Here is a 57034-nt window from a genome sequence, read left to right on the forward strand (position 1 = left end):
CGCGATCAGCGGCACGCCGTGCTCGGCGGTCGCCGCGCGCAGCGACCGCAGCCAGGCGTCCGGCGCCGGGACCACGCCGCCCTCGCCCTGGACCGGCTCGACCACCACGGCCGCCGGGAAGGCGGTGCCGGACTGCGGGTCGGACAGCAGGGTGCGGACATACGCCGCCGACGCCCCCTCGCCGAGCGTGCCGCCGAGCCCGAACGGGCACCGGTACGGATGCGGGAACGGCAGCCTGGTCAGGAACGCGTCGCCGGCGCCGGCCGGGTCGCGCACCGCGTTCGCGCCGGTCAGCGCCAGCGCGCCGGCCGTCATGCCGTGGTAGGCGCCGGTGAAGGCGAAGACGCCGCGCCGGCCGGTGGCGGTACGGGCCAGCTTCACCGCGGCCTCGACCGCGTCGGCGCCGGTCGGCCCGGCGAAGTGCACGCGGCAGTCGGCGGCCAGCTCCGGGGGCAGCGCTTCGAGCAGCGCCGAGGTGAAGTCGTCCTTCACCGGCGTGGCCAGGTCCAGCACGTGCAGCGGCGCGCCGCTGTCCAGCACCTGCCGGATCGCCGCGACCACCACCGGGTGGTTGTGGCCGAGGGCCAGGGTGCCGGCCCCGGACAGGCAGTCGAGGTAGTCGCGCCCGTCGGCCCCGGTGATCCACGAACCCTGCGCCCGCACCGGCACGATCGGCAGGTGCCGCGCGTACGTCCGCGCCGCCGACTCGCGCGCCGCCTGCCGCGCCAGGATCTTCGGTGCCGAGCTCTTGGTTGCCGAACTCTTGGTTACCGAACTCTTGGTTGCCGAGCTCTTCGCGGACGGGCTCGGGCGGGCCGGAACCGCCAGCCCGTCGCCTGGTGAGGCGGCCTGGGGGGTCGAGCGGTCGGCGGGCAGGGCGGGCGAGGGCATAGCGGTTCTCCATCCGTGGCAAGAGATCAGGTAAGGCTTACCTAACTCCCGTCACGGAAGTCAACCTGAATCACTACCGAAAGTGATTCTCCCGCGCGTGATCAGAAGCGCGGACCACCGACACGCCAAGCGTGGACGCAGCGGCGCGACGAGCACGGTACGTAACGAAACGAACCGCCGAAGGACGCGGCTACGTCAGCAGCAGCTTCTCCAGCCGCCGCGCCGCGACGGCTGCCCCGACCAGCCCCATCACCGCCAGGTACAGCACGTCCCACAGCAGCCCGACGTGCACCCGCCCCAGCGTCAGGGCCCGCAGCAGATCGATCCCGTGGTACAGCGGCAACGCCTCGATCAGGATCCGGACCTGGTGGTTGTACACCGACAGCGGGTAGAACGCGCCGGAGAACAGGAACATCGGCATCAGCGCCAGCGTCACCAGGTCGAAGTCCTGCCAGGACCGCATGAACGAGGTACACGCCATCCCGACCGCGGCGAAGGCGAAACCGACCAGCACCGTCACCGGCAGCGCCAGCAGCGCCCACCAGCTGTGGACCAGCCCCATCGCCAGCATGACGATCAGGAACGCCGCCGAGTACATCAGCCCCCGGAGCTGGGCCCAGATGATGTCGCCGAGGGCGATGTCGCCGACGCGCAGCGGCGTGGCCAGCATCGCGTCGTAGATCTTGGCGTACTTGATCTTGAAGAAGACGTTGAAGGTGGCGTCGAACACCGCGCCGTTCATCGCCGAGACCGCCAGCAGGCCGGGGGCGACGTAGTGCGCGTACGGCACGCCGTCGATCGCGCCGGTGAGCTTGCCCAGGCCGACGCCGATCGACAGCAAATAGAACAAGGGTTCGAAGAAGCCCGAGACCATGGTCAGCCACAGCCGGCGGTAGACCATCAGGTTGCGCTCGACCAGCACCCCGGCCTTGCCGCCGCCCATCGGGCCGAAGGCGCGGCGGCCCAGCAGCAGCCGGGTCAGCGGCAAATCAGCAGTCGTCATCTCCGCCACTCCTACGGGTTCAGCCGACGGCGGAAGGTGCGGGCCCCGTACCAGAGCCCGGCGCCGATCACGGCGAGCAGATAGACCAGGTGCAGCAGTACCGAACCCGCGGTGGCGGTGCCGAGCGCCAGGCCGCGGCACAGGTCCACGCCGTGCCACAACGGTGTGGCGTAGGCCAGGGGACGGATCGCCACCGGCAGCCGCGTCACCGGGAAGAACGTCCCGGAGAACAGGAACAGCGGGATCATCACGAAACGGAAGACCACCGAGAACCCGGTATCGCGGTCCTGGGTCACCGCCCAGGCGGTCACCGGGGTGGCGAAGGCCAGCCCGGTCAGCACGGCCGCCGGCACCGCCAGCACCGGCCCGAGCCCGGCCGGCCCGGCCGCGTGCACCGCCCCGAACAGCGCCATCACGGCCAGGAAGATCGCGCAGTTCATCAGGATCCGGAAACCGACGAACAGCAGTCGGCCGAGGAACACGTCGAAGGAGCTCAGCGGCGAGGCGATCGAGGCGTGGAAGGTCTTCTGCCACTTCATCGACGACATCACCGGGTACGTCGACTCCCCGATCGCGGTCTGCATCGCGGTGTTCGCCAGCAGCGCCGGGGCCAGGAAGAGCAGGTACTTCACCGGCCGGCCGTCCACCGTGCCGAAGCTGTGCGCGCCGGGGCCGGCGTCCACGATCTTGCCCAGCGACATGCCCAGGGCCACCAGACTGAGCAGCGGCGCCAGCACGCTGGAGATGATCGAGCCGCGCCAGGTGCGGGCATAGTTGGTGAGCAGCCCGCGGAGCTCGCGGACCGCCATCGTCGGCGTCGCGGGAACAGGGGTGACAGCACTCATCCTCAGTCCACCAACGTCCGGCCGGTCAGGTGCAGGAACACGTCCTCCAGCGACGAACGCCGCACCAGCGAGGCCACCGGCACGGTCCCGGAACCGTGGACGGCGGCGAGCGCGGCCTCACCGTCGTCGCTGTACAGCAGGATCCGGTCCGGCAGTTCCTCTATCCGCTCGACGGCCCCGCGTTCCCCGGTCCCCACCAGCGCGGCCAGCGAAGCCGTGGCGGCCTTGCGGTCCGCACCGTCCGGCGCGAAGCGGATCTCCAGCACCTCACGCGTCGAGTAGCGCTCGATGAGCTCGCGCGGCGAGCCCTCGGCCGCGATCCGGCCGTGGTCCATCACTACCAAGCGGTCGCAGAGCTGCTCGGCCTCGTCCATGTAGTGCGTGGTGAGGATGAGCGTGGTGCCGGCCTGCTTGAGCCGGAACAGCCGGTCCCACACCACGTGCCGGGCCTGCGGATCCAGGCCGGTGGTGGGCTCGTCGAGGATCAAGATCTCCGGGGAGTTGATCAGCGACCGGGCGATGGTCAGACGCCGCTTCATGCCGCCGGACAACGGCTCGACCGGGGACTCGGCACGGTCCGAGAGCTGCACGAAGTCCAGCAGCTCGGCGGTCCGGGCGGCGATCTCGGCGCGCCGGAGCCCGAAGTAGCGGCCGTAGATCAGCAGGTTCTCGCGGACCCGCAGCTCCATGTCCAGCGAGTCCTCCTGCGGGACCACGCCGAGCCGGGCCTTGATCCGCGAAGAGTCGACCCGCGGGTCCATGCCCAGGATGGTCAGCTCGCCGCCGGTCATCGGCGAGACGCAGCCGATCATCCGCATGGTCGAGGACTTGCCGGCGCCGTTGGGGCCCAGGAAGCCGAAGACCTCGCCCCGCCGCAGTTCGAAGTCGATGCCGTCCACCGCGGTGAAGGGCTTCCCACCGCGCTTGGTCGGCGGGAAGACTTTGCGCAGGCCCACCGCCTTGATCAGCGGGGCCTCGGCGGACGGGAGCAGGGCAGGAGTGGGCGAGGTGGAGATGTCGACCATGCCCGCAACCTAGCGGGATTCACCGGCCGGAGGTAAACGCTTTATGGCGTGGGAGCCGCACGTGTCGGCCCCCATCGCCGTCTTCTCAGCCTTCGAACTGTGCCTAGCCGTCGATCTCGCCACGGTCGCCGTGGTGGTGGCCGTGCCGGTTCCCGGTCAGCTCGTCCTTCTTCGGCTGCCGGGGCGCCTTGCGCTTGACGTCCACGCCGCCCATCAGCGCGAAGCCCCGGACGTGCACGGTCGGCGCGTCGGGGTCGACCGGGCCGACGGGGGTGCCGGAGTAGCCGCCCATGAAGCCGAAGCCGTGCACCTGGACGTTCAGGCCCTCGGGCACGGTGATCTCGATGCCGCCCATGATGCAGGAGGCGTTGATCGTGACCTCCATGTCCTCGTACTCGGCCTCGCGCAGGTCGAGCTCGATGCCGCCCATCATCGCGAAGGCGATGTAGCTCTTGGGCACCACCCACGCGCCCTTGTTGTCCGAGCCGCCCATCAGCACGAACGTCTTGCGGCGCCGGGGCTTGCCGCCGACGCGCCACCGGCCGCGGGGCCGGGCGGCCGGGGCCGCCGACGGCCCCGCGCCGGTGCTCGCCGGCAGGTCCCGGGTGATCGGCTCCAGCTCGGCGTAGGTCTTCGCCGTGTAGACCGCGGTGATGCGGTCCTCCAGCTCGTCCAGGGCGATACGGCCCTCGCCGGCCGCCTCCCGCAGGCGTTCGGCGACCTGTTCGCGCTCGTTGTCGGAAACGCGCAGCTGCCGCGGGTCGATCGGCTCGGGGACGTTGCTCGTCATAAGGGAGACCTTACAAGAACCGCGCCGTCACAGGGCGGTGACGTAGGCGCCGCTGATCCCGCCGTCGACGAGGAAGTTCGACGCGGTCACGAACGAGGAGTCGTCGCTGGCCAGGAAGGCCACCGCGGCGGCGATCTCCTCCGGTTCGGCGAAGCTGCCGCGCGGGACGTGCACCAGGCGCCGGGCGGCCCGCTCGGGGTCCTTGGCGAACAGCTCCTTGAGCAGCGGGGTGTTCACCGGCCCCGGGGACAGCGCGTTGACGCGGATGCCCTGCTTGGCGAACTGCACACCGAGCTCGCGGGACATCGCCAGCACGCCGCCCTTGGAGGCGGTGTAGGAGATCTGCGAGGTGGCCGAGCCCAGGGTGGCGACGAAGGACGCGGTGTTGATGATCGAGCCGCCGCGGCCGGTCGCCTCGAACTGCCGCTGCATGTGCGGGATGACCGCCTTGCAGCACAGGTACACCGAGGTCAGGTTGACCTTCTGCACCCGGTCCCAGGCCTCGATGTCGGTGGCCAGGATCGAGTCGTCGTCCGGCGGGGAGATGCCGGCGTTGTTGAAGGCGATGTCGACCGAGCCGTAGGTGTCCACGGCGGCCTGGAACAGCGCCCCGACCCGCTCGGCGTCGGTGACGTCGGTCCGCACGAACAGCCCGCCGACCTCCTCGGCCGCCGCCTTGCCGGCCGCCTCGTCGAGGTCGGCGAGCACCACGTGCGCGCCCTCGGCGGCGAACCGCCGCGCGGTGGCCATCCCGATCCCGCCGGTACCGCCGGTGATGACGGCCACCCGGCCGGCCAGACGCTCGGTCATTTCTCTCCTGTTCTCACTGCATTGTTCCCGAAGGCGATTCGAAGTCTGATTCGCATCCTGATCCGGAGCACGAATCAGACCTCGACTCACATGGCGATGAAAATGTTCTTGGTCTCGGTGAACGCGGCCAGCGCGTCCGGCCCGAGTTCCCGGCCGAGGCCGGACTGCTTGTATCCGCCGAACGGCGTGGAGTACCGGACCGAGGAGTTCGAGTTCACCGACAGGTTCCCGGACTGCACGGCCCGCGAGACGCGCAGTGCGCGGGACAGGTCGCGGGTCCAGACCGAGCCGGACAGGCCGTACTCGCCGGCGTTGGCGGCGGCCACCACCTCGTCCTCGGTGGCGAACGGGGTCACGGTCACGACCGGCCCGAACACCTCCTCGCACTGGATCGCCGCGTCCGGGGCGATGCCGGTGACGACGGTCGGCGGGAACCAGAAGCCGTCGCCGTCGGGAACCTCGCCGCGGTAAGCGATATTCGCTGCGTCGACGCCATCCACGAACCCTGCGACGCGCGCCTTCTGCGCCGCCGAGATGAGCGGGCCCATCTCGGTCTTGTCGTCCAGCAGGTCGCCGATCACCACGCCCCGGCAGGCGTTCAGGAAGTGCTCCATGAACTCCTCGTAGGCCGAGGCCTCGACGTAGATCCGGGACCGCGCGCAGCAGTCCTGACCGGCATTGTCGAAGACGCCGTAGGGCGCGGCAGCAGCAGCCTTTTCGACATCCGCGTCGGCGAAGACGATGTTCGGGCTCTTGCCGCCGAGCTCCAGCGTCACCCGCTTCACGCGGGCCGCGCACTGCGCCATGATCGAGCGGCCCACGGCCGAGGAGCCGGTGAACACGATCTTGCGGACGTCCGGGTGCTCCACGAGCCGCGCGCCGGCCTCGGGCCCGAAGCCCGGGACGACCTGCAGCACGCCTTCCGGCAGCCCGGCCTCCAGCGCGAGCTCGGCCAGCCGCAGCGCGGTCAGCGGCGTGGTCTCGGCGGGCTTGAGCACCACGGTGTTGCCGGCCGCGAGCGCCGGGGCGAAGCCCCACGCGGCGATCGGCATCGGGAAGTTCCACGGCACGATCACGCCGACCACGCCGAGCGGTTCGGCGATGGTCAGGTCCAGACCGCCGGCGACCGGGATCTGTCGGCCGAACAGGCGCTCCGGCGCCGCCGAGTAGTAGGTCAGGACGTCGCGGACGTTCCCGGCCTCCCAGCGGGCGTTGGAGATGGTGTGGCCGGCGTTCTCCACTTCGAGACGCGCCAGCTCCTCGGCCTGGGAGTCGACGAGCTCGGCGAAGCGGCGCAGCAGCCGGGCCCGGTCGGCCGGGGCGACGTCGCGCCAGGCCGGGAAAGCCTTGTGCGCGCGGGCCACCGCCTCGTCCACGCCCGCGGCGGACGTCATCTCGATGGAGCGGAAAACGGCGCCGGTGGCCGGGTTGATCAGGTCGTACACGCGCTATCGTCCTTTGGCGTATCTGGTCGCGGCGTCGGTCAGGGAGCGGAAAAGCTCCGGCTTGCTGTCTTCCTCGGGGTGCCACTGCACCCCCACCACGTAGTCCTTCTCCGGCATCCAGGCGGCCTCGATCAGGCCGTCGGGGGCGTTGCCCGAGGATTGCAGGCCGTCCCCCAACTTGTCGATCCCCTGATGGTGGTGGCACCAGGCGATGATCTGGGTGCCCAACGAGCGTCCGGGCGGCGCGGCCGGGTCCAGGTCGATGCGGACCGCCGCGTACTGGCCGAGCTGCTGGCGGTGCGCGTCGCCGAAGACCGACTCGTCGGGCAGGTGCTGGCGCAGCGTGCCGCCGCGGGCCGCGTTCAGGAGCTGGAACCCGCGGCAGATCGCGAGCACCGGGACGTTCTCGGCCATGGCGGCGGCCAGCAGCGCGAACTCCCAGGCGTCGCGCTCCTTGCGGGGGCTGTCGGTGTCGAGGTGGCGGACGGCGCCGTATCCCACCGGGTCGATGTCCGGGCCGCCGGTGAGGATCAGGCCGTGCAGGACGCCGACCACCTCCTCGGCCTCGGCCTGGAGATCCTCGGAGTCGCGTTCCAGGTGCTGCGGCAGCAGCAGCGGGACACCCCCCGCCCGCGTCACCGACTCGACGTAGGCGTGCGGGAGCAGCGAGGCGGGCACGTTCTTCCACGCGCCCCACGATGCGGTCTCCTGGTACATGCTCAGCCCGATGAGAGGCGCCGCCATCGCGGCCTCACATCCTTTCGAAAGAACGGAATCGCTCCCAGTCGGTCACGGTCGACTGGAAGGCCGCGAGTTCCACGCGGCCCATGGTGATGTAGTGCTCGACGACGTCGTTGCCGAAGGCCTCCCGAGCCGGCTCGCTCCAGGAGAAGTAGTCGACGGCCTCGTTGAGCGCGTCCGGCACCCGCGGGATGTCGGCTTCGTAGGCGTTCCCGGTGAATTCCGGCGGCAGCTTGAGGCCGCGCTCGATCCCGGCCAGCCCTGCGGCGATCATCGCGGCGACCGCCAGGTACGGGTTGACGTCCCCGCCGGGCACGCGGTTCTCCACGCGCAGCGACTCGCCCTGGCCCACGACGCGCATCGAGCAGGTGCGGTTGTCACGGCCCCAGGCGATGCCCGTGGGGGCGAAGGAGCCGTGCGCGAACCGCTTGTAGGAGTTGATGTTCGGCGCGTACATCAGAGTGAAGTCCCGGAGGAAGGCCAGCTGTCCGGCGAGGAAGTGTTCCATCATCTCCGAAAAACCGTTCGGCCGCTCGGGATCGGCCATCACCGGGACCCCGCCGGGGCCGCGCAGGCTCAGGTGGATGTGGCAGGAGTTGCCCTCGCGGTGGTCGTACTTCGCCATGAACGTGAGGGACTTGCCCTCCTGCAGCGCGATGGTCTTCGCGCCGTTCTTGTAGATCACATGGTTGTCGCAGGTGGTCAGCGCGTCCCGGTAGCGGAAGCCGATCTCCTGCTGACCGAGGTTGCACTCGCCCTTGGCGGACTCCACGTACATGCCGGCGCCGAACATGCCGGTGCGGATCCGCTTGAGCAGCGGCTCGACGAGGGCGCCACCGAGCATCGAGTAGTCGCCGTTGTAGTGGACCGCGGGATGCATGTCGCGGTAGCCCTTGCGCCAGGCGTCCTGGTAGGAGTCGTCGAAGACGATGAACTCCAGCTCGGTGCCGACGTAGGCGGTCCAGCCGTGCTCGGCCAGCCGGGCCAGCTGCTTCTTCAGGATCTGGCGCGGGCTCTGCACGACGGGCTCGTCATGGTGGTCGACGACGTCGGCCAGGACCAGCGCGGTGCCCGGCTCCCAGGGGACGTTGCGCAGCGTGCTCAGGTCCGGCTTGAGGACGAAGTCGCCGTAGCCGGCGTCCCAGCTGGCGTTGGCGTAGCCGTCGACCGGGGTCATGTCGACATCCACGGCCAGCAGGTAGTTGCACGCCTCGGTCTCGTGCGCGGCCACCTCGTCGAGGAAGAACTCCGCGGACAGCCGTTTTCCTTGCAGGCGGCCCTGCATGTCGGTCATGGCCAGCTGGACGGTGTCGACGCGGCCGACCGAGATGAGGTCGCGAAGCTGCTGGAGGGTGAGCATGCCGGTACGCGCGGGCATAGTGTGCCTACCTAGGGTCAACGCTTGGCGGGCACGGGGAATGGTGACCGCGGCCTAGTGACTTACAGGGGTTTGCGACGGTGCTGGCTCATACCCTGGTGTGCGGCGGGGGCTCCAGTCAAGATCCGTTGCGATTGTGCGGATACGGTCCGGATGTGGGCGTTCCGGGGGTGTGCGCACCGGTTCGGTGAGGGGCCGGGGACGGCCCGGACCTGACCGGAGGCCGCGTCCGCCTAACGGGTAGCGTGGCCGACGCTCGGCGTACCTCTGGAGTTAAGCTGAGCCGATCGCAGCTGATCACTACCGAACGCTCCCTGGAGTCCCGCGTGCACTGGATGATGCCCTACCAAATGGCCTTCTGGCTGTGCGGCATCCTGATGGTGCTGGCCGCGGCGATGTACTTCTCGCGCAAGCCGGTGCTCGTGAAGTACGTGCCGTTCCCCCGCGAGCTGGGAACCGTCCTGGGCCTGTTCGGCCTGTGGCAGGTGGCCGGCCAACTGTCGGTGATGAAGGTGGACGGCGCGATCACCCGCGGCACCTGGATCTGGAACACCGAGCGCGACCTGTACCTGCCCAGCGAGCACTGGATCCAGCACCTGTTCTTCCCGGCGCACCCGACCGTGGTGAAGTTCTTCAACCTCTACTACGCGTCGATGCACTTCACCTGCATGATCATCTTCCTCATCTGGCTCTTCGTCCGCCACCGCGACCGCTACCCCCAGGCGCGCACCACGATGGCCATGGCCACAGCATTCGCCCTGGTGATCCAACTGATCCCGGTGGCCCCGCCCCGCATGATCGCCGAAGCACACCTGACCGACACAGCCCTGTACTTCCACCAGTCGGTCTACGGCGCCATGGACGCCAACTCCCCGGACCAGCTCTCAGCGATGCCCTCGGTACACGTGATCTGGGCCGTCCTGGTCGGCTGGACAGTCTGGCGCGTCTCCCCCAGCAAGTGGCGCTGGATCGGCCCACTGCACACCATCCTGACGATCACGGTCGTCCTGGTCACGGCGAACCACTACTGGGCCGACGGCATCGTGGGCGTGGCCCTACTGCTCATTTCGGCTGGAATCCAAGCCGCCGCCCGGCGTGGCGCCGGATGGATCCGCACCACCCGCGTAGCCTCGGCGGAGGTAACCGAACCCGAACTCGCCAGGAGCCGTTGATGACCGCCGTCGCCGAAACCGGGGCCAACACCATCGCCTACGGCGTCCAGGGCATGAGCTGCGGCCACTGCAGCGCCGCCGTGACCGAGGCCCTGACCGCGCTCCCGGGCGTGAGCGCGGTGGAGATCGACCTCCCGGGCAAGCGCGCACTGGTGACTGCTTCGACGGCGCTGGAGATCGCCGCGGTGCGGGACGCCATCGAGGGCGCCGGGTACCAGCTGGTTTAGGCCGCGGCCGGCCCGCGTGGCCGGCCACGCGGTTCGTCGGGTCCGACCGGACCACGCGGGGTGTTGGTTCTGGGTCCCTCGCCGCGTCGACGGGCGAAGCCAACCTGGCCGGGCCGGTGGTGTCAGGCCGGGCGAGGCTGCACCACAGCAGCAGGGGTGCGGCTTGATACCGCCGGACCGGACCAATGCCGCGTAGTTAAGAGTTCTGGCCCGTTGTCAACTGCGCTGAATTTGACCAGGTGGGCTTCGGATACGGTGCCCTCGCCGCCGCCAGGCTGTGACAAGTCGAGCGTATTGAACGAGCGTTGAGGTCAAATTGTCCTAGTTGACAGGGCCGCAGATTCCTTAACTACGCGGCATTGCGGACCGGACTGGTTCCGTTTACGGCGACGACGCGGCGAGGGGCCCAGAACCCTGGTGACCAAAAGCAGCACCGCCGGCAGGCAGCGCGACGCACTCCGAGCGGATAGAAAGCCGAACAGTCGCGGGCCGCCGCCGGTAGGAGGTCGCGCGGGTCGCCCCCTCGCTGTAGAGCGCCCGCCGGAGGCCTCGAGGCGCCCACCAAACGCGGCAGGCAGCCGCCCACATGACGTGTGCGCAGTGACTCGGACCGGCGCGTGGTCGTGGACGCGAAAACCGCCAGCCGCCAAAGCGCCGCGCTCAAGCTCGACCGCCGCGCGCTCTTGCCCACGAAAACCGCCAGCCGCGAACGCACCACAGCAGTGACCTGAACTACTGCGCGGTCTTGCACGCGAAAACCGGCGGCCGCCAGCGCAACCTGCTGCGCTCAACCGAACTGCGCCACCCTGCGAGGTCACCAAACCTTAGGCGAAGCCGTAAAAATCGCCTGTAAATCAACAGACCAGCCGCACATACAAACCAACCCCACCCCCACCCCACCCAGACCACTCCCCCCGAATTGGCCCACCACACCCGCCCCGATCCTCCGCCCTCCGCCAAAGCCCCCGCACTACGCTTCCGCCATGACGGCGACTCCGCACCTCCACACCCACCGCCTCGAGCTCGACGACCAGACCCTCCGCGAGTGGGACGCGACCGTCCTGAAGTCCGACGGCGAGGGCCTCGTCCTGGACCGCTCCGCCTTCTACCCCGGCGGTGGCGGGCAGCCGCCGGACGAGGGCGTCCTCCTCTGGGGCGGCGTCCGCACCCGCATCGTCGGCGTCCGCAAGGAGGACGACCTCGTCCTCATCCCGCACGACGAGGACCCGCTCCCCCCGGCCGGCACCGCCGTGCGCGGTGCGCTCGACGACGAGCGGCGCACGTGGCTCATGCGCACGCACTCCGGGCTGCACCTGCTCTCGGGTGTCGTCTTCCGGGACTTCGGTGCGCTGGTCACCGGCGGCAATATGGAGCCCGGGACTGCCCGGATGGACTTCAACCTCCCCGAGGTGCCCGCCGACTTCAAGTCCACCGTCGAGGCCGCGTGCAACGTCGAGGTCGCCGAGGACCGCCGCATCGAAGTGCAGGTGCTCCCCCGCGATGAGGCGTTCGCCATCCCCGACATCATCCGCACCGCCACCAACCTCGTGCCGCCGGAGCTGGAGGAAGTGCGGATCGTCGACATCGTCGGGCTCGACACTCAGGCGGATGGCGGAACCCATGTCGAATCGACGAGATGGATCGGCAAGATCGAGGTGTTGAAGGTGGAGAACAAAGGCAAGGGCTTCCGGCGCTTGCGAATTGCCATCCGTGACTGAGTGCGATCAACGTTACTGAGTGTGACTGATCCGAGAGGCGGCAGGATCATGGCGGACAACGCCCGCGGGCGCGTGAAAGTGGAGACCGGTGCCAAGCGCGTCCGGCTCTACCTGGACAACAAGCTGGTGGCGGACACGCTGCACCCGCTGTACGTCTGGGAGAAGCCCTTCTACCCGACCTACTACGTCCCGGCGAAGGACGTCCTCGCCGAGCTCAAGCCCACCGGTGAGTCCGAGCACTCGCCGAGCCGCGGCGATGCGCAGGTGCAGGACGTCCACGTCGCCGGCCTGACCGCCGCCGGCAAGGCCCGCACGGTCCCGGAGTCCCCGCTGGAGGAGCTGCGCGACGCGGTCCGGTTCGACTTCGACGCCTTCGACTGGTTCGAGGAAGACGAGCCGATCTACACCCACCCGCGCGACCCGTACAGCCGCATCGACGTCCTGACCAGCAACCGCCACTTCCGCGCCGAGCTCGACGGCGTGGTCCTGGCCGACTCCCCGAGCAGCATGATCCTTTTCGAGACCGGTCTCCCGCCGCGCTACTACGTCCCGATCACCGCGCTGAACCAGGACGTCCTGCGCCCCTCGGACACCGTGACGCACTGCCCGTACAAGGGCGCCGCGACGTACTGGTCGGTCCAGGTCGGCGACCAGGTCCACGCCGACCTCATCTGGGGCTACCGCACGCCGTTCCCGGAGGTCCAGAAGATCACCGGCCTGGCCGCGGTCTACAACGAGAAGGTCGACATCTACCTGGACGACGTCCTCCAGGAGCGCCCGAAGCCGCGGTACTGAACGCGACCCGGCGTTAGTCCTAGTCGCTAGCCCCTACTCCGCGACCTCGACCGCATACGAGGCGGAGCCCGGCGCCTGCAACCGCAGCACCCGCTCCGCCTCACCGGTCAGCGCCTTGATGTCACCCTTGGCCAGCTTGTGGAACGGCTCCAAAGTCAGCGTCGCAAGCTTCTTCTTCGCCTCCACCGACCAGATCCCGGCGACGTACCCGCCGATCAGGAACGACGGCAGAATCTGCAGGTTCTTCCCGTTGTAGACCCGGTCCCAGTACTCCCGCGAGATGATCCGCTGCCGGTGCTTCGCATTGTGCGCGAGCAGAATGCTGTCGAACCGCGGCAACAACCTCGGCGGCGTCTTCACCTCGGCATCGGTGATCTCCCCGTCCGGGACGTCGTACAACGTGCGACCCGCTTCATCCGCATACGTGACCAAGTCCGTGAAGCCGTCGAGAATCGCCCGCGCGCGAGTCACCTTCAACCCAAGCCACACAGCCACATCATCAGCAGCAGCCGGCCCGAACGCGGCCAGATGCCGACGCACCAACGCGGCGATCGCGGCATCCGGATCGGCGGCCCGCTCAGGCGAGTACATATACGTCTTCGGCCCCGTAGCCGGGGCCCAGTTCCCGTCGGCCGGGAAGCGGATCAGAGCATTGCTCCGATAGATCGGACGCCAGTTCCGCGACGCGTGATACTCGAGATTCGCCGCCGACATCCGCCCCGGATTCTTCGCGACCCACTCCGCGGCGAACTCCGCGAACTCGGCGGCGCTGCGCGGCTTGTCCGCGGCGAACTTCAGCACCTCCGTCCGCAAAGCACGCATCCCGGGGTCCGCCCCCTCATTGCGCGCCGCCAGAATGTCGGCGTCGGTCGCCTCCGACACCGCCGCGTACAGCGGGTGCTCGGCGCGGCTGACGGCGTGCACCGTACCCCGAATGGAGGAACCGACGACCAGCTCGCACCGCTCAAACGCGTCGTACACCGACTCCAGCGTCGCCCCGTCGTTCCGCGTGAACAGCGAGATCGCGACGGCCGGCCAGTACTGCGCCTGGATCGCGCCGATCGCCTCAACCGTCTCGGCCAAGGAGCCACTGCGCGGCGCCAGCAGGTGCTGGCGGGCCAGCAGCGTGCGGTTCAGCGTGTCCTGAGTGAGTGTCGTCGGCGCCATACCGCCGATTATCCGGCGTCAGCCGTCCGTAGGCGGGTTGATGAAGTCCCACTGGTTCTTGTCCCACACGTCCTGCATCCCGTTGTCGACTATCGTCTGGGCCCACACCCGCAGCCCTTCGGGGTTCTTCAGCCGGTAGATGAAGGTGTGGTCGACGCCCTTGCTGAAGGCGTAGTAGTTGGTGACCAGGTCGTTGATGACGCCGATGTACTTCGGCTGGTACGGCTTGCCCCAGGAGTCGTCCACGAACAGGTCCGGCTCCTGCCCCTTCTTCTGCAGGTTCAGGATGTCCTGCGCCATGCCCACGATGGGGCTGGTCGGCGTGTAGACGATCGGCCCCACCTTGTCCTGGTCGCCGCCGCCGGCGAACCCGGACAGGAAGCCGGCGGTGATGAAGCGGCTGGCCGGGATCTGGCCGGACATGAAGTAGATCGAGGGGTCCATGCCCCAGACGATGATCGGCACCGACTTCCCGGGCCCGGCCGCCTTCTGCACCTCCTGGGCGACTTCCCAGTTGTGCTCCATGTCGGTGCGCGGCCAGGTGAACGCCAGCGTGAGGAACAGCGTCGCCGTGGTCGCCGTGACCCCGAGCATGGTCCAGCGCAGCCGCGAGCCGTTCCGGTGCAGCGCGCCGGTGGCCAGGATCACGATCGGCGGGAGCATCTGCAGGAAGTAGTGCCCGAAGAAGTGGAAGCCGCTGGAGACGCCGACCGCCGAGCCGGCCAGCCACAGCCACAGGTCGGCGTCGGCCTTGAAGATGCCGTTGCGGACCGTCATGTACATGATCGCCAGGAAGGCGGCGGCCGACGCCCCGGCGAAGATGCCGAGGTTGCCCCACAGCCGCGCCATGATCGTGGAGAACGAGCCCAGCGAGGTCAGATACCCGCTGTTGCCGGTGAACACCCAGAAGAAGAAGTCACCGAAGCCGACCCACAGCGCGACGCCCACGATCGGCAGCGCGAAGGCCGGGATGATCGTGACCAGACCCCGCCAGCGCCGGTCCTTCCAGGCCCGCCAGGCCACCGGCAGCATGGTGACGCCCGCGGTCTGCTTGGTGAGCGTCGCGAGCGCCGCGGCCACGCCGGAGCCGGCCAGCAACGGGATCGAGCGTTTCGGATGCCGGCGGGCGCTGTCCGCGAGCAGGAACGCCGCGCACGTCCAGGGCAGCATGAAGACCTCGAACGAGGCCGCCTGCGAGTCCTCGGGCGCCAGGCCCGCCGAGCCCAGCAGGTACAGCAGTCCGGCCCAGACGCCGTGCCGGCCGAAGCGGCGCTTGGCGATCTGGGTGATCAGGATCGCGGTGACGACGTGCACGCAGATCGCCAGCGCCCGGATCACGACCAGCGTGGACAGGCCGTGGTCGCCGAAGAGCTTGAACACCCACGCGTAGACGTAGGGCAGCAGCGGCGGCTTGCGGTCGACGATGATCTGGTAGAACTGGCCGTTCTCAGTGTTCAGAGCCCTCGCCTGCGTGGCCAGGAACCCCTCGTCAGGGTTCCAGAAGGTGCGGCTGAACGCCGGGAGGTGGGTGATGGTGGCGACTGCGAAGAACAGAAGGACCACTCGGGTCCACGACGCCTGCGGCGTGTTCCACAGGCGTTGGAAGCGCGGGGAGTACCAGGCCCGCCGCAGCCATGAGGGCCCCGGCCGGGGCGGCTCCTGCAAGCCCGGCCCGGATCGTGTGGGAGCGTCGGTAGCGACCATCGCCTTGCTATGCCTCGCCGCCCATGGAACAGAGGTTACCTCCCCCTTGACCGTGCCCGGGGAGGTAACCCCCTAAGGTCAGCAGACTGCTACCGTGTCGTGACTTTCGGTGCCGAACCGTTGGACGAACCGCTGGACGAGCCGTTGGCCGAACCGTTGGCCGCCGTGGCCCGGTCCGCCGCGACCGCGCTGCCCAGACCCGCGACCAGACCGACGACCTCGTGCGCGACGCGCTGGCCGGTCAGGCCGATCTGCTCCAGCACCTCGCCGCGGTTGGCGTGGTCCAGGAACTCCGCCGGCACGCCGAAGTCGCGCAGCGGGGTGTGCACGCCGGCGTCGCGCAGCGCCTGGGCCACCACGCAGCCGACGCCGCCGACCCGGACGTTGTCCTCGACGGTGACCACCAGGCGGTGCTCGGCGGCCAGCATCAGGACCGCCGGGTCGACCGGCTTGACCCAGCGCGGGTCCACCACGGTGGCGCCGATGCCCTGGTCGGCCAGCCGCTCGGCGACGTCCAGGCAGACCTGCGCCATCGCCCCGACGCTGACGATCAGCACGTCCGGGGCCAGCCCGCTGCCCGCGGTGGTGCGCAGCACGTCCATCGATCCGGCCTTGGCCACCGCCGGGATGTCCTCGCAGACCGTGCCCTTGGAGAACCGGATCATGGTCGGCGCGTCGGCGACGTCCAGCGCCTCGCGCAGCTGGGCCCGCAGCTGCGAGCCGTCGCGCGGGGCGGCGATCCGCAGCCGGGGCACCACCTGGAAGATCGACATGTCCCACATGCCGTTGTGGCTGGCGCCGTCGTTGCCGGTGACCCCGGCCCGGTCGGCGACGAAGGTGACGCCCGCGTTGTGTAGCGCGGCGTCCATCAGGACCTGGTCGAAGGCGCGGTTGAGGAAGGTCGCGTAGATCGCCACCACCGGGTGCAGGCCGGCGAAGGCCATGCCGCAGGCGGAGGTGACCGCGTGCTGCTCGGCGATGCCGACGTCGAAGATCCGGTCCGGGTGCCGCTCGGCGAACTTGGCCAGGCCCACCGGGTGCAGCATGGCCGCGGTGATGCCGACCACGTCGTCGCGCTCGGCCCCGACCTTCACCATCTCGTCGGCGAACACCGAGGTCCAGGAGGCGCCGGCGGGGACCAGCGGCTGCCCGGTCTCCGGGTCGCTGTCCACGGCGACCTGGTGCAGCTGGTCGTTGACGTTGTTGCGGGCGGCCGGGTAGCCCTCGCCCTTGCGGGTGATCGCGTGCACGATCACCGGGCCGCGGTAGTGCCGGGCCCGGCGCAGCGCGGCCTCCATGCCGGCGATGTCGTGCCCGTCGACCGGGCCGACGTACTTCAGGCCCAGGTCCTCGAACATCCCCTGCGGGGCGACGATGTCCTTCAGGCCCTTCTTGACGCCGTGCAGCGCCTCGTACAGCGGGGTGCCGATGACCGGGGTGCGGCCGAGCATGCCGCGGCCCCACTCCAGGAAGCGCTCGTAGCCCTGGGTGGTGCGCAGGGTCGCCAGGTGGTCGGCCAGGCCGCCGATGGTCGGGGAGTAGGAGCGCTCGTTGTCGTTGACCACGATGATCACCGGGCGGTCCTTGGCCGCGGCGATGTTGTTCAGCGCCTCCCAGGCCATGCCGCCGGTCAGCGCGCCGTCCCCGATCACCGCCACGACCTGGCGGTCGGTGACGCCGCGCACCTCGTGCGCCTTGGCGATGCCGTCGGCGTAGGCCAGCGCGGTGGAGGCGTGGGAGTTCTCGATCACGTCGTGCTCGGACTCCGCGCGCGCCGGATAGCCGGACAGGCCGCCGGCGTGCCGCAGCGCGGAGAAGTCCTGGCGGCCGGTGAGGAGTTTGTGCACGTAGGCCTGGTGGCCCACGTCCCACAGGATGGTGTCCTTGGGCGAGTCGAAGACCCGGTGCAGCGCGATGGTGAGCTCCACCACCCCCAGGTTCGGGCCGATGTGCCCGCTCGTCTTCGCCACAGTCGGGATCAGGTAAGCACGGATCTCCGCAGCGAGCTCGACGAGCTGCTCAGAGCTGAGCTTGTCCAGATCGCGCGGACCCTGGATCGCCTCCAGCAGTGCCACCCGATCCTCCTTCTGTTGAACTTGAAACAACACTCCTGGCTTCCAGTTATACGGCAGAGAGTCTAAGCCTGGTCCGAGCGCCGCCCTGGCGCTTCCCACCTCCTTCTACATGATCTTCACATGGCCCGCGCAGCGTGTTCGCAACGTGGTGGCACCGCTTCGGAGGATGGGGCGAACAGGGTTCACGCCGCTTGCCTGAATGCTTGAATCATTTCAGCATTCATGGGATACACTGGCGGCATGCTTCACGCGACTCCGACACTGACCGACGACGACCTACGGGTTCTCGACGAGCTCACCGCCATGCGCGAGGAGTTGAAGCACCAGGTCGCTTCTCCACGCAAATGGACCGGCCTCCTCCGGCGGAGCCTCACAGCCGCCGCCATCGCCGGCTCCAATTCCATCGAAGGCATCCGTGTCAATCTGATGGACGCCGAAGCCGCGGTCGCCGGCGAGGAACCGACCGAGACCGATGCGGATACCTGGGCCGACATTCTCGGTTACCGCGACGCACTCACGTATGTACAGCAACTCGCCAATGCCGGGGAGTTCTCGTGGCACCCGATGTTCATCAACGCGCTGCACCACATCATGCTCAAGCACCACCTGGAGAAATGGCCCGGCCGTTTCCGGCCCGGCGACATCAGCGTCACCGAGCAGGCGACCAACACGGTGGTCTACACCGGCCCCGACGCCGACGACGTGCCCGTGCTCATGACCGAACTCAGCGATTGGCTCAACGAGGGCGACCTGGAGGCCCCGTCCTACGTTCGCGCTGCGATGGCGCACCTCAACCTGGCATCCATCCACCCATGGCGCGACGGCAACGGCCGTATGTCCCGGACCATCCACACGCTCGTCATGGCGCGCTGCGGCGAACTCGCCCCCGAGTTCTCATCCATCGAGGAATGGCTGGGCATCGGACGCAACACCTACGACTACTACGACGCGCTCGTCCACGTACAGCAGGGCCGTTTCGCCCCGAGCAAGGGCGACGACACCCTGGCCTGGGTACGGTTCAACCTCCGCGCGCACCACCTTCAAGCGCAGCTCATCCGGTCGCGTGCAAACGTGGCGGCACGGCTGTGGATGGGCCTCCTGACCGTCGCCGAGTCCGAACAGCTTCCGGAACGCACCGTCACGGCCTTGTACGAGGCAGTCCGAGGCGGTGCCGTACGGCGCACCATGTACCAACGCGACGAAGACCTGTCCAACGACCAAGCCGCGCGGGACCTGCGCACCCTGACCGATCGCGGGTTACTGGCCGCCAAGGGCGAGACCAAAGGCCGCCGCTACGAAGCCACCGCCAAACTCGACGCCCTGACCCGGAATATCGTCATGGCACGGGGAGTGGCGAATCGGCTGCGCGAGCCGTACGACTTCCGCGTCATTCCCGGCTAAGCAATGGAAAGCGATTCTCGGCCGCAGCAGGCTCGGTCGAGAATCGCCTTTCATTGCAGGAAGGCGAGTCGGGGCTGGTCCTGGCCGAGGATCTGCGCCGGGTCCGCGCCGAGGACCTTGTCCAGCAGGGTCGCGTAGACGCTGCGGAAGTCGGTGCTGAACTTCAGGTCGCCGTTGTCCAGGTCGGTCAGCGAGGGCTGCTCGCCGTGGAAGCCGCCGTTCACCGGCTCGCCGATGACCAGGACGGGACCGGCGGTGCCGTGGTCGGTGCCCTGGTTGGCGTTGGCGTGCACGCGGCGGCCGAACTCGGTGTACAGCACGGTGACCACGTCCTTGCCGTGGGGTCCGCCGGCGATCGAGTTCTGGAAGTCCGTGACCGCTTTGTCGACCTCGCCCCAGAGCGTCGACTGCGTGCCCTTCTCGGCACTGTGCGTGTCGAAGCCGCCGAGGCTGACGCTGTAGACGCGGGTCGGCACCGAGGCGTTGATGCACTCGGCGACGATGTCGAGTTGTTGAGCGAGGGCTGAGGTTTTGGCGGCCTTGGCCGCGCCGGCCGCGCCAGCTCCGGCGGCCGCACCCGCGCCGGCCGCCGCGGCCTTGCCGGTCTTGCCGGCCTTGGCGGTCCCGGCGCTCTTCGCCGAGGCCAGCGCCGGGCTGAAGGTCTTGGCGACGGTGAACAGGTCGGAGACGTCGCGCGCGGCGTAGGCGGCCAGCGTGGAGTCCTGTGCCGAGGGCTGTCCCAGGCCCATGAAGCCGGTGTCCAGCGGTCCGGCCTTGGGCAGCCGGAACTGGCCGATCGGCAGCGAGCTGCCGGCGGTCTTGGTGCCGCCGAGCAGCGGCGGGAGCGTGCCGCCGACGGAGATCGCGCGCAGCGCCCTGATCTGGTCGTCGGGCTGGGCGTCCAGCCAGCGGCCGAGCCAGCCCGAGCCGGTGGGCTCGCCGGGCGTGGCGGTCTGCCAGATGTCCATGGAGACGAAGTGGCTGTGGTTGGGCTGCGGGTAGCCGACGCCGCGCACCACGGCGCAGAGCTTGCGCTGCCACATCTCGTGCAGGCCGGTCATGGCCGGGTTGAAGCCCAGGCCGTCGCCGAGGTCCAGGACCTGGCCGGCGCTGTAGGCCAGGTCGGGGCGCGAGCTGTTGTAGGCCGGGTCGGCGTACGGGATCACGGTGTTGAGGCCGTCGTTGCCGCCGTAGAGCGTCACCAGCACCAGCACGCCGGAGCCCGGGGCCAACGGCGCGTGCTGGGCGGCCGCGCCGAGCTGCGCGCCGGAGGTCGTCGGGCCGCCGGGCCTCAGCGCCGGGGCGCCGACCGGGTGGCCGTGCGACGACGAGCAGGCCGCCGCGAACGCGCCGGTGGACATGACGCCGGACAACTCCAGGAAGCGGCGGCGGGTCACGGTGTCCATGTTCGAGTCCTTAGGTTCCGGTCGTCAGTACGGATTCCGGTCGTCAGTTCACGAGGTACTCGGGCGCCAGCAGCGCCAGGGTCACCAACTGCTCGGGGTCGGCCACGACCTCGGTGAGGGCGGCGACGCTGCGGTCGGTGAAGGCGTCGATCCCGAGCAGGTGCGCGACGGCGTCGATGCGCTGCGAGGGGCTGCTGTTCTCGACCTGCGACAGGTCGCCCTTGGCGACGGCCCACTGCGCGAAGACGAAGCGGGTCTGCGCGGCGGCGGTGGTGAGCCAGGCCGTGCCCTCGGGCCAGCCGCCGACGTTCGGCGGGTAGAAGGGCAGTTGGCCCAGGCCGTTGAGCGCGGTGCGCAGGGCCTGGTTGTCCTTCGAGTCCGGGCCGGCGTCGATCTTGATTCGCAGGGCTCTGAGAACACCGACGACATACTCAGTGGGCTGCTTCACCAGGGCGTAGCGCGCCTGCGGACCGCGGAAGACCGGGTCCAGGAACAGGGCCCTGAGAAGCGCGGTGACGTCGCGGTTCGGGCCGTAGGCAGCGAGCAGGCGGCCGGAGACGTCCGGCGGGATCGGGCCCGGCATGCCGAAGCGGTCCCAGAAGCGGCCGGCGACGAACTTCGGCGAGGCCGGCTGCTGCAGGATCCAGTCGACGAACGAGGTGTCGTCGAAGTCGGCGGTCTTGCCGAGGATGGTCTTGGGGGTGTCGTCGTGCAGCTTGGGCACAAGCGTGGCCTTGCCGGAGGCGTCCAGGCGCCAGCCGGTGAGGGCGCGGGCGCCGGCGCGGACGTCGTCCTCGGTGTAGTTGCCGACGCCGAGCGTGAAGAGCTCCATCAGCTCGCGCGCCAGGTTCTCGTTCGGGGCCTTCAGCGTGTTGCCGGCGCTGTCCAGCCACAGCATCATCGCCGGGTCCCGGACCATCGCGTGCGCCAGCACGGCGAAGTCGCCGCCCCCGAGGGTCCGCATGGTCTGGTTCTGCTGGATCATGAAGCCGGGGCTGGCGACCTTCTGGACGGAGGTCGCGAAGTGCCCGTGGAAGAAGAAGGTGCGCTTCTCCACCAGCGGCTGCGTGACCGCGGCCATCCGCGCCAGCCACCAGCCGACCATCTGGTAGTCATCCTGCGCGCTGCCCTTCTTGGGCACCTTCATCGCCGGGTAGCCGGGCGCCGGCGTCGCGGCGGCGCCGGGATCGACACCGGCCGGCGCCAGGAGCGCGGCCACGGTCGCCTCGTACCCGGCCTTCGCGGCGGCGTCGATCTCCGCCCCGCTCGCGCCGAACCCGGCACGCCGCAGCAGATGCGCGACGGCGGATCTGTTCTGGTCGATGCTCACACCGTCAGAATCGGGGAACGGGGTTAAGCCGCGGGTAAGAAGACGGCATGTCCCCGGATGACACCCCTGACGACGACGATGACGACAATAACGGCGACGAGCCGGACACGGTTGAAGAGCTGGAGAAGCCTGAAGAGCCGGAGGAACCCGAGGAGCCTTTCGTCCCGCTGGGCTCCGAGGAACTACCAACCCTCCCAGCCAACGAACCCATCGACGCGCACGCCGCCATAGCCCGCTCGCTGTACTCCGCCCCCGGCCTCCCACGCGTCCTGCGCAAGGAAGCCCGAGCCTTCTTCGACGGCGCCATGTACGCCTACACCGAAGGCGACCTCCCCGGCGCCCGCCTGTCCTTCCTCGCGGTGGCCGCCATCGGCGACCCCGACACCGCCCCGGCCGCGATGGTCTTCCTCGGCGTCATCGCCTACCGCCGCCGCGACGCGCCGGAGGCGCGCATGTGGTTCACCCGGGCGGCCTCCGGCCCCGACCAGCACTGGGCTTTGGTCGCTACCGGGGAGCTGCGGCGGCTGGGCTGAGCGCCGGAATCCGTTGCGGCCGCCCGAATCCGTCGCCGCCGCTCAGTCCAGCTCGGCCGTGCCCTCGCGATACACCTTCGCCGTCACGATCAGCCCGTCGCGCAGAGTGAAGAACGCCGCGATCGCGTAGGACCGCTCCGCGCCGTCCCACAGCAGGGTCTCGGTCAGCTGACACGCCGCCCGGTCCCGGTCGACCAGCAGGCTCTCCACCGCCAGCGTCGGGTGCAGGCCGGCTATCGCCTCGCGGAAGAACGGCTCCAGCTCGGCGCGGCCTCGGACCGTCGTGCGGCCGGTGATCCAGACCGTGTCGTCGGCGAGGCCGGCCATCAGGGCCGGGAGGTCGCCTTTGCTGAACGCTCGGACGTGCTCGTACACCGCCGCGGCAACGCGATCATCGACCATGCCGGGAGCATAAAGCAGCCCCCGGCCCGACCGGGCCGAGGGCTGCTTCAGGGCGCTTCCGCTTACTTCTTCAGCAGGTTCCGCAGCACGTACTGCATGATGCCGCCGTTGCGGTAGTAGTCGGCCTCGCCGGGGGTGTCGATGCGGACCACCGCGTCGAACTCAATGTTCTGTCCCCCGGACGTGCCGGCCTTCACCTTCACCGTGCGGGGGGTGCTGCCGTTGTTCAGCTCCTCCAGGCCGGTGATCTCGAAGGTCTCCTCGCCGGTCAGGCCGAGGGACTCCGCGTTCTGGCCCGCCGGGTACTGCAGCGGGACGACGCCCATGCCGATCAGGTTGGAGCGGTGGATGCGCTCGTAGCTCTCGGCGACGACCGCCTTCACGCCGAGCAGGGCCGTGCCCTTCGCGGCCCAGTCGCGGGAGGAGCCCGAGCCGTACTCCTTGCCCGCGAGGACGACCAGCGGGATGCCGGCGGCCTGGTAGGCCTGGGAGGCGTCGTAGATGGTGGTCTGCTCGCCGGACAGGAGGTTCTTCGTGAAGCCGCCCTCGACGCCGTCGAGGAGCTGGTTGCGCAGGCGGATGTTCGCGAAGGTGCCGCGGATCATCACCTCGTGGTTGCCGCGGCGGCTGCCGTAGCTGTTGAAGTCGCGGGGGCCCACGCCGTGCTCGGCCAGGTACTTGCCGGCCGGGCTGTCGGCCTTGATGGAGCCGGCCGGGCTGATGTGGTCGGTGGTCACCGAGTCGCCGAGCTTGGCCAGGACGCGGGCGGCGTGGATGTCGGCGACCGGCGACGGCTCGGCGGACATGCCCTCGAAGTACGGGGGCTTGCGGACGTAGGTGGAGTCCGTGTCCCACTCGAAGACGTTGCCGGTCGGGGTGGGCAGCGAGCGCCAGCGCTCGTCGCCGTGGAAGACGTCCGCGTAGTCCTTGGCGAACATCTCGGCGGTGATGGCCTGCTCGATGACCGACTGGATCTCCTGGGTGGAGGGCCAGATGTCCTTCAGGAACACCGGCTTGTCGTCGCCGTCGTAGCCCAGCGGCTCGTTCTCGAAGTCGAAGTCCATGGTGCCGGCGATGGCGTAGGCCACGACCAGCGGCGGGGACGCGAGGTAGTTCATCTTCACGTCCGGGTTGATGCGGCCCTCGAAGTTGCGGTTGCCGGACAGCACCGACACCACCGCCAGGTCCGCCTCGTTGACCGCCTTGCTGACCGGCTCCGGCAGCGGGCCGGAGTTGCCGATGCAGGTGACGCAGCCGTAGCCGACCAGGTTGAAGCCGAGCTTGTCCAGGTACGGTGTCAGGCCCGCGCGCTCGTAGTAGTCGGAGACGACCTTCGAGCCGGGCGCCAGGGTGGTCTTGACCCACGGCTTGGCGTGCAGGCCCTTCTCCACCGCGTTCTTGGCCAGCAGCGCGGCGCCGATCATCACCTGCGGGTTCGAGGTGTTGGTGCAGGAGGTGATCGAGGCGATCACGACCGCGCCGTTGTCGATGACGACCTGGGTGCCGTCCTCCATCGTGACCGGGGTCGGCTTGGTGCCCTGCGCGGCGTAGGTCGGCAGCACCTCGGCGAACTTGTCCTTCGCCTCGGCCAGCACCACGCGGTCCTGCGGGCGCTTCGGGCCGGCGATCGAGGGGACCACGCTGGCCAGGTCCAGCTCCAGGTACTCGGAGTAGGACGGCTCGCGGGAGGCGTCGTGCCACAGGCCCTGGGCCTTGGCGTACGCCTCGACCAGCGCCAGCTGCTCCGCGGAGCGGCCGGTGAGCTTCAGGTAGCTGATGGTCTCGTCGTCGATCGGGAAGATCGCGCAGGTCGAGCCGAACTCCGGCGACATGTTGCCGATGGTGGCGCGGTTGGCCAGCGGGACCGCGGCCACGCCGGCGCCGTAGAACTCCACGAACTTGCCGACGACGCCGTGCTTGCGCAGCATCTCGGTGATGGTGAGCACCAGGTCGGTGGCGGTGGCGCCGGCGGGCAGCTCGCCGTGCAGCTTGAAGCCGACCACGCGCGGGATCAGCATGCTGACCGGCTGGCCGAGCATCGCGGCCTCGGCCTCGATGCCGCCCACGCCCCAGCCCAGCACGCCCAGGCCGTTGACCATGGTGGTGTGCGAGTCGGTGCCGACCAGGGTGTCGGGGTAGGCCTGGCCGTTGCGGTCGAAGACCACGCGCGCCAGGTGCTCGATGTTCACCTGGTGCACGATGCCGGTGCCGGGCGGGACCACCTTGAACTCGTCGAAGGCGGTCTGCCCCCAGCGCAGGAACTGGTAGCGCTCGCGGTTGCGGCCGTACTCGATCTCGACGTTGCGCTCGAAGGCATCCGGGCGGCCGAAGACGTCGGCGATCACCGAGTGGTCGATCACCAGCTCGGCCGGGGCCAGCGGGTTGATCTTCGCCGGGTCGCCGCCGAGCTCGGCCACGGCCTCGCGCATGGTGGCCAGGTCGACCACGCAGGGGACGCCGGTGAAGTCCTGCATGATCACGCGCGCCGGCGTGAACTGGATCTCGGTGTCCGGCTGGGCGTTCGGGTCCCACTGCCCCAGGGCCTGGATCTGGGAAGCGGTGACGTTGGCGCCGTCCTCGGTGCGCAGGAGGTTCTCCAGCAGCACCTTCAGGCTGAAGGGGAGGCGCTCGGAGCCCTCGACGGCCCCGATGCGGAAGATCTCGTACGACTGCGCGCCCACCGAGAGGGTGTCGCGGGCGCCGAAGCTGTTCTTGGAGGTCATTGCCATGGCCCAGCTCTCGCTTGCGGAAAGTATCTCGACATCAAGACACTCTAGTGGGTGCCGCCGCACGGTACCAACCCGGGGTGCGCCACACGGGTGCGGACCTGCGCGGACGCCCGTCGCCCGCGGCCCGGCGGGCGCTGTGAGCACGCTCACCCGGGTGGCCGCTGGCCCGGCGGCGCGGGCCTTGTGACAATCGTCCCAATGGATACTGTGCCCATGAACCCAGAGACCAGCACCCCGACCGCGGCCTCGAAGGTCCTTCGCACCACGTTCCCGGACGCCATCCCGGCGACCGGCTTCGTACGCGCCACACGCGAGCTGCTCGCGCCCCACGGATTCCATGCCGCCAACACCCTCCCGCTGATCGCGACCTGCCGCGACGAGCTCGCGGTGACCATCACCGCGCGCCTGTACGACACCTGGGGCGCCGGCTTCAACATGGCCGGCCTGGCCGGGATGATCGTGCTCGGCCGCACCGGGATCCTGGCCGCCTCGGGCCACGCCCCGGTGGAGGACGGCGTCCGACGCTTCGTCCTGGTCGCGCTCCCGCACATAGGGATCGACGCGCACGGCGTGATCGGCAACGTCGAGCGCCCCGGCGTCCCCGGCGTCTCGCACACCTGCGGCGCCCTGATGGCCCTGCACGACGAGCTGCGCGGCGACAACGCCCCGACCGGCGACTACCCCTTCCTGGACCTGGCCGACCCGGAGCAGAGCATGCTCCGCGACCGCATCCCGCCGTTCCTGCCGGACGGTCCGGTCCCGGACCTGGCCGGACTCACCCGGATCGCCCGGGACGTCATCACCGCGGACACGCACAAGGTGATCGGCGTGCTGCGCGAGGGCAACTCCCTGCCGGCGCACGTGGCGGTGTTCACCGGGATCCACATCAACGGCCCCGGCGGGACCGAGTACGTGGCGCCCGGGGCCTGCTACCTGGACCTGGGGACGGACCAGCCCGAGATCGAGCTGGTCATCGACTGATCGACTGATCGACTGATCGGAGTATCCGCCGAACCCGCCGACCCGATGGCGCCGTGCCGAAGCACGGCGCCATTCGCATGCAACCCCTCGCGCACCCGAACGCATCAGGTGACTGTCCGAGTAACACACCGACCGAGGGGGAGGCCTATGGCGACGCCCGACCGCGACGCCGAATTCACCGAGTACGCCAGCGCCCGGCAGGCCTGGCTGCGCCGGGTCGCCTATCTGTTGTGCGGGGACTGGCACCGCGCCGACGACCTGGTGCAGAGCACGATCACCAAGCTCTACGCGCACTGGCACCGGGCCCGGCGGGCCGACAACGTCGACGGCTACGCCCGCCGCACGCTGGTCAACACCTTCCTGGCCGAGCAGCGCTCCGGCTGGGCCAAGTGGACGGTCCTGCACCGCTTCGGGGGCGGGCACGCCGCCGATCCGGAGCCGGACCCGGCCGCGCTCGGTGACCTGGAGCTGGGCCTGGACCTGAAGACGGCACTGGCGAAGCTGCCCCCGCGGCAGCGCGCCACGGTGGTCCTGCGCTTCTACTGCGACCTGTCGGTCGAACAGACCGCCCAGCTCATGAGCTGCTCGACCGGCACCGTCAAGAGCCAGTCCACCCGCGGCCTGGCGACGCTGCGCAACCTTCTCGACCCGAATCTGATCCCCGCGATGGAGGGAATGCTGTGAATCAGGATTTGAAGACCTCGCTCGTAGAACTGGCGGACGCCGAGTACGCCGACGCGCCGCCCAGCACCATCGACATCGGCCGCGCCCGCGCCGACGGCCGGCGCCGGATGATCACGGCCCGGGTGGCACCGGCGGCCGGCGGCCTGGCGGTGGTCGCGGCGTGCGCGCTGGTGGCGAACGGGCTCGGCGGGACGTCGCCGGCGGAGCGGCCCGAGCCCGCGCCCGCGCTGGCCGGAGACCTCACCGGTACCGACCCGCTCACCGAGGTCGCCTCCTTCGGATACCTGCCGGACGGCTACCAGGTGGCGACGCACGAATACGACTACAGCTCCGGCTCCACCACGGTCACTTTGGAGACCAAGCCACAGGTGCCCAGCTCCAAGCCCAGCTACCTGAACCCGTCGCGACTGGAGCTGACCCCGTCCGCCACCGAGCCCAGGCCACTGACTTCGGAGACGAAGACAGATGTGAAGGTCAAGGGGAGCGCGAAGGCGTACATCCTGCACAACAACGACGGCGGAACCACGGGGACTTATCCGGACCGCCTGGTGTGGCAGACGGCATCCGGGTCCTGGTTCACGCTCGCCGCGTACGACCAGCCCCACGGCACCCAGTTGCGGGAGACGCTGATCGAAATCGCCGATTCGGTGGCCGTCAAGAACTTCTCCCTGCCCATGCCGATCCACGTCGAGGGCATGCCGACGCGCGGCACGCTCGTCGACGCCAGGCTGGATGACCCGCTCGTGGTCGGACAGGATCCGTCCGCGGTCGGGACGACGCTGTCCTACACCGACGGCAAGCACATCGACATCAGCTTCAGCATCATCGTCATCCCCGTCGGCTGGACGGACCCCCAGAGCACGGTGCCCCTGAGCGCGTACCCGAAGCTGCCGAACGACGGCACGAACGCCTGCAAGGACTCCGAGGGCCTGCAGATCTGCGTTCTGGACAGCCATGGCGGCATCAGCGGCGTGGACCCGCTGGACTCCGTCGGCGGCGCCAAGGGACTGCTCGACCGGATCACCTCGCTCGGCAAGAACCCCTCGAACTGGACGACTCAGGTCCTGAACTGAGACACCACCAAGGAATGTCGGGTTAAGGGATCACCCTGTGAGAAAGCCCACCTAGAACACGAGTATCAGAGCCTTAACGCTTCGCCCCGGCGCTATGCGACCGCGCCGGGGCGAGGCGCGTGCCAGTCCCGCCAGACGGCGACCAGCCGGATGGCCGCGGTGATCGCCACCGACGCCGCGGCGGCCAGATAGCCCTGGACCACGAACCCGTGCCGCTCCACCAAGCCGAACAGCAGTCCCCCGACGAACGCCGGCACCGCGTACAGCTCCCGCTGCAGCACCATCGGGACCTCGTTGACCAGCACGTCGCGCACCACCCCGCCGCCGGTCGCGGTGACCGTGCCGAGCAGCGCCGCCTGGAAGACCGGCAGATGGTAATCCAATGCTTTGAGAGTTCCGGAGACCGCGAACAGACCAAGGGTCAGGGCATCGGCGATCACTGCGACGCGGTCAAAGCGGACCGCCCTTCCGCGCACTTCCTCTATCGCCGATTTCAGTTTCGAATCACTCATTCGGCGGCTGGTCACCAGGAGCACTGTCGCGGTCGCTGCGAGTGCCACGGCGAAATAGCGCCAGTCCTGGATCGCGGCCACCGGGGTGGCCCCGATCAGGGCGTCGCGGATCATCCCTCCTCCGAGTGACGACGCCACCGCGATGACGAGGATGCCGACCAGATCAAGGCCCTTGCGCAGACCCGCGAAAGCCCCCGCCACCGCCGCGGCGAAGACACCTAAGAGATCCAGAAGAACTGGAAGATGAGGATTGGCGACCATGATGTCTGGGAATGTACCCGGTTCAAGGCGGGAGGGGTGGCCCCGCGGGGGGTCACAGAACTGACATCCCACAACTGGACGGCGTACGACAAATGACCGACAACCCTTGCTGTCCGGGCGACCTCATCCGTTTCCCGTACCCGATCGGCGTGTCGATGCAGTACGGTCTAGCTGGCAGCACTCGTCGAAGGGAGGTCCGCTCGTGACTGAGCTCCGCGTCATGGCCGTCACCAGCGACGGTCAGCGACTTGTGCTGCGCTCTAACGACGGCCAGGAATTCCATCTGACCATCGACGAGCGGTTGCGGGCCGCCGTGCGCGGCGATCGGGCCCGGCTGGGCCAGATCGAGATAGAGGCAGAAGGGCAGCTGCGCCCCCGGGACATCCAGTCCCGCATCCGCGCGGGCGCCACCGCGCAGGAGGTCGCAGACGCCTGCGGCATCTCCGTCGAGCGCATCCGCCGCTTCGAGGGCCCGATCCTGGCCGAACGCGCCTTCATGGCGGAAAAGGCTCAGAACACGCAGGTGCGCCGGCAGGGCGAGAACCACGGGCAGAAGCTCGGGGAGATCGTCTTCGAGCGGCTGACCAAGCGCGGGGCCGAGGACCCGACCGCGGTGCGCTGGGACTCCTGGCGCCGCGAGGACGGCACCTGGACCGTGCAGGCCGTCTACAAGATCTCCGGTGAGACGTACGAGGCGCTGTGGGCCTTCGACCCGCCGCGCCGGCTGGTGACCCCCGAGGACGACGAGGCGCGCCTGCTGTCCTCGGACGCCGCCGCGATCGCCGCCGCCGAACCGATGTTCCCCTTCGTCGCGGCCTCCGTGCTCTCCGGCGGAACCGTGGTGCCGGGCCCCGCGCCGGCCGCCAACGGCTCCTCGGCCGGCGGCTCGCTGGTGCACCTGGAGGCCCGCCGGCGCCCGGCCGAGACCTTCTCCTCCAACGGCTCGAACGGCTCCGGCGGCGCGCTGGAGCGGGAGCGCGAACGGGACCGTGAGCGCGAGCGCACGGCCGCGGAGCGGACCGCCTCGGTGGAACGGCACCCGTCGTCGATGCCGGCTTCGGCGTCGGCCTCGGCCGCGTCGTCCGCCGCGGTGTCGGCCTCGGCCGCCGCCAACGGCACCGCGGGCGTGCCCTCCCAGGCCGCGGGCCCCGACGAGGACTTCGACTTCCTGGACGCCGGCGACTCCCGCGCCCCGATCGCCGCGGTGGCCGGGCAGTCGGCCGGATCGGCCTTCGACGACGCGATCTTCGGCCCGCGCACCACCTCCCCGCACCGGGAGCGGATGGTCGGGACCACCGACCGCCAGGCCGAGGCCGACGGCGTACGGCCGGGGCGGCGGGCCACGGTGCCGTCGTGGGACGAGATCGTGTTCGGCTCGCGGCGCGGCAAGCAGAAGGGCCGCGACTGATCTTCCGTCTTTCCTTCAGTGGCCCGGTCTCGTCCATCGAGACCGGGCCACTTTCCGGTCTTTGGCTTTTGGCCGCGATACCGGCGGTGTGATCGACTTTCCATCATGGAAGTGACACGCGAGGACGGACTGTTCATCAGCGACGACCCGGCCCTGGTCGACGCCGACAAGGTCTACGGCTGGATCGCCGAAGAATCGTGGTGGGGCGCCGGACGCCCGCGCGACGCCGTCGAACGCTCGCTGGAGGGCTCGCACGTCTACGGCGTCTACGCCGATCGGGAGACCATGGTCGGGGTGGCCCGGGTGATCACCGACCACGCCACCTTCGCGTACTTCTGCGACGTCTACGTCGACGAGTCCTACCGCGGCAAGGGCGTCGGCCCGTGGCTGTCGCGGGAGATCGTGGCGGACCTGAAGGCGATCGGGATCAACCGGTTCCTGCTGGCGACGAAGGACAAGCACTCGACGTACGCCAAGGCCGGGTTCTACCCGGTGACCCGGCCGCAGTCGTGGATGGAGATCGACGAGCGCGCGACGAAGCCGGGGCCGGTGGACTAGAACCGGACCGACCGGAAACGGACCGACCGGCTCCGGTCCGATCAGAACCATGTGACGCAGTGCGGCGGGACGGCGGTCTTGAACAGCCGGTCGGCGAGCGCCAGGCCGCCGGCCTTCTCCTCGGTGATCTCCCCGACCCGGGCCAGCGCCGTAGCGGCGTGGTGGCCGAAGTACAACGCGCCGAGGGTCTGCACCGGCAGCGTCACGTCAGGGTTCTCAGTGCTGCGCTTCACGGTCGCGCCGGCCGGACCGCCTTCGAGCGCGTACACGCCCTCGGCGTAGCCGGCCGGGTCGGTGACGGCCAGGACCAGGCGGCCCTCGGTCTCGTAGGCGCGCGCCTCCAGCGCCGCCGCGACGTCGAGCACGCGGGCCCACAGGACGTCGTGGCGCGATGTCTCGCGCGCGAACCTGGGGTTGGCCATCAGGTGCCGCCAGCTGTCGTCGGCCGGGAAGGTCTCGACGTCGAACGTGGTGATCCAGTCCTGTTCCCACAGGAACTGGAGCAGGCGGACGCGGGCCGTGGAGTCCTCGGCCAGCATTTCCGCCTCGGCGCGGTCGTTGGCGACGAAGCCGTTCCAGTCGCCTTCCTTGACCGAGTAGGTCACGCCGCCGCGAACCGTCCCGGACTCGTCCCGGTAGAGCGCGAAGAGCTTTTCCTTGTCAGTCGGCTTGCCGTCGTGGGTCAGCAGGCCGGCGTCGCGCTCCCAGAGGCGGTTGCGGTACTCGATCGCGCCGGGCGTGGTGGCGCGGAGGCGGTCGTAGGCGGCCGGCAGTTCCTCGACCCACTCCTGGGCCGAGGCGTAGTCCACGGTGCCCGGCAGCGGCCTGGAGACGGCGCAGCGCTTGCTGTCGAAGCGGTAGGAGGTCTCGTCGGTGGCGTGGCCGTAGCCGAAGCGGCCGTAGATCGGCCATTCCGCCGGAATCAGGATCGACAGCGGCTCGCCGGCGTCCGCGGACTGCCGCAGGGCGGTGGCGATCATCGCGGACAGGATGCCCCGGCGGCGGTGCGTCTGCGCGACGCTGACCGACGTGACCGCGGCGGCCGGGACCGCGGCGCCGCCCGGGACCGAGACGGTGTTGCGGAAGTTCGCGAACGTGCCGACCACGCGGTCGCCGTCGTAGGCGCCGATGACCCGGCCGGCGGCGATCTCGTCGGCGAAGATCTGCCGGCGGTACGCGCCGCGGCCCCGCTGGGCCGGGCGGCTGAAGGTGACGTCGACCGCGTCGCTGAAGTCGTCGCTGTACTCGACGATCTTGATGTCGAAGGGCATGGGTGCAGGGTATGCACCTGGTGTGGGACCCGCCACCGATTAAGCGGCGGCGGCTCGGAGCGTGTGCGGCTCAGGCCAGCAGCGCGCTGCCGAAGTGGTCGGAGGCGTCCTTCACCCCGGGCAGCACGAAGAAGTAGCCGCCGCCGACCGGCGAGATGTAGTCCACCAGCGGCTCGTCGATGAGCTTGGTCTGCACGAACTCGAACTGCCGCTGGATGTCCTGCTGGTAGGCGACGAAGGCCAGGCCCATGTCCAGGTCGCCGACGTTGTCGAAGCCCCGGTCGTAGTTGTAGCCGCGGCGCAGGACGCGGTTGCGGTCGGTCTCCGCGGTGCGCGGGTTGGCCAGCCTGATGTGCGCGTCCAGCGGGATGTTGGCGCCCTTGGGGTCCTTCGCGTACTGCGGGATGTCGGTCTGCGCGCCCCCGTCGAGCGGGGCACCGGTGTCCCGGCGGCGGCCGATCATCTTCTCCTGCTCCAGCAGCGAGACCCGGTCCCAGAACTCGACGAGCATCCGGATCCGCCGCACCACCTGGTAGCTGCCGCCGGCGGTCCACGCCGGCTCCGGCGCGCCGGGCTGCACCCAGACGAGGTAGTCGAACTCGTGCTCGGTGGCGGGGTTGGCGATGCCGTCGTGGAACCCGAGCAGGTTGCGCTGCGCACCGGTGGGGCGCGGATCGTTGGCCCAGCCGTCGATGCGGTACTTGAGCTGCATGCCGGCCCGGGTGTGCTTGGCGATGTCGCGGATCGCGTGCACGACGGTGTCCTGGCTGTCGGCGCAGATCTGCAGCGACAGGTCCCCGTGGCACTCGGCGGGGTTGAGGTTGTCGTTCGGGAACGTCTTCATCGGCGTGAGGCGCACGGGCTTCTTGTCGGCGAGGCCGAAGCGCGCGTCGAAGAGCGAGGCGCCGACGCCGAGGGTGAAGGTGAGGCCGTCGGCGGGGACCGTGGGACCGAGGATGCCGTTGTCCGACGGCGGGGCGCCGACCCCGAGGTCGGGCGGCGTGCCGCCGGAGGTGAGGAAGCGCGCCCGGTCGGTGAGCGTCTGGAACAGAGTGGCGAGCTCGGCCTTGTCGGCGGCGATGACGTCGAACACGGCGAGGGTCATGTGCTTCTGCGCCGGCGTGGTGACGCCCTGCTGGTGCGCGCCGTGGAAGGGCAGGGTCCGGCCGGAGCCACCGGAGGCGGACGAGGCGACCGGGGCGGTGTCGGCGGCGGCCTTGTTCATCGCGAAGCCGGTGGCACCGACGACCGCGGCGCCGGCCACGCCCGCCGCCGCGCCCTTGAGCATGGCTCGGCGGGCGAAGGCGGTGTGGTCGAAGGGACAGGTGGCGGGCTGGGCGGCGGCCTCACTCACAGCGACCGAAGTCGCCTCGCCGGCGGTCGGCGCGGCAGGCACGGCGGCGCCGGCGGCAGGCTGCGAGTCGGCGGCACTCGCGGCAGCCGGCGGCGCGTCAGCGTCAGGCACCTGGTTCTCGTTCTCGTTCTCGTTCTGCTCGGTCATCTCAAAGCGCTTTCATCAACGAAGTCGGCAGGCGGCGGGTCTGGAGGCTCCGCTCACGTCGCCTTCCGGATCTCCAGCAGGTCCGGCACCACCGACAGCTGCTCCAGCAGCTCGCCCAGGGTGCCGTTCAGCTTCTGGCGGGCGGCCGGGTCCAGCTGGTCCACCGGGGTCCAGGTGCCGTCCGGCTTCTTCGCGGCGTTCACGGTCGCGCCGAAGCGGTCGAGCCAGGCGTCGATCTGCGTCAGACCCTGGGGGTCGCGGGCCTGGACCAGGGGCCTGATCACGGTCAGGACTTCGCGGGTGCCGGTCAGGTTGGCGTCGGCGGTGGCCAGGGTCGTGCCGGAGCCGTAGTCGGCGTCGCCGGTGAGCTGGAACTGGAGGGTGTTCTCGAGGATCTCGTGCGCCCGCAGCGGGAGGTCGGCGGGGTCGAAGTCCTGCTTGGGCCAGTCGCCGATGAGGCCGTGGACGTCGCTGTCGAGCTGGTCGGCGATCGGGGCCAGGTTCGCGGCGGCCTCGCCGTGCCAGAGTCCGTACTCCAGGCGGTGGAAGCCGGTGAAGTCCTTGTCCCGCACCTTGTCGGGCAGGCCGTCGGCGCGGCCGTCGATCTTCTTGTCCCAGTCCTGGAACGTGCCGTACGCGGCGCCGAGGCGGTTGTACGCCAGGTGCGCGGTCAGCCAGTCCTGCTTCGCCTTGGCCAAGTCGCCGGAGTCCACGTCCTGCTTCAGCGTGTCCGTGTAGCCGGCCAGCTCGTTCAGGTGCTGCGTCACGTAGGCGCGGTACTGGTCCAGCGGAGCTTCCAGGTCCTTCTCGCTGATCGGCACGACCGCGGTGGTGGAGCTGCCCGAGCCGGTGGCGTGCCTGGCTTCGGAGGTGACCGCGTCCTTGCCGTTCGGCACGCAGCGCCAGGCGTACGTGCCGCTGCCTATGGTCGCCGTCATGGGCCGCGTGGTGCCCGGGGCCAGGCCCTCGATCTCGCCGTAGACCGCGTTGCTCGACGGGTCCAGCAGGTAGACCTCGGCGGCCACGTCGCCGGTGTTCTTCATCTGGAACGTGTGCTCGCCGGTGGTCAGCCCGTCGAAGCCCTTCCCGCAGGACGCGGCCGAGACCTCGATGGTCTGCGCGCCCTTGCTGCCCGAGCCGGGGCCGACCGCGACGATCACCGCGACCGCGGCCACCGCCGGGACCGCGACGACCGCGACGCCCAGCGCCCAGCGCGGAGCCGGCTTGCGGGAGGGAGCAGGGGCGGGAGTGGGAGTGGGAGCCGAGGCGGCCGGGGTGGCAGCCGGTTCAGCGGTTTCAGGGTGCTGAACCGACGCGACCGCCTCGGCGGTCTTGGGAGTGGGGCGGACGACAGCGACAGCCGGCCGCAGGTAGAAGAACATCACCGGCGCCAGGTAAGCCACATACCCGACCACCGCCAGCCACGTCATCTTCGGCGTCAGGTTCAGCGTCCCGGCGACCAGCTGCGCGTACCAGGCGTTCGGGTCCAGGTGCGCGGTCAGGTCCCAGGCGTACGCCGTGAACCCGCCGACCGCGCCGCTCTCCTGCAGGTCCGTCAGCCCGTAGGCGAGCACCCCGGCCGCGATGACCACCAGCACGAACCCGGTGATCTTGAAGAACCGTGCGAGGTTCAACTTCAGCGCCCGGTGGTACAGCCCCCAGCACAGCAGCGCCGCGACCGCGATGCCGGCGACCGCCCCGATCGCCGGGCCGCTCTTCTCGTGCGCGGTCTGGGCCGTGGTCCACAGGAACAGCGCGGTCTCCAGCCCCTCGCGCGCCACCGCGGCGAACGCCGTGAAGACCAGCATCCCGGCGCTGGCGCCGAGCGCGGCGGCCAGCTTCGCCTTCAGGTCCCCGGACATCGAGGCGCTGGCCCGGCGCATCCAGAACACCATCGTGGTGACGAACGCGACCGCCAGCAGCGCCATCGCGCCGCCGAACACGTCCTGCGCCTTGGGCGGCAGGTGCGCCGAGGTGAAGGTGAGCACCGCGGCGAAGGACAGGCTCAGCGCGGCGGCGGCGCCCACGCCCAGCCACACCGAGCCGGCCCGGTCCTTGCGGCCGGCCTTCGCCAGCGACGCGAGCAGGATGGAGACGACCAGGCCGGCTTCCAACCCTTCTCGGAGTCCGATCAAGAAACTCGGGAAGGCATCCGACAGCACCGCGCCCCGCCCCTTCTGGTCCGCATCGCTAAGTTAGGCATGCCTCAGTGAAGTAAGGCATGCCTAAGTTAGCAGCGGACCGCCGGGGCGGGTCAACACCGCCGGGGCCATGAGCTGGTGAGCTGTGTCTCACCCGGGGTGGATCGGGCGCTCGGGACGGCCCCGGGATGTCTCAGTGTTCTCCGGTGGCCACCGGCCGTGACGGATCGGACGCCCATCCGCTCCATGAGCCCTCGTACAACGCCACGCCCTCCGGGTCGATCCCGGCCACGGCCATCGCCAGAATCTCGTGCGTCGCCGTGACCCCCGAGCCGCAGTAGACCGCGACCCGGCCCGCGTGCCCGGGCTCGACGCCCAGCCCGGCGAACCGCTCGGCCAGCTCCTCGGCCGACCGGAACCGGCCGTCCGTCCCCAGGTTCTCGGTGGTCGGCGCCGACACCGCGCCGGGGACGTGCCCGGCGGCCGGGTCGACCGGCTCGGTCTCGCCGCGGTAGCGCGCGCCGGCGCGGGCGTCGAGCAGCGTGCCGTCGGCGGCGACCGCGGCCGCGCCGTCGTGGTCCAGGACCGCGAACACGTCCCGCACCGCCGCCTCGAAGTCGCCCTCGGCGGCCCGGGTCGCCGGCTCGCCCTCCTCGACCGTGCGGCCGGCCGCCTGCCAGGCCGCGAAGCCGCCGTCCAGGACCCGCACGTCGGGATGGCCGTGGTGGCGCAGCAGCCACCAGGCGCGGGCGGCCTGCGTGCCGTCGCCGTCGTCGTACACGACCACCGGCAGGTCGGCGCGGACGCCGGCCTGCCGCATCGCGGCGGCGAAGCGCTCGCGGTCCGGCAGCGGGTGCCGGCCCCGGGCGCCGACCGGCGAGTCCGGGTGCTCGGCCAGGTCCTGGTCGAGGCTGACGTAATGCGCCCCGGGGATGTGGCCCCTCAGATACACCCCGAGCCCGTACTCACTCGGCTCGCCGAGCTTCCAGCGGATGTCGAGCAGGATCGGGGCGGTGCCGCAGGACAGGTCGGCGGCGAGCTGCTCGACGCTGGTCAGTGGCGAGGTACCGCTGAGCGGCGAGGTTCCGGGTTCGCGCATGAGCGCCATCCTGGCACCGATCCCGGCGTGGATCTACCGGTGATCTACAGTTCCGGCGCGCCGTTCGGACCGAACACCAGCAGCGGGATCTCCTGCTCGGCGGCCGACAGCGAACCGTGCATGCCCAGCAGCCGGGACTCCAGCTTCTCGCGGCGGGTGGCGACCACGGCCCAGTCGTCGAGCAGCGCGGCGACCACGTCGCCGATGCGCGGCACGAGCCGGTCGTCCACGGACTCCGGCGGCCCGAACCAGCCCTCGTAGATCGCCTCCTGGCGGGAGCGGACGACGGCCACGTCCTCCAGCGCCTCGCGCCAGATCTGCAGCACGTCGCGCGCCGCGCCGGGCTTGGCGTAGACGTGCCGGGCCCGGCCCTCGCCGCCCAGCAGCCGGACGCCGACCTGCAGCTCGGGGTCCTCGTCCACGTCGACGCGGCGGTCGGCGGGGACGTCGACCATGCCGTGGTCGGCGGTGACGTAGAGCGTGGTGCCGGCCGGCAGCCGGTCGACGAGCTCGTGGACCGTGGCGTCGACCACCGCCAGCTGCTGCCGCCAGCTCTCGGAGTCGACGCCGTTGAGGTGCCCGGCGGCGTCGAGGTCGGCGTAGTAGAGGTAGACCAGCGCGCGGGCGTCGCGGTCGGCGGCGTCCTGCAGCGTGTGCAGCGCGCCGGCCACCCGGTTGGGCAGCGACTCGGCGCCGGTGAAGGATCCGCCGCGCAGCACCGAGCGGGTCAGGCCGGAGTCCTGGAACCGGGCCGCGGTGACCTGCGTGACCTCGATGCCCTCGCGCTCGGCGTGTTCGAACACCGTCTCGTGCGGCTGCCACTCGACCGGGTCCACCGGGAAGTCCCAGCGCAGCAGGTTGATCATCCGCGAGGTGCCGGGGACCAGGACCCGGTAGCCGAGCATGCCGCTGGCGCCGGAGGGCAGCCCGGTGCCCAGCGAGCCGATGCTGGCCGCGGTGGTGGAGGGGAAGCCGGCGGTCAGCGCGCGGCTGGCGCGCAGGGCCTTGGCCATGTAGGGCGCGATGTCGGGGTTGCGCTCGATGAGCCGGGCGCCCATGCCGTCCACCAGGAAGACGCAGGCGCGGCGGGTCGGGGCCAGGCCGAGCGGGTTCGGCTCGCCGGACACGCCGAGCGCGGCCAGGACCGCCGGGAGCAGGTCGGACAGGGCGCCGCGGCCGTAGGCGGGCAGGACGAGGTCGGTCCGGTCGGGGCCGGACGCTCCGGGGTGGCTCACGCTGCGGCGGGTGCTCAGCGCGCGGTCCGGGGGCCGGCCCCGGCGCCGGCGCCGGCCTCGGTCACCACGGTGGTCAGCGCGCGGGCGAAGGACAGCGTCTCGGCGACGGCGTCGGCGCCGTCGGCCTCGGCGGAGACCCGGATCATCACGTCGTCGGCGGTGGCGGTGCCGGTGTAGCCGTGGTCGGCGTCGCAGTGCGGGTCGCCGCAGTTGGCCGGCTCCAGGTCCAGCCGGCTCACCACGCCCCAGCCGATGGTGAGGACCACCTCGCGCGGCGGGGTGCCGGGCTTGTGGTTGGCCGGGTCCTCCACGACCCGGCTGACCACGACCGAGGAGATCCGGTGCAGCGGCACGGTCTCGGTGGAGGTGGTGGCGTAGGCCTTGGCCCCGGTCGCCGACTCCGGGGAGCCGGGCGGCACCGGCGCCATCGGGTCGTCGGAGCCGTACTCGTCGGTGTGCCCGGCGATCAGCCGGGTCGGGGTCACGGCCAGCACGGTGACGTGCCGGCGCACCTCGTCGGCGTCGAAGGTGGTCTCCTGGTGCACGAGGTGGCCGAGCACCTTCTCGGAGCCGACCGCGTCCTCGACCGCCTCGGCCACCAGGGCTGGGTAGTAGCCGCTGCGCTCGATGGCGGCGAGCAGTGACGAGGAGGAGGGCTGCGAGTTGGGCATGAGTCCATCCTGACACCTGTGGGCCCGGTTGCGGGCCCCACACCCCACGGAAGCGTGACGGAGGAGGGTGTTATGGCCTGATTGGCACCGCCGATCGCTCACGGCGGACGGGACGGGCCGCCGGGACGCATGTGCCCTCCTGCGACGAGGTGTCGGAACGACGCGCAACAATAGGGCGTCACCCGCATCGTGAGAAGCAGGAGCCGCACCGAAGATGGCACGCCGCAGCACCACCCCCGAACCCGACGAGGACTTCGAAGAGCGCATCATCGACATCGACGTCGCTGACGAGCTCTCGGACTCGTACCGGGAGTACGCGTACTCGGTCATCTACTCGCGCGCCCTGCCCGACGCGCGGGACGGGCTCAAGCCGGTACACCGCCGGATCCTGTTCCAGATGAACGACATGGGCCTGCGGCCGGACCGCGGCTACGTCAAGAGCGCCCGCGTCGTCGGCGACGTCATGGGCAAGCTGCACCCGCACTCGGACACCGCGATCTACGACTCGCTGGTGCGCATGGCCCAGTCCTGGGCGATGCGCATCCCGCTGGTCGACGGCCACGGCAACTTCGGCTCCCTGGGCGGCGACGACCCGCCGGCGGCCATGCGGTACACCGAGGCCCGGCTGTCGCCCGCGGCGATGATAATGACCGACTCCATCGACGAGGACACCGTCGAGTTCGGGCCCAACTACGACGGCCAGGAGCAGGAGCCGCAGGTCCTGCCGGCGGCCTTCCCGAACCTGCTGGTCAACGGCGCGGCCGGGATCGCGGTCGGGATGGCGACCAACATGGCGCCGCACAACCTCGGCGAGGTGGTGGCCGCCGCCCGGCACCTGATCAAGCACCCGGACGCGACCCTGGACGACCTGATGCGGTTCGTCCCCGGCCCGGACCTGCCGACCGGCGGCCAGATCATCGGCGAGCAGGGCATCCGGGACGCCTACGAGACCGGCCGCGGCGTGTTCAAGATGCGCGCCACCGCCAGGATCGAGAAGGTCACCGCGCGCCGCGAGGGCATCGTGGTCACCGAGCTGCCCTTCAACACCGGCCCGGAGAAGGTGATCGCCAAGGTCAAGGAGCTGGTGCAGGCCAAGAAGATCCAGGGCATCACCGACCTGAAGGACCTGTCCGACCGGTTCAACGGCCTGAAGCTGGTCATCGAGGTCAAGGCCGGCTTCAACCCCGAGGCGGTCCTGGAGCAGCTGTACAAGCTGACGCCGCTGGAGGAGTCCTTCGGCATCAACAACGTGGCGCTGGTCGACGGCCAGCCGCTGACGCTGGGCCTGAAGGAGCTGCTGGAGGTCTACCTCGACCACCGCTTCGAGGTGGTGCGGCGCCGCACCGAGTTCCGCCGCACCAAGCGGATGGACCGGCTGCACCTGGTCGAGGGCCTGCTGATCGCGCTGACCGACATCGACCGGGTGATCCGCATCATCCGCGAGAGCGACGACGCCGCGGCGGCCAAGCAGAACCTGATGGCCGCCCTCGCGCTGTCGGACAAGCAGGCCACGTACATCCTGGACACCCCGCTGCGCCGGCTGACCCGGTTCGACTCCCTGGAGCTGGAGTCCGAGCGGGACAAGCTGACCGGCGAGATCAGGGACCTGACCGCGATCCTGGAGTCCGACTCCCTGCTGCGCAAGGTGGTCTCCGACGAGCTGGCCGCGATCTCCAAGCAGTTCGCCACCCCGCGCCGCAGCGTGCTGGTCGAGGGCGCGCTGCCGGTGTTCGAGCCCCGGCCGCTGGAGATCAGCGACGACCCGGTGGTGGTCCTGCTCTCGGCCACCGGCCTGCTGGCCCGCACGGCGTCCGGCTCGACGAAGATCGGCACCGGCGGCGAGCGCGGCAAGAACGACTCGGTCGCCTCGATCATCACCTCGACGATAAGAGGCGAGGTCGGCGCGGTGACGTCGCAGGGCCGGCTGATCCGGTTCCCGGTGATCGACCTGCCGGTGCTGCCGGACTCGGCCGCGAAGGCGGCGCCGAGCCTGGCCGGCGGCGCCCCGGTGTCGGAGTTCGTCCGGCTGGAGGAGGACGAGCGCGTGCTGTGCCTGTGCTCGCTGAACCCCGAGTCCGCGGGCCTGGCGCTGGGCACGGTCCAGGGCGTGGTCAAGCGCGTGACCCCGGACTACCCGAGGAACCGCGACTCCTTCGAGGTGATCACGCTCAAGGACGGCGACACCGTGGCCGGGGCCACCGAACTGCGCACCGGCGAAGAAGAGCTGGTCTTCATCACGGACGACGCGCAGCTCCTGAAGTACTCGGCCACGCTGGTCCGTCCGCAGGGCTGCCCGGCCGGCGGCATGGCCGGCATCTCGCTGAGCGACGACGCCTCGGTGATCTTCTTCGGCGCGGTGGACCCGGGCCAGGACGGCCTGGTGGTCTCGATGGCCGGCTCGGACGACGCCCTGGTCGACACCGCGACCACGATCAAGGCCACGCCGTACGACCTGTACCCGACCAAGGGCCGGGCCACCGGCGGCGTGCGCTGCCAGCGCTTCCTGAAGGGCGAGCACCGGCTGGTGGCCGCCTGGGCGGTGAACGCTCCGGCGTACGCCTGCACGGAGAACGGGACGCCGATCCCGCTGCCGGCGGTGGATCCGCGGCGCGACGGGTCGGGGGCGCCGGTGGAGGTGCCGATCGGGTTCGTGACGAGCCCGGCTGCCGCGGGGTAGTCCGCGGGGCAGGGAGTTGATTCAGGGCTGGTTGATCCAGGGCTGTGGCCGCCACGTCATGTGGCGGCCACAGCCCTTGCGCGCCTGGTCGGATGAAGGGTTCTGAGAGCCCGCAGCGGCTGCCGTGGAAGCCCACAGCAGCCGCCACCTCTCCCCCATGCGGCGGGAGCACCGCCGTCCTGCGGCCTTGAGGCACGCGGCGGGAGGTCGATCCCCGGTCCCGTGTGGCTGGACCGGAGTCCCGGCGGACGGCGGTGCTCCCTCATCGGCTGTGGTGGTACGGAAGACACCACAGCCGGGCCCGGACCGCGCCTCGGGGTCCGCCGAGGGGTCCGGGGGTCTGAGTGCCCTAGGCCGGCACCTCCGCGGCCGCCACGGCGTCGGAGTCGGACACCAGCTTCCCGTCGCCGACCGTGATCACCCGGTCCGCGAGCTCCATCATCAGCGGGTCGTGCGTGGCCACCAGGGCGGTCACGTTCTCCGCCGCGACCACGGCGCGCAGCAGTCGCATCACCGCGCGACCGGTCTCGGAGTCCAGCTGGCCGGTGGGCTCGTCGGCGATCAGCACCCGCGGCGAGTTGGCCAGCGCCCGGGCCAGCGCCACGCGCTGCTGCTGGCCGCCGGAGAGCTCGCCGGGCCGCTGCTTCATGTGCTCGCCGAGGCCGACCATGGTCAGCAGCAGCTCCACCCGCTCCTCGCGCGCGGCCACCGGCGTCTTGCGCAGCCGCAGCGGGATGCCGACGTTCTCCGCCGCCGACAGGATCGGGATCAGCGCGAAGGACTGGAACACGAAGCCGAACAGGTCGCGCCGCAGCCCGGCCAGCTCCTTCTCCCCCAGGTTGCGGCCCGGTCCGGCGAGCTGCTTGCCGTCCACGGAGATCCGGCCGGCGTCCGGCTTGTCCAGGCCGCCGATCAGGTTCAGCAGCGTGGTCTTGCCCGAGCCGGAGCGGCCGACGACCGCGCACAGCTGGCCCTCGGGCACCGTGAACGACACGTCCTCGACCGCGTGCACGGCGTTCTCCCCCGAACCGAACGTCCGGCGCAGCCCCTCGACCTCGATCATGTCCCCCACCGGACTACTCCCCCTCGCCCGCGGAACCAGCAGAACCAGAGCCGTGCACCAGGTCCGGCCACACCCCGATGTGATCGGGGTTCTTCGCCAGCCGCACCCGGTCCTTCATCCGCAGCGCCTCCACGTAGTCCTTCGGCAGCTGCACCCGGCCGGCGCGGTCGAGCACCGCGAACTGCTCGGCCTGCGCGCCGTCGTCGCCGCGCCGCAGCACCTCGGTCGAGGTGCGGCCGTCGCGGATCTCCACGGTGCGCTGCACCTGCTCGGTGACCTCGTGGTCGTGGGTGACCACCACGATCGAGACGCCGAGCTCCTCGTTCGCCGTGCGCAGCGCGTCGAACACCTGCTGGCTGGTCCCGGAGTCCAGCTCGCCGGTCGGCTCGTCGGCGAACACCACCTCGGGGTCGTTGGCCAGCGCCACCGCGATCGACACGCGCTGCTGCTCGCCGCCGGACATCTGGCCGGGGCGCCGGTCGGCGCAGTAGCCGACGCCGAGCAGGTCCAGCAGCTCGCCGGAGCGGCGCCGCGCGTACTTGCGCTTCTTGCCGGCGAAGCCCATCGGCAGCGCGACGTTGTCCGCGGCGTTGAGGTACGGCAGCAGGTTGCGCGCGGTCTGCTGCCAGATGAAGCCGACCGTCTCACGCCGGTAGCGCAGGCGGTCGCGGCCCTTCATGGTGAGCAGGTCGTATCCGCCGACCCTGGCGACGCCGGCGGTGGGGGTGTCGAGCCCGGACAGGATGTTCAGCAGCGTGGACTTGCCGCTGCCCGAGGCCCCGACGATCGCGACCAGCTCCCCGGCCCGGACCAGCAGGTCCAGGCCCTGCAGAGCCTGGACCTCGATGCCGTCGGTCTTGTAGATCCGGACCAGGTTGTCACAGACGATCTTGGCGTCCTCGCCGTAGACCTCTTTCGGCTGCGCGGCCGCGAGCTCAAGCTCCTGAAGGGTGCTCATGCGCGTTAGGACGAGCCGTTCCGCTGTGCGCGTTGCGGTCGTTATGGAACGGTGACCATCCGGTCGGATGCGCGCCCACGGTGTCCGGCAGCCAGCCGGGCTCGCCGATCAGGCCCTTGTGGATCGAACCGCTGACCTGGTGCCGCGACGGGCCCTCGGAGCCGCGCAGCCAGCCGCGCATGATGTGGATGTCCGGGACCTCGCGCTTGCACCAGGCGACCATGGCGTCCAGGACGGCGTTGCGCTCGCCGCTGACGCGCATCATGCGCGGGAAGGACGAGGGGAAGGTGACGACGTTCTTCATGTCGGTGACCACGCCGTGCGCCAGGTTGGAGGCGGTGCTGGTGCGGTGGTGGTCCGTCGGCCACGGCGAGCCGAGCCGCAGGCCCTCGCTCTCCGGCTCGCCGAGCAGCACCAGGTCCACGGTGTGGCCGCCCTTGTCCCCGAAGCTGACGCGGCCCGCGCGGGCCCAGACGTAGAGGCGGGTCAGCGGGAGGTCGCGGACCAGGGCGCCGGAGCCGCTGCGCCAACGGAGGAGTTCCACGCGGCCGGGGGCCGAGGAGTCCCAGTCCTCGCGGGCCACCGTGCGCAGGGCGCAGACCTCGTGGCCGTAGACCGCGGGGAAGCCGTAGCGGCGGGCTTCGGGGCCTAGGTCGGCTTCGTGTGCGTCGGGGGCTTGCGGCGTGGCGGCGGCGGCCTGCGAGGTGGCGGCGGCTTGGGACGTGGCGGCGGTGGTCTGCGGCGCGGCAGAGGCCTGCGGCGCGGCGCCGTCCAGGCCGGCTTCGGGCTTGCGACTCTCGGTCATGGTGCGCACCTACCTATCGAGGGCATCCCCCGATCTCTCCTGACGCCACCATCGTGACTCCGGGAGCGCGCAAAAGCGAGCGGTGTAGGGCGTGCGCCAGGGGCGTTAGGGTCGTAGACATGCGCGACGATCAACTTCCGGCACCCCAGCCCCACGCGTGTTCCGTGCTGTCCCGCGAGCTGGGCGAACCGCTGGCCGGGACCGGCGCGGTGGCCCGGGCGTGGCTGCTGGTGGAGCAGCCGGGGCCGTGGGGGCGGGTCGCGGCCACGGAGAGCCGGCTGGACCCGGAGCTGGGCGCCGAGCTGGAGGGGCGCACGGCCGGGACCGCGGTCCGGTTGGCCCTGATCCGCCGGGTGGAGGACCACCACGACAGCGCCCCGCGGCGTCGGCGCTGGTTCGCGGCGTCCACGCATCCGAGGCGGACGTGGCTGGCCACCGGCGTGGTCGAGTACCCGACCGACCTGCTGAAGATCGACTTCGCGGCGCTGGACGGCGGGGACCGGCGGGCCGTGGCCGAGCTGGAGCACGAGTTCGTGGACGCGCCGCTGCTCGGGGTGTGCACCAACGGGAAGCGGGACGCGTGCTGCGCGACGGTGGGGCGCCAGGTGGCGGTCGGTGTCGAGGCGCTGGAGGCGGGCCCTGGCTCCGGCTCCGGTAGCGCTTATCCCTCGGTCTGGGAGATCACCCACCTCGGCGGACACCGGTTCGCGCCGACCGCGGTGGTGCTGCCGTCCGGGTACTCCTACGGCCGGCTCGACACGGCCTCGGCCGGCCGGGTACTGGCCGAGGCGCGGCTGGGCCGGATGGCGGTGGACGGCTGCCGGGGCCGTTCGACGTGGCCGCGGGCCGGACAGGTCGCCGAGCTCGCGGTGCGGGAGGCGCTGGGCGAGACGGCGGAGGCGGCGCTGGACGTGGTGTCCGTGACGCAGACCGCCGGGGACCCGGAGCCGGCGTGGACGGCGGTCGTCGAGCACGAGGACGGCCGGGCGTACGAGGTGTCCGTCACCGGATCTTTCGCCGCCGTTCCGCGCCCGGAAAGCTGCGGCAAGGCCGACGGCACACCGCTGGAGCTGCGGACGGACGCCGTCGATAAGATCCGATGACATGAGCGACATACCGCTGACCGGAATCAAGAACGCCCGCGACATCGGCGGGCTGCGGACGGAGTCCGGGGCGGTGGTGCAGCCGTTGCGATTGCTGCGCACGGCGCGCCTGAACCGGCCGACGGACGCCGACCGCGCGTGGCTGGCGTCGATCGGGCTGCGGACGGTGGTGGACCTGCGGCAGCCGTTCGAGATCCAGAAGTGGCCGGACGACCTCGGGGACCTGGAGGTCGAGCGGGTCAACGTCGCACCGAGCCTGGACAGCGAGAGCGACGGGACGTTCTTCGACCTGTACCTGAGCTGGCTGGACCACAGCGGCGAGGCGTTCGCCGACGCGGTCCGCGCGCTGGCGCGTCCCGGCGCGCTGCCGGCGCTGGTGCACTGCACGGCCGGCAAGGACCGGACCGGGGTGCTGGTGGCGCTGGTGCTGGACGTGCTGGGGGTCGGGGAGAAGGCGATCGTCGCGGACTACCTGATCTCGAACGAGCGGCTGAGCACGGACCCGGGGGACGTGGTGTTCCAGCACCCGATCAGCGAGGAGCTGATCTCGGGGTCGCTGACGCACGTGCGGGAGAGGTTCGGGAGCGCCGAAGGGTACTTGCTCGCGCACGGGGTGACCGCCGAGGAGATCGCCGCGCTGCGCGAGGGGCTGCTCGGCGCGGGGTAGCAGCCCTCTGGCTTGGTCGTCCTCAGTCCTCGAAGAACTCGCCGAGGTGCAGGTCGATCGCGATGAGCCCGTCGGCGCCGGCGGCGATCAGCAGGCCGTCGGCGCTGAGCGCGAGGGCTGTCGGGGCCCAGCCGAGCGGGATGGGGCGTCCGGTGCGGGCCTCGCCGAGGTCCCACACCGTCACACAGCCGTCCGACCACGCCACCGCGGCGACCGGGCCGACTTCCGTGAGCGCCGCCGTGACCGCGGTGACCGGCATGCCGCGGTCCTCCACCGGCAGCAGGCTGGCGTCGGCGGGCACGGCCCACAGCCGGAAGGTCCCGTCCTGGCCGCCCGACAGCGCGAACAGCACGTCCATGTCGGGCATCCAGATCGCCGCCACCGCGGTCACGGAGCCGGAGTGCTGGTCCTCGGGATCGGCGATGAGCTCTTCGGTGTCGACGTCCCACACGTGCACCCGGCCGTCACCGGCCCCGAACACCAACGCATCGCGCGCCACGGCGACCGCGGTCACGACGGTGTCGGGCAGCACATCGCGCACCGCCGCCACGGCTCCACGCGGCGCCGTCGGCCCCAAAGCGGCCAGCCGGCGGCTCGAATCGGTGAGCACCAAACTCGGCGAGGCGTCGACCACAGCGGCCGCCCGCGCCTTCACCATCACCGGCGAAGCAGGCCGCCCGACGATCCGCCCGCTCCGCGGATCCAGGCGATAGGCACGAGCCAGGTCATCTATCGCGACCAGCACCTCCGGCGGCGTCGGCTCCGGGTCGGGGAGCCAGGCGCCGGCCGGCGAGGCCGCGACCGGGGTGAGCAGGATGCCGGGGCTGCCGTGGACGGGCTGCGGGAGGGCGGCTTCGCTCGATCCAGATCCAGATCCAGCACCAGCACCAGCACCAGCACCAGCACCAGCAGCGAACGCATCAGCACTCGAAGCAGCACCTGTTGCTATCGATGCATCGGCGGCCCGAGCGCCAGCACCGAACGCGTCCGCACCCGGCGCGGCGCCGCCAACAGGCGGCACACCAGCAGCCCGAGCATCAGCACCCGAAGCAGCGCCGTTCACCCCGGCGGCTATCTGCGCGCCGCCACTGGCCGGATCACCGAGCAGCGGCACCATGACCGTCGGCTCAGCCGCACTGGCCTGGGCGCCGGCAGGCTTCTCAACCGCCAGTTCCGCGGCCCGCATCGCCAGCGCCGCGACCGGGCCCGGCCAGGGCATGGGGCGCGGTGTGTCCGGGGGCAGCGGACGCCAGCCGGCCCAGCGCGTGAGCCACGGGATCGGGTCGCCGACCGTCGCGCCGTCCGAGGGGCGGGTGCCGCGCGTGTAGGGCGCGACCGCCTCGGCGAGGGCGTGGTCGCCGACGGCGAGGGCGGCTCCGTGCAGGATCGCCGCGCGTTCGGGGACCGTCGTGGAGTTCGTCAGGGCCTGGCCCGCCACGCGCCAGGCGGCGCGGGTGCCGGGGGCCACGGCGCTGCCGAGGGCGTCGATGGCCGTGGACAGAGCCGGTTGCTGGACCAGGACCAGGTTCGCCGGCTCCAGGACGATCTGGTCGGCGATGCCTTCGCGGAACGCCACGTCGAACGGGACCGCCGCCAGCTTCCAGGGGCGTTCGTCGCTCGCGGCGAGCAGCCCCGCGTGCCGCTTGCTGGCCAGGCTCAGGATCTCGCGGGCCTTGGTGGGGTTCGGGTACGCCTGCGGGGCCGCCGCGCCGCCGGAGGGCACCAGGTCGTCCAGCCACGCCGCGAACTCGGCGCGGTCGGTCCAGCGCGGCTCGGCGAGGTCGATGACGGTCGCCGGGGCGTCGGCGGCCGCCGCGACCTGCGCCACGTCGGTCTCCGCCGACTCCAGGACCAGCCGCACGCCCGGCACCGCCAGCAGCGGCGCCAGCAGCTCGGCGACGACCGCCGCGCGGGCCGAGCCGTCGCGCAGGTGGCCGGCGAGGTCGAGTTCGGAGATCAGGATCGTGACACGGGACCACAGGCCGGTCTCGTGGGGCGCCTCGGCAGCGCTGGAGGACAAATCCCAGGTGGAAGTGGAAGACGACCGGCTGCCGGGAACGCGAGCCCCCGGGTGGCCATCGTGGCCATCGTGGCCGGCGCCGGCAGCAGAGCCCTGAGCATCGGCATCCCCGGCGGGCGCGCCGCTCAGGCCGTCGGCCGCGACACCGTCCGCGACCCCGGGCCCGAACCCCGAACCGCCGAGCCCGCCGCCGGATCGCGCCGCATCCTCGCCAGGCCGCTCACTCGCCCGCAGTCGCGCGGCGATAGCAGCGGCGAGCCCTTTGGCGTCCCCGACCGTCACCCCGAGCTGCCCCGCCAACTGCCACGCCAGCACCCGGGGCGTCAGACCCCGCGCCGACACCCACGCGAAGCGCTCGTCGTCCGCGGCCTCGGCCAGCACCGCCAGCTCCGAGGCCGCCCACGCCAAGGTGAACGTCTTCCCCGAGCCGCGCGGCCCGGTCACCAGCAGCAGCCGAGGCAGCCCGGCGCCCGCGACCCCGGCGCCCTCCGCCGACGCACCGGCCCCGGCACCACCGCGACCACCGCTGGCACCACCGCCGTCGCGACCGCCACCGCCCGAGCCGCCGCCGTCAGCCGCAGCCCCTGCCGCACCCGCCGCAGGGGCATCAGCCGGACCAACCGCCGTCAGCCACCCCACCACCGCGCGGCACACGGCCGCGCGCCCGGCGGGCAGCACCGTGCTCGGCGCCGCCGGCCCCCCGCCCGCCGCCATCGCTAGGCGTCGATCCGGGATCGGTCCAGGACCGCCGCCGAGTTGATGATGAACTCCCGGCGCGGTGCCACGTCGTTGCCCATCAGCAGGTCGAAGGCCTTGTCGGCGGATTCGCCGTCGGCCACCGTGATCCGCCGCAGCGTCCGGTGCCGGGGGTCCATCGTGGTCTCGGCCAGCTGGTCGGCGTCCATCTCGCCCAGGCCCTTGTAGCGCTGGATCGGCTCCTTGATCCGCTTGCCCTTCTTCAGCAGCTCGGCGACCGTGCGGCGCATCTCGTTGTCCGAGTACGTGTAGATGTACTCGTTCTTCGCCCGGCCCGCGCCGATCACCTCGATCCGGTGCAGCGGCGGGACGGCGGCGTAGACGCGCCCGGCCTCCAGCATCGGCCGCATGTACCGGTGGAACAGCGTCAGCAGCAGGCAGCGGATGTGCGAGCCGTCGACGTCGGCGTCGGCCATCAGGATCACCTTGCCGTAGCGCGCCTGGTCCAGGTCGAACGACCGGCCCGAGCCGGCGCCGACGACCTGGATGATGGCCGCGCACTCGGCGTTCTTCAGCATGTCGGCGATCGAGGACTTCTGGACGTTCAGGATCTTGCCGCGGATCGGCAGCAGCGCCTGGAACTCCGAGTTGCGCGCGGCCTTGGCCGAGCCCATCGCCGAGTCACCCTCGATGATGAACATCTCCGAGCGGTCCACGTCGTCCGAGCGGCAGTCGGCCAGCTTGGCCGGCAGCGCCGAGGTCTCCAGCGCGTTCTTGCGGCGCTGCGCCTCCTTGTGCTGGCGCGCGGTGATCCGGGTCCGGGCGGCGTTGGCGATCTTCTCCAGCACGCCGCGGGCCATCGGCTTGTCGTTGCGCTTGGCCGAGGTCAGGAACTCCTTGAACGCGTTGTCCACGACCCGGGCCACGATCCGGTTCGCCGCCGGGGTGCCCAGGACCTCCTTGGTCTGGCCCTCGAACTGCGGCTCGGCCAGCCGCACGGTGACCACCGCGGTCAGCCCCTCGAAGACGTCCTCGCGGATCACGTCGTCGTCGTTGACCTTCAGCAGCTTGGCCGCCCGCAGCTGCTCGTTCGCCGCCTTCAGCAGCCCCTTGCCGAAGCCGACCAGGTGGGTGCCGCCCTTGGGGGTGGCGATGATGTTCACGAACGAGCGGACCACGGTGTCGTACTCGGTGCCCCAGCGCAGCGCCACGTCCACGAACAGCTCGCGCTCGATGTCCGCCGGGGTCATGTGCCCCTGCTCGTCGAGCACCGGCACGGTCTCGGTGAACTTGCCGGAGCCGGTGAAGCGCAGGGTGTCGGTGATCGGGCGGTCCGGGGACAGGAACTCCACGAACTCCGAGATGCCGCCGGCGTAGGAGAAGACCTCCTCGTCGTGCCCGCCCTCGCGCTCGTCGACGACCACGATGGTCAGCCCCGGCACCAGGAACGCGGTCTGCCGGGCCCGGGCGTGCAGGTCCTCCAGGACGAACTCGGCGTCCTTCAGGAAGATCTGCCGGTCCGGCCAGAACCTGGTCCGGGTCCCGGTCGGGGACGCACCCTTGGCGCGCGAGACCTTGCCGACCTTGCGCAGCCCGGACTCGGCCTTGAACTTCGCCTCCGGACCGTCGCCGTCGAACACCCCGGGGACGCCGCGCTGGAAGGAGATCGCGTGCACGCTGCCGGCCCGGTCGACCTCCATGTCCACCCGGGAGCTCAGGGCGTTCACCACCGAGGCGCCGACGCCGTGCAGGCCGCCGGAGGCGGCGTAGGAGCCGCCGCCGAACTTCCCGCCGGCGTGCAGCATCGTCATGACGACCTCGACGCCGCTCAGGCCGGTCTTGGGCTCCACGTCCACCGGGATGCCGCGGCCGGTGTCCCGCACCTCGGCCGAGCCGTCCTTGTGCAGGATGATCTCGATCTTGTCCCCGAACCCGGCCAGAGCCTCGTCGACCGAGTTGTCGATGATCTCCCACAGGCAGTGCATGAGACCGCGGCCGTCGTTCGAGCCGATGTACATGCCGGGACGCTTGCGGACCGCGTCGAGTCCCTCGAGGACAAGGAGGTGCCGCGCGGTGTAGGAGCCGTCCTTGTCGGCGGACGGCGCGGGCCTGCCTTGCGCACTCACTTGCGGACCTTCCTCTCCCTCGTCGGTCTCCGGGACCGACCTCAAGATCGTCTCACGTCACTCGAACACAGTTTCGTATCAATGGTAGCGACGGCAGGGCCAGCGTACCGGGAGGTTCCCCCCGGCGAGTCCATGTGACCGGCGCAACACTCTGATGGGAGCAGGCTCACGCTTCGTGCCGGGACCGACACCGAACGTTGAGTTTCCTCATGGTTCGGCCCCTTTCCGCGTACGCTCTGAGCGAACGTGACGCTTTCGACGCCGAATCACTAGCGCGGGAACACCGAACGCCTGCTTTGATGTTGTTCCGGGTACCACACAGAAAGCAGGTGCGACCGTGACCACTGCAGTACTGACCCCGACTGAGCCGCTCAAGGCCTCCGACCGTTGCGACCGCTGCGGTGCCGCTGCTTACGTGCGCGTCGTCCTGGGTGGCGGCGAGCTCCTCTTCTGCGCCCACCACGGCAAGAAGTACCAGGAGAGCCTGTCGAAGGTGGCTATCGAGATACACGACTTCTCGGACAAGCTGACGCAGGCGGAGACCAAGACCGTCGCCGCAGCTGAGGACGAGCACTGAGCCACAGCGCCCGTTCTGCCCGGCCCGACCATGTAGACCTGTGACGGACGATCCGATAACGGCTACTGCTTGCGGTAAGGCCCTGGTTTCCCATAGGAAGCCGGGGCCTTCGCTGTGAGCTGAGTCACACGGCGAAGTACGGCGGCGATCACCAGCCGTAGCCGTTCGCTTTCTGAATGTGACCGACGGAACACATACCGCACAATGAAAGTGCGGCCGCCCCTTCCGGGACGGCCGCACTTTCGGCGTTGCGGACCGATCTGCTGCCGACGGACTCCTAGTCCAGGTAGTCGCGCAGCACCTGAGACCGCGACGGGTGCCGCAGCTTGGACATCGTCTTGCTCTCGATCTGCCGGATCCGCTCGCGCGTGACCCCGTAGACCTTGCCGATCTCGTCCAGCGTCTTCGGCTGGCCGTCGGTCAGCCCGAACCGCATGGACACCACGCCGGCCTCCCGCTCGCTGAGCGTGTCGAGCACCGAGTGCAGCTGTTCCTGCAGCAGCGTGAACGACACCGCGTCGGCCGGGACGACCGCCTCGGAGTCCTCGATGAGGTCGCCGAACTCGCTGTCGCCGTCCTCGCCGAGGGGGGTGTGCAGGGAGATCGGCTCGCGGCCGTACTTCTGGACCTCGACGACCTTCTCAGGCGTCATGTCCAGCTCCTTGGCCAGCTCCTCCGGGGTGGGCTCGCGCCCGAGGTCCTGGAGCATCTGGCGCTGCACACGGGCCAGCTTGTTGATGACCTCGACCATGTGGACCGGGATGCGGATGGTCCGCGCCTGGTCGGCCATGGCGCGGGTGATGGCCTGACGGATCCACCACGTCGCGTAGGTCGAGAACTTGTAGCCCTTGGTGTAGTCGAACTTCTCCACCGCGCGGATCAGACCGAGGTTGCCCTCCTGGATCAGGTCCAGGAACAGCATGCCGCGGCCGGTGTAGCGCTTGGCCAGCGAGACCACCAGACGCAGGTTCGCCTCCAGCAGGTGGTTCTTGGCCCGGCGGCCGTCCTCGGCGATGATGTCCAGCTCGCGCCGGAACTCCGGGGTCAGCGGCTCGCCGTCGTTCAGCTTCTCCTCGGCGAACAGGCCGGCCTCGATGCGCTTGGCGAGCTCGACCTCCTGCTCGGCGTTGAGCAGCGGGACCTTGCCGATCTGCTTGAGGTAGTCCTTCACCGGGTCCGCGGTGGCACCGGCGGAGGCGACCTGCTGGGCCGGGGCGTCGTCCTCGTCGTCGGAGAGGACGAACCCCTCCTCCTTGTCCTCGCCGGGGGCCGCGCCTTCGGTCTCGGTGGTTTCCTCGCCTTCCTCGTCGGCGGCGGCGACCTCCAGATCGGGGGCCTCCTCGTCGTCGAGCTCCAGCTCCAGGTCGACGTCTTCCTCGAGTTCGGCCTCGTCGCCGTCCTCGTCGCCGTCCTTCTTGCCGGACGCGCCCTTCTTGGCCGGGGCGGCCTTCTTCGCCGCGCCCTTCTTGGCCGGGCCGTTGCCGGTCTCGGCCTCGCCGTCGGCGGCCGCCGTCGTCTTCTTCGCCACGGCCTTCTTCACCGCGGTCTTCTTGGCCGGGGCCTTGGCGGCCTCGGCGTCCGCGTCCTCGGACGCGCCGTTGGCGGTGGCGAGCACGGGGGCCGCGGGCTTGGCGACGGCCTTCTTGGCCGTGGTCGTCTTGGCCGCGGTGGCCGTGGTCGTCTTCTTGGCCGCCGTCTTGCTCGCCGCGGCGACGCGCTTGCGCGCGACCCCGGCGCTCTGCGCGGCGTTGACCGTCAGGTCGACGCCCTCCTCGTGCAGTACGGTGGTCAGGGCCCGCATGACGCTCTTGGCCTTGGCCATCGGGATGTCCGCCTCTTCAAAGGCTTGCCGCACCTCGTCTGCGGCAATGTGTCCCTGCGCCCTGCCCCGCTCGATGAGCGCCACGAGGTGGGCGGACTCGGCGATCTCGGCGGGCAGTGGACGGGAAGTGCTGGCCGACACGAAAACCCTCTCGCTACTGGATGGCAACCACCCGCTTCCGACGTGAGCCGGGATACAGCCCGCAAGGTACGCGGACCGTCTTGCTCTGTGTCGGGTTCGTGTGGAAGATTCCGATCGCGCCGCGGATCCGGCCGGTCGCACCCGGTCGTTCCGCATTGCACGCGACATAGCATTGTGGCACGCCGATGTATTCCCCGGGGACTGGATACCGGGTAATCGGCGGGCACCGCCTACTGAACGCCTCTCGGCGTCCCCCGAGGCGGCGGTGCCCCGCACCACCGATCGACGATCCGGTTACCGAACCGGGCTCGATCGATCACCGGCTGTTCACTGTCCGCGCTGTCCGGGCAGCCCGTAGGCCGGAGTGTGCTCCTCGAGCTGAGCCGAGAGCATGGCACGCATCACACCGGCCGCCGCCGCACCGTCGCCGGCCGCGATCTCGTCGGCCAGCCGCTGGTGCGCCGCCGCGCCGGCGTCGCCCATCGGCCCGCAGGACCGGCGCCGCACCCCGGCGCTCTCGGCCGCCCCGGTCACCACCCGCGCCAGGTGCTCCACCATCCGGTTCGGGCACTCGGCCACCAGCACCGCGTGGAACTCGCCGTCGACCTTGGCGTAGCCGGGCTGGTCGCCGTTGGCGGCGGCCTGCTTCAGCAGCACGGCCAGCTCCGAGAGCCGGGCCGCGGCGGACTCCGAGAGCCGGCCCGCGGCCAGCTGCGCGGCCAGCGGCTCGAACGCGCAGCGCAGCTCGGCCAGCTCGCGGCACTGGTCCAGGCCCGCGACCCCGGCCGCGCGCCACTCGATGACGTCCGGGTCCAGCAGGTTCCACTCCGGGACCGGGCGGATCCGGGTCCCGACGTTCGGCCGCGCGGTCACCATGCCCTTGGCCTCCAGCACCCGCAGCGACTCGCGGACCACGGTGCGCGAGACCTCGAAGCGGCGGCCGATCTCCTCGGGGACCAGCGGCCGGTCCGCGCCGAGCTCGCCGGCCACGATCATCCGGCCGAGCTGCTGGACCAGCTGGCCGTGCAGCCCGCGGGCCTGGGTGCCGGCGCGCAGGGACAGGTAGGAGTCGGTCATCGTGCCGCCGGCCGCGGCGGCCAGGGTGTTGGCGACGGGGGACGGTGCGGCGGGAAGGGTGTCGACGGGCGCGACGGTCCCGGTCATGTGTGTAGGAATGCTCATGTTGTTGTCGTCGGCCGCACCACCCGCGGACTTGAGGATTCTTAGCCGATAGTCGGCCCGATGTCACCCGTCGGAATGATCACCCGCAGGTCGGGACGTCGCCCGGGCTCAAGGACGCGGACGTTTCCTCGTCGCGCGGCGGCCAGGGCGTCGAGTATGCGGATATTGAGTCTCCCGACGCCGCCGGGACCTTTTCTCGTCAGCTTGACGATAAGAGGTCCGAGGGGCTACCGTCGCAGCGTCTCGCAACGCACAGCTTCGAATTTCTTGGGGGAGAGAAATGGCGGACATCACCAAGCGGCTGTTCCTGAGCCACTTCCGGGGCAGCCCGACCAACCACGTGGTGCACCTGCGGCGCGGCAAGGTCGCGCACGAGGGCACCGGCCAGGCGTTCTGGTTCCGGCCGCTGAGCGCGGTGCTGGCCGAGGTCCCGGTCGACGACCGCGAGCTGCCGATGCTGTTCCACGCGCGCACCAAGGACTTCCAGGACGTCGCCGTGCAGGCCTCGATGACCTACCGCTTCATCGACCCGGCGGTGGCCACCCGCCGCCTGGACTTCGCCGTCGACCCGCTCACCGGCCAGTGGCGGGCCACCCCGCTGGAGCAGGTCGCGACGCTGCTCACGGAGCTGGCCCAGCAGCACGCGCTGACCCTGATCGCGACCCTGGAGCTGGCCGAGACGCTCGCCTCGGGCACCGCCGCGGTCCAGGAGCGGGTGGCCGGCGGCCTGGCCGCGGACGAGCGCCTGGCCGAGACCGGCATCGGCGTGATCGGGGTCCGGGTGGTCGCGGTGAAGCCGGAGGCCGACGTGGAGCGCGCGCTGCGCACCCCGACCAGGGAGCTGATCCAGCAGGAGGCGGACCGCGCCGGGTTCGAGCGCCGGGCGCTGGCGGTCGAGCGCGAGCGCGCGATCACCGAGAACGAGCTGCAGAGCAAGATCGAGCTGGCCATGCGCGAGGAGAACCTGGTCGCGCAGGAGGGCCAGAACGCGCGCCGCCGCGCGACCGAGCAGGCGGCCGCGGCGCGGATCGCCGCCGAGGGCGACTCCGACCGGGCCCGGATCGCGGCCGAGGGCGAGGCGGAGCGCGCCCGGATCGCCACCGCGTCGAACGCCGAGCGGGCCCGGATCGTCGCCGAAGCCGACGCCGACGCACTGCGGACGCGCTCCTCGGCCAACGTCGAGGACCTGCGGGCCGTCGGTGCGGCGCAGGCGGAGAACGAGGCGGCGAAGCTGGCGGCGTACGCGGGGCTGGACCGCAACGTGCTGTTCGCGCTGGCGCTGCGCGAGTTCGCCGGGCAGCTGCCGGAGATCGGGACGGTGAACCTGACGCCGGACGTGGTGACCGGGCTGCTGTCGAAGCTGGCGAACGGGGCGGGCGGGGCCGCCCAGGGCGCGGGGTCCTGAGCGATGGCCGTGGCGCCGCGGGTGGTCGTCGTGCACCGGCACAGCGAGCGGGACGAGATCGTCGCCGAGCAGGGCACGTGGGGGCAGGCGGAGTTCGTGCAGAAGCGGCGCGGGGTGTCGCTGTCGTCGGTGAAGAAGCGGCACGAGATGCTGAGCGGCGCCGTGCAGGCGGTCTCCGCGACGATCCCGAAGGAGTGGCGCCGCGGGACGGTCGAGCGGGCCGACCTGCCGCGGTTCCTGTTCGAGCCGGAGGACGTCGTGGTGGTGGTCGGCCAGGACGGCCTGGTCGCCAACACCGCGAAGTACCTGGACGGCCAGCCGGTGATCGGGATCGACCCCGATCCCGGCCGGAACATGGGGGTGCTGGTGCGGCACTCCCCCAAGGACTTCGAGTCCTTGCTCGCCGGGATCAACGCCGGCCGGGCGCGGGTCGAGGCGCGGACGATGGTGTCGGCGGCGACCGACGACGGGGAGTCGCTGCTGGCACTGAACGAGGTGTACCTGGGGCACTCCGGACACCAGTCCGCGCGGTACCTGCTGAGCACTCCGGAGGGCGAGGAGGAGCACCACTCGTCGTCGGGGCTGTTGGTGGGGTCCGGGACGGGGGCCACGGGGTGGCTGCTGTCGATCGCCCGGCAGCGGGCCCGGCAGATCGCGTTGCCGGGGCCGACGGATCCGGAGCTGGGGTGGTTCGTGCGGGAGGCGTGGCCGTCGCCGACGACGGGGGCCGCGCTGACCGAGGGGCTGCTTCCGGACGGCGCGGAGCTGACGGTGCGGATCGAGGGCGAGTCGCTGGTGGTGTTCGGGGAC

47 protein-coding genes (2 of these 47 running past the window's edge) are annotated in these 57034 nt (G+C 70.7%); 17 read left to right on the plus strand and 30 right to left on the minus strand.

Annotated elements, in window-relative coordinates; all coding sequences use genetic code 11:
* From ABH920_RS10415 to ABH920_RS10455, 9 genes are all read right to left on the minus strand, one after another.
* Positions 1-891, minus strand: partial view of a diaminobutyrate--2-oxoglutarate transaminase family protein gene (locus tag ABH920_RS10415; protein ID WP_370348696.1) — the 5' portion only. It extends 618 nt beyond the left edge of the window; 891 of the gene's 1509 nt are visible here — the first part of the coding sequence; the start codon lies at positions 889-891; the stop codon falls past the left edge of the window.
* A gap of 190 nt (positions 892-1081) precedes the next feature.
* The gene (locus tag ABH920_RS10420; protein ID WP_370348697.1) at positions 1082-1894 is read right to left on the minus strand and encodes an ABC transporter permease; all 813 of its coding nucleotides are present in this window, start codon (positions 1892-1894) and stop codon (positions 1082-1084) included.
* A gap of 11 nt (positions 1895-1905) precedes the next feature.
* Positions 1906-2739: an ABC transporter permease gene (locus tag ABH920_RS10425; protein ID WP_370348698.1), complete on the minus strand. Its 834-nt coding sequence runs from the start codon at positions 2737-2739 to the stop codon at positions 1906-1908.
* Positions 2740-2741: 2 nt separating this feature from the next.
* A complete protein-coding gene (locus tag ABH920_RS10430; RefSeq protein WP_370348699.1) occupies positions 2742-3764 on the minus strand; it encodes an ABC transporter ATP-binding protein in 1023 nt (340 codons plus the stop codon).
* A gap of 103 nt (positions 3765-3867) precedes the next feature.
* Positions 3868-4554 (minus strand): DUF1707 domain-containing protein, encoded by a 687-nt coding sequence (locus ABH920_RS10435; RefSeq protein ID WP_370348700.1) that lies wholly within the window; start codon positions 4552-4554, stop codon positions 3868-3870.
* A 27-nt stretch (positions 4555-4581) separates the two neighbouring features.
* Positions 4582-5364: a 3-oxoacyl-ACP reductase gene (locus tag ABH920_RS10440; RefSeq protein ID WP_370348701.1), complete on the minus strand. Its 783-nt coding sequence runs from the start codon at positions 5362-5364 to the stop codon at positions 4582-4584.
* Positions 5365-5450: 86 nt separating this feature from the next.
* Positions 5451-6809: an aldehyde dehydrogenase gene (locus ABH920_RS10445; protein WP_370348702.1), complete on the minus strand. Its 1359-nt coding sequence runs from the start codon at positions 6807-6809 to the stop codon at positions 5451-5453.
* 3 nt (positions 6810-6812) lie between these two features.
* The gene (locus ABH920_RS10450) at positions 6813-7553 is read right to left on the minus strand and encodes a gamma-glutamyl-gamma-aminobutyrate hydrolase family protein (protein WP_370348703.1); all 741 of its coding nucleotides are present in this window, start codon (positions 7551-7553) and stop codon (positions 6813-6815) included.
* A gap of 7 nt (positions 7554-7560) precedes the next feature.
* Positions 7561-8928, minus strand: a complete 1368-nt coding sequence (locus ABH920_RS10455) for a glutamine synthetase family protein (RefSeq protein WP_370348704.1) — start codon at positions 8926-8928, stop codon at positions 7561-7563.
* A gap of 335 nt (positions 8929-9263) precedes the next feature.
* Between ABH920_RS10455 and ABH920_RS10460 the strand changes: the two genes are divergently transcribed.
* The 4 genes from ABH920_RS10460 (at position 9264) to ABH920_RS10475 (ending at position 12840) form a co-directional block, all read left to right on the plus strand.
* Entirely contained in the window at positions 9264-10100 is an 837-nt protein-coding gene (locus ABH920_RS10460) for a phosphatase PAP2 family protein (RefSeq protein WP_370349025.1), read from the plus strand.
* Positions 10100-10327 (plus strand): heavy-metal-associated domain-containing protein, encoded by a 228-nt coding sequence (locus tag ABH920_RS10465; RefSeq protein WP_370348705.1) that lies wholly within the window; start codon positions 10100-10102, stop codon positions 10325-10327. Before ABH920_RS10460 ends, ABH920_RS10465 begins: the two co-directional genes overlap by 1 nt.
* A 983-nt stretch (positions 10328-11310) precedes the next feature.
* A complete protein-coding gene (locus ABH920_RS10470; protein WP_370348706.1) occupies positions 11311-12045 on the plus strand; it encodes an alanyl-tRNA editing protein in 735 nt (244 codons plus the stop codon).
* 48 nt (positions 12046-12093) lie between these two features.
* Positions 12094-12840: a DUF427 domain-containing protein gene (locus tag ABH920_RS10475; protein WP_370349026.1), complete on the plus strand. Its 747-nt coding sequence runs from the start codon at positions 12094-12096 to the stop codon at positions 12838-12840.
* 33 nt (positions 12841-12873) lie between these two features.
* Here ABH920_RS10475 and ABH920_RS10480 read toward each other — a convergent pair whose 3' ends face one another.
* From ABH920_RS10480 to dxs, 3 genes are all read right to left on the minus strand, one after another.
* Complete coding sequence (locus tag ABH920_RS10480; protein WP_370348707.1) at positions 12874-14007, minus strand: winged helix DNA-binding domain-containing protein; 1134 nt, start codon at positions 14005-14007, stop codon at positions 12874-12876.
* 18 nt (positions 14008-14025) lie between these two features.
* A complete protein-coding gene (locus ABH920_RS10485) occupies positions 14026-15711 on the minus strand; it encodes an ArnT family glycosyltransferase (protein ID WP_370348708.1) in 1686 nt (561 codons plus the stop codon).
* Between the two features lie 89 nt (positions 15712-15800).
* Positions 15801-17786, minus strand: coding sequence for a 1-deoxy-D-xylulose-5-phosphate synthase (gene dxs, locus ABH920_RS10490; RefSeq protein WP_370348709.1), 1986 nt, complete (start codon positions 17784-17786; stop codon positions 15801-15803).
* A 240-nt stretch (positions 17787-18026) separates the two neighbouring features.
* On the opposite strand from dxs, the gene ABH920_RS10495 reads away from it, so the two are divergent.
* Positions 18027-19187, plus strand: a complete 1161-nt coding sequence (locus ABH920_RS10495) for a Fic family protein (protein WP_370348710.1) — start codon at positions 18027-18029, stop codon at positions 19185-19187.
* A 50-nt stretch (positions 19188-19237) separates the two neighbouring features.
* Here ABH920_RS10495 and ABH920_RS10500 read toward each other — a convergent pair whose 3' ends face one another.
* Positions 19238-20593, minus strand: a complete 1356-nt coding sequence (locus ABH920_RS10500) for a DUF1501 domain-containing protein (RefSeq protein ID WP_370348711.1) — start codon at positions 20591-20593, stop codon at positions 19238-19240.
* A gap of 43 nt (positions 20594-20636) precedes the next feature.
* Positions 20637-21923, minus strand: a complete 1287-nt coding sequence (locus ABH920_RS10505) for a DUF1800 family protein (RefSeq protein WP_370348712.1) — start codon at positions 21921-21923, stop codon at positions 20637-20639.
* A 47-nt stretch (positions 21924-21970) separates the two neighbouring features.
* Here ABH920_RS10505 and ABH920_RS10510 point away from each other — a divergent pair, with 47 nt between their 5' ends.
* Positions 21971-22456, plus strand: a complete 486-nt coding sequence (locus tag ABH920_RS10510) for a hypothetical protein (RefSeq protein WP_370348713.1) — start codon at positions 21971-21973, stop codon at positions 22454-22456.
* A 42-nt stretch (positions 22457-22498) separates the two neighbouring features.
* On the opposite strand, the gene ABH920_RS10515 is transcribed toward ABH920_RS10510, so the two are convergent.
* The gene (locus tag ABH920_RS10515) at positions 22499-22858 is read right to left on the minus strand and encodes a nuclear transport factor 2 family protein (protein ID WP_370348714.1); all 360 of its coding nucleotides are present in this window, start codon (positions 22856-22858) and stop codon (positions 22499-22501) included.
* Positions 22859-22920: 62 nt separating this feature from the next.
* The gene (acnA, locus tag ABH920_RS10520) at positions 22921-25581 is read right to left on the minus strand and encodes an aconitate hydratase AcnA (RefSeq protein WP_370349027.1); all 2661 of its coding nucleotides are present in this window, start codon (positions 25579-25581) and stop codon (positions 22921-22923) included.
* Positions 25582-25800: 219 nt separating this feature from the next.
* Here acnA and ABH920_RS10525 point away from each other — a divergent pair, with 219 nt between their 5' ends.
* From ABH920_RS10525 to ABH920_RS10535, 3 genes are all read left to right on the plus strand, one after another.
* A complete protein-coding gene (locus ABH920_RS10525; RefSeq protein WP_370348715.1) occupies positions 25801-26568 on the plus strand; it encodes a hypothetical protein in 768 nt (255 codons plus the stop codon).
* A 147-nt stretch (positions 26569-26715) separates the two neighbouring features.
* Positions 26716-27252 (plus strand): SigE family RNA polymerase sigma factor, encoded by a 537-nt coding sequence (locus ABH920_RS10530; protein ID WP_370348716.1) that lies wholly within the window; start codon positions 26716-26718, stop codon positions 27250-27252.
* Positions 27249-28325: a hypothetical protein gene (locus ABH920_RS10535; RefSeq protein ID WP_370348717.1), complete on the plus strand. Its 1077-nt coding sequence runs from the start codon at positions 27249-27251 to the stop codon at positions 28323-28325. The genes ABH920_RS10530 and ABH920_RS10535 overlap by 4 nt, the downstream gene beginning before the upstream one ends.
* Positions 28326-28417: 92 nt before the next feature.
* Here the strand turns inward: ABH920_RS10535 and ABH920_RS10540 are convergent, their stop codons facing one another.
* Positions 28418-29098 (minus strand): trimeric intracellular cation channel family protein, encoded by a 681-nt coding sequence (locus ABH920_RS10540; RefSeq protein WP_370348718.1) that lies wholly within the window; start codon positions 29096-29098, stop codon positions 28418-28420.
* A gap of 202 nt (positions 29099-29300) precedes the next feature.
* Here ABH920_RS10540 and sepH point away from each other — a divergent pair, with 202 nt between their 5' ends.
* Complete coding sequence (gene sepH, locus ABH920_RS10545) at positions 29301-30506, plus strand: septation protein SepH (RefSeq protein ID WP_370348719.1); 1206 nt, start codon at positions 29301-29303, stop codon at positions 30504-30506.
* Between the two features lie 105 nt (positions 30507-30611).
* The gene (locus tag ABH920_RS10550) at positions 30612-31064 is read left to right on the plus strand and encodes a GNAT family N-acetyltransferase (protein WP_370348720.1); all 453 of its coding nucleotides are present in this window, start codon (positions 30612-30614) and stop codon (positions 31062-31064) included.
* 41 nt (positions 31065-31105) lie between these two features.
* On the opposite strand, the gene ABH920_RS10555 is transcribed toward ABH920_RS10550, so the two are convergent.
* From ABH920_RS10555 to ABH920_RS10580, 6 genes are all read right to left on the minus strand, one after another.
* Positions 31106-32335 (minus strand): GNAT family N-acetyltransferase, encoded by a 1230-nt coding sequence (locus tag ABH920_RS10555; RefSeq protein ID WP_370348721.1) that lies wholly within the window; start codon positions 32333-32335, stop codon positions 31106-31108.
* A gap of 70 nt (positions 32336-32405) precedes the next feature.
* Positions 32406-33836 (minus strand): iron uptake transporter deferrochelatase/peroxidase subunit, encoded by a 1431-nt coding sequence (efeB, locus tag ABH920_RS10560; RefSeq protein WP_370348722.1) that lies wholly within the window; start codon positions 33834-33836, stop codon positions 32406-32408.
* Positions 33837-33889: 53 nt separating this feature from the next.
* On the minus strand, positions 33890-35998 hold the full coding sequence (gene efeU, locus ABH920_RS10565) for an iron uptake transporter permease EfeU (RefSeq protein WP_370348723.1): 2109 nt from the start codon (positions 35996-35998) through the stop codon (positions 33890-33892).
* A 172-nt stretch (positions 35999-36170) separates the two neighbouring features.
* Complete coding sequence (locus ABH920_RS10570) at positions 36171-37076, minus strand: sulfurtransferase (RefSeq protein ID WP_370348724.1); 906 nt, start codon at positions 37074-37076, stop codon at positions 36171-36173.
* Between the two features lie 44 nt (positions 37077-37120).
* Entirely contained in the window at positions 37121-38311 is a 1191-nt protein-coding gene (locus tag ABH920_RS10575) for an alkaline phosphatase family protein (RefSeq protein ID WP_370348725.1), read from the minus strand.
* A gap of 14 nt (positions 38312-38325) precedes the next feature.
* Positions 38326-38982 carry a DUF5998 family protein gene (locus tag ABH920_RS10580; protein WP_370348726.1) on the minus strand — a complete coding sequence of 219 codons (657 nt, stop codon included), beginning with the start codon at positions 38980-38982 and terminating at the stop codon, positions 38326-38328.
* A gap of 214 nt (positions 38983-39196) precedes the next feature.
* Here ABH920_RS10580 and ABH920_RS10585 point away from each other — a divergent pair, with 214 nt between their 5' ends.
* Positions 39197-41659 carry a DNA topoisomerase (ATP-hydrolyzing) subunit A gene (locus tag ABH920_RS10585; RefSeq protein WP_370348727.1) on the plus strand — a complete coding sequence of 821 codons (2463 nt, stop codon included), beginning with the start codon at positions 39197-39199 and terminating at the stop codon, positions 41657-41659.
* Between the two features lie 349 nt (positions 41660-42008).
* On the opposite strand, the gene ABH920_RS10590 is transcribed toward ABH920_RS10585, so the two are convergent.
* Genes ABH920_RS10590 through ABH920_RS10600 form a run of 3 tightly spaced genes read right to left on the minus strand, consistent with a single transcriptional unit; the run spans position 42009 to position 44485 of the window.
* Positions 42009-42722, minus strand: coding sequence for an ABC transporter ATP-binding protein (locus tag ABH920_RS10590; RefSeq protein WP_370349028.1), 714 nt, complete (start codon positions 42720-42722; stop codon positions 42009-42011).
* 13 nt (positions 42723-42735) lie between these two features.
* Positions 42736-43680, minus strand: a complete 945-nt coding sequence (locus ABH920_RS10595) for an ABC transporter ATP-binding protein (RefSeq protein ID WP_370348728.1) — start codon at positions 43678-43680, stop codon at positions 42736-42738.
* The gene (locus ABH920_RS10600; RefSeq protein ID WP_370348729.1) at positions 43658-44485 is read right to left on the minus strand and encodes a hypothetical protein; all 828 of its coding nucleotides are present in this window, start codon (positions 44483-44485) and stop codon (positions 43658-43660) included. Before ABH920_RS10600 ends, ABH920_RS10595 begins: the two co-directional genes overlap by 23 nt.
* Positions 44486-44604: 119 nt before the next feature.
* Between ABH920_RS10600 and ABH920_RS10605 the strand changes: the two genes are divergently transcribed.
* Together ABH920_RS10605 and ABH920_RS10610 are read left to right on the plus strand one after the other, a co-directional pair.
* The gene (locus tag ABH920_RS10605; RefSeq protein WP_370348730.1) at positions 44605-45588 is read left to right on the plus strand and encodes a sucrase ferredoxin; all 984 of its coding nucleotides are present in this window, start codon (positions 44605-44607) and stop codon (positions 45586-45588) included.
* Position 45589: 1 nt separating this feature from the next.
* A complete protein-coding gene (locus ABH920_RS10610; RefSeq protein WP_370348731.1) occupies positions 45590-46255 on the plus strand; it encodes a tyrosine-protein phosphatase in 666 nt (221 codons plus the stop codon).
* Between the two features lie 22 nt (positions 46256-46277).
* On the opposite strand, the gene ABH920_RS10615 is transcribed toward ABH920_RS10610, so the two are convergent.
* Positions 46278-48989, minus strand: a complete 2712-nt coding sequence (locus ABH920_RS10615) for a hypothetical protein (RefSeq protein ID WP_370348732.1) — start codon at positions 48987-48989, stop codon at positions 46278-46280.
* A 2-nt stretch (positions 48990-48991) separates the two neighbouring features.
* Positions 48992-51097: a type IIA DNA topoisomerase subunit B gene (locus tag ABH920_RS10620; RefSeq protein WP_370348733.1), complete on the minus strand. Its 2106-nt coding sequence runs from the start codon at positions 51095-51097 to the stop codon at positions 48992-48994.
* 337 nt (positions 51098-51434) lie between these two features.
* Here ABH920_RS10620 and ABH920_RS10625 point away from each other — a divergent pair, with 337 nt between their 5' ends.
* Entirely contained in the window at positions 51435-51674 is a 240-nt protein-coding gene (locus ABH920_RS10625; protein ID WP_370348734.1) for a hypothetical protein, read from the plus strand.
* A 277-nt stretch (positions 51675-51951) separates the two neighbouring features.
* On the opposite strand, the gene ABH920_RS10630 is transcribed toward ABH920_RS10625, so the two are convergent.
* The gene (locus ABH920_RS10630) at positions 51952-53637 is read right to left on the minus strand and encodes an RNA polymerase sigma factor (protein ID WP_370348735.1); all 1686 of its coding nucleotides are present in this window, start codon (positions 53635-53637) and stop codon (positions 51952-51954) included.
* Positions 53638-53964: 327 nt separating this feature from the next.
* A complete protein-coding gene (locus tag ABH920_RS10635) occupies positions 53965-54819 on the minus strand; it encodes a FadR/GntR family transcriptional regulator (RefSeq protein WP_370348736.1) in 855 nt (284 codons plus the stop codon).
* 280 nt (positions 54820-55099) lie between these two features.
* Between ABH920_RS10635 and ABH920_RS10640 the strand changes: the two genes are divergently transcribed.
* Both ABH920_RS10640 and ABH920_RS10645 read left to right on the plus strand, forming a co-directional pair.
* Positions 55100-56224, plus strand: coding sequence for an SPFH domain-containing protein (locus ABH920_RS10640; protein ID WP_370348737.1), 1125 nt, complete (start codon positions 55100-55102; stop codon positions 56222-56224).
* A gap of 3 nt (positions 56225-56227) precedes the next feature.
* A protein-coding gene (locus ABH920_RS10645) for a hypothetical protein (RefSeq protein ID WP_370348738.1) crosses the window boundary here: on the plus strand, positions 56228-57034 show its 5' portion. Its footprint extends 87 nt past the window's final position; 807 of the gene's 894 nt are visible here — the first part of the coding sequence; its start codon is at positions 56228-56230; its stop codon lies beyond the right edge, outside the window.

The organism is Catenulispora sp. EB89, from assembly GCF_041261445.1.
Classification (GTDB): Bacteria; Actinomycetota; Actinomycetes; order Streptomycetales; family Catenulisporaceae; genus Catenulispora.

What these genes read in the sequence shown, in the direction of transcription:
- ABH920_RS10420 (WP_370348697.1), bottom strand. Translation starts at nt 1,894, where the DNA reads ATGACGACTGCTGATTTGCCGCTGACCCGGCTGCTGCTGGGCCGCCGC.
- ABH920_RS10425 (WP_370348698.1), bottom strand. Translation starts at nt 2,739, where the DNA reads ATGAGTGCTGTCACCCCTGTTCCCGCGACGCCGACGATGGCGGTCCGC.
- ABH920_RS10430 (WP_370348699.1), bottom strand. Translation starts at nt 3,764, where the DNA reads ATGGTCGACATCTCCACCTCGCCCACTCCTGCCCTGCTCCCGTCCGCC.
- ABH920_RS10435 (WP_370348700.1), bottom strand. Translation starts at nt 4,554, where the DNA reads ATGACGAGCAACGTCCCCGAGCCGATCGACCCGCGGCAGCTGCGCGTT.
- ABH920_RS10440 (WP_370348701.1), bottom strand. Translation starts at nt 5,364, where the DNA reads ATGACCGAGCGTCTGGCCGGCCGGGTGGCCGTCATCACCGGCGGTACC.
- ABH920_RS10450 (WP_370348703.1), bottom strand. Translation starts at nt 7,553, where the DNA reads ATGGCGGCGCCTCTCATCGGGCTGAGCATGTACCAGGAGACCGCATCG.
- ABH920_RS10455 (WP_370348704.1), bottom strand. Translation starts at nt 8,928, where the DNA reads ATGCCCGCGCGTACCGGCATGCTCACCCTCCAGCAGCTTCGCGACCTC.
- ABH920_RS10460 (WP_370349025.1), top strand. Translation starts at nt 9,264, where the DNA reads ATGATGCCCTACCAAATGGCCTTCTGGCTGTGCGGCATCCTGATGGTG.
- ABH920_RS10465 (WP_370348705.1), top strand. Translation starts at nt 10,100, where the DNA reads ATGACCGCCGTCGCCGAAACCGGGGCCAACACCATCGCCTACGGCGTC.
- ABH920_RS10470 (WP_370348706.1), top strand. Translation starts at nt 11,311, where the DNA reads ATGACGGCGACTCCGCACCTCCACACCCACCGCCTCGAGCTCGACGAC.
- ABH920_RS10475 (WP_370349026.1), top strand. Translation starts at nt 12,094, where the DNA reads ATGGCGGACAACGCCCGCGGGCGCGTGAAAGTGGAGACCGGTGCCAAG.
- ABH920_RS10480 (WP_370348707.1), bottom strand. Translation starts at nt 14,007, where the DNA reads ATGGCGCCGACGACACTCACTCAGGACACGCTGAACCGCACGCTGCTG.
- ABH920_RS10485 (WP_370348708.1), bottom strand. Translation starts at nt 15,711, where the DNA reads ATGGTCGCTACCGACGCTCCCACACGATCCGGGCCGGGCTTGCAGGAG.
- ABH920_RS10495 (WP_370348710.1), top strand. Translation starts at nt 18,027, where the DNA reads ATGCTTCACGCGACTCCGACACTGACCGACGACGACCTACGGGTTCTC.
- ABH920_RS10500 (WP_370348711.1), bottom strand. Translation starts at nt 20,593, where the DNA reads ATGGACACCGTGACCCGCCGCCGCTTCCTGGAGTTGTCCGGCGTCATG.
- ABH920_RS10510 (WP_370348713.1), top strand. Translation starts at nt 21,971, where the DNA reads ATGTCCCCGGATGACACCCCTGACGACGACGATGACGACAATAACGGC.
- ABH920_RS10515 (WP_370348714.1), bottom strand. Translation starts at nt 22,858, where the DNA reads ATGGTCGATGATCGCGTTGCCGCGGCGGTGTACGAGCACGTCCGAGCG.
- acnA (WP_370349027.1), bottom strand. Translation starts at nt 25,581, where the DNA reads ATGACCTCCAAGAACAGCTTCGGCGCCCGCGACACCCTCTCGGTGGGC.
- ABH920_RS10525 (WP_370348715.1), top strand. Translation starts at nt 25,801, where the DNA reads ATGAACCCAGAGACCAGCACCCCGACCGCGGCCTCGAAGGTCCTTCGC.
- ABH920_RS10530 (WP_370348716.1), top strand. Translation starts at nt 26,716, where the DNA reads ATGGCGACGCCCGACCGCGACGCCGAATTCACCGAGTACGCCAGCGCC.
- ABH920_RS10540 (WP_370348718.1), bottom strand. Translation starts at nt 29,098, where the DNA reads ATGGTCGCCAATCCTCATCTTCCAGTTCTTCTGGATCTCTTAGGTGTC.
- ABH920_RS10550 (WP_370348720.1), top strand. Translation starts at nt 30,612, where the DNA reads ATGGAAGTGACACGCGAGGACGGACTGTTCATCAGCGACGACCCGGCC.
- ABH920_RS10555 (WP_370348721.1), bottom strand. Translation starts at nt 32,335, where the DNA reads ATGCCCTTCGACATCAAGATCGTCGAGTACAGCGACGACTTCAGCGAC.
- efeB (WP_370348722.1), bottom strand. Translation starts at nt 33,836, where the DNA reads ATGACCGAGCAGAACGAGAACGAGAACGAGAACCAGGTGCCTGACGCT.
- ABH920_RS10570 (WP_370348724.1), bottom strand. Translation starts at nt 37,076, where the DNA reads ATGCGCGAACCCGGAACCTCGCCGCTCAGCGGTACCTCGCCACTGACC.
- ABH920_RS10580 (WP_370348726.1), bottom strand. Translation starts at nt 38,982, where the DNA reads ATGCCCAACTCGCAGCCCTCCTCCTCGTCACTGCTCGCCGCCATCGAG.
- ABH920_RS10585 (WP_370348727.1), top strand. Translation starts at nt 39,197, where the DNA reads ATGGCACGCCGCAGCACCACCCCCGAACCCGACGAGGACTTCGAAGAG.
- ABH920_RS10590 (WP_370349028.1), bottom strand. Translation starts at nt 42,722, where the DNA reads ATGATCGAGGTCGAGGGGCTGCGCCGGACGTTCGGTTCGGGGGAGAAC.
- ABH920_RS10595 (WP_370348728.1), bottom strand. Translation starts at nt 43,680, where the DNA reads ATGAGCACCCTTCAGGAGCTTGAGCTCGCGGCCGCGCAGCCGAAAGAG.
- ABH920_RS10600 (WP_370348729.1), bottom strand. Translation starts at nt 44,485, where the DNA reads ATGACCGAGAGTCGCAAGCCCGAAGCCGGCCTGGACGGCGCCGCGCCG.
- ABH920_RS10605 (WP_370348730.1), top strand. Translation starts at nt 44,605, where the DNA reads ATGCGCGACGATCAACTTCCGGCACCCCAGCCCCACGCGTGTTCCGTG.
- ABH920_RS10610 (WP_370348731.1), top strand. Translation starts at nt 45,590, where the DNA reads ATGAGCGACATACCGCTGACCGGAATCAAGAACGCCCGCGACATCGGC.
- ABH920_RS10615 (WP_370348732.1), bottom strand. Translation starts at nt 48,989, where the DNA reads ATGGCGGCGGGCGGGGGGCCGGCGGCGCCGAGCACGGTGCTGCCCGCC.
- ABH920_RS10635 (WP_370348736.1), bottom strand. Translation starts at nt 54,819, where the DNA reads ATGAGCATTCCTACACACATGACCGGGACCGTCGCGCCCGTCGACACC.
- ABH920_RS10640 (WP_370348737.1), top strand. Translation starts at nt 55,100, where the DNA reads ATGGCGGACATCACCAAGCGGCTGTTCCTGAGCCACTTCCGGGGCAGC.